The sequence below is a fragment of the Roseomonas sp. 18066 genome, assembly GCF_902706185.1.
GTDB lineage: Bacteria > Pseudomonadota > Alphaproteobacteria > Acetobacterales > Acetobacteraceae > Pseudoroseomonas.
Map to the genome: position 1 here is coordinate 1 of NZ_CACSJM010000020.1, position 55525 is coordinate 55525.

The following is a 55525-nucleotide window of genomic DNA, read 5'->3' on the forward strand; positions in this document are numbered from 1 at the left end:
CCCCCTCGCCCCCCGCCCCTCGCCGTCAGACGGCCGGATCGACGCCGCTGTCGCGATAGGCGGCGTGGAACCGCGGGTCGTTGAGGCTGGCGAGGAAGGCCTCCGCGGCCGCGCGGTTCTTCGAGCCCGGCATGACGCCGGCCGAGAAGGAGGAGACCTTCTGCAGCGCCTCGGGGAATTTCCCGACGAGCTCGATGCCGGGGACGACCAGCAGCTCGCTGACCTGCTGCACGGCCAGGTCGGCCTCGCCGGTCACCAGCTTCTCGGCGGTGAAGCCGGCCGGGATGACGGTGGCCCGGGAGCGCACCTCGGCCGCGATGCCGAGCTGCTCGATCACCGTCTCGAAATGGATGCCGCTGGCCCCGGCGCGCGAATAGGCGATGGAGCGCGCAGCCAGCAGGCTGTTGCGGAACTCGTCAAGGGTCGCGATCGGCGGATGCGCGGCGCCGCCGGCGACGGCCAGGCCCAGGCGCGAATGCGCGACCTCGACCCGGGTCGCCGGGTCGATCCGGCCATCGGCGATCAGCTGGTCCACCGATTCCCGGATGCCGACCAGGATATCGACCGCGCCGTCATCCCGGGCCCGCTCCATGATCAGCGTGGTCGGCAGCCATTCGACGGCGATGCGGTTGCCGGTGCGGGCCTCGTAATCGGCGATGATGCCGCCTTCGAAGGCGCCGCGCACCGCCAGGCCGGACCAGATGCGCACCGTTGTGGTGGTGACGTCGCTCGACATGGGGCAGACCCTTCGATGCTGGTGTTCAGGAGAGATCCGCGGCCGGCGCCAGGCGCTGGCCGCGCCGCGTTGCCGGGGCGGCGCGCGGGTGAATTCGATCGGGCCTGGGGGCGCCGCCACGGGCGGCTGTGTCCTGGACGGTTCCGGCGCGATGGCCGGAAGCGGCACCGTCGCTGATGGCGGTCATTCCGTCTCTCCCCGCCCCCGGCCCACGCCTCAAGCCGGACGTTTCGAGACCACATGGAAGCACTGCCACAAACCACGGTGGAAAACAGGTGTCAACACGGGCGGCGGGCGGCGCGCGGCGGCGAAGGGCGGTTCCAGAAGCCGCGGCGGACTGGCATAGAAGCGCCAGGAGAGCTGGCTCTCCTCAAGCAAAAAGGTCGTCCATGCCCCGCCGTATCCTGCTGCTGCACGCCACCCCGGTCGCCATGCCGCCGATCCAGTCGGCCTTCGCCGCGGTCTGGCCGGAGGCGGAGACCGTCAACCTGCTGGACGACGCGCTGTCGCTCGACCGGTCGCGGGAAAGCTCGCTGACGGAAGCGATGATCGAGCGCTTCGTGGCGCTCGGCACCTATGGCTTTCGCAACGGCGCGGATGGCATCCTGGTGACCTGCTCGGCCTTCGGGCCGGCCATCGACCGGCTGGCGGCGGCCCTGCCCATCCCCGTGCTGAAGCCGAACGAGGCGATGTTCGAGGCCGCCATCGGGCAGGGCCAGCGCATCGGCATGCTGGCCACCTTCGCGCCGTCGATCGAGACGATGACGGAGGAGTTCGAGGAATTCACCGGTCGCGGCGGCCGCGCCGCCACGCTCACCACCCTGCTGGTCGACGACGCCATCGCCCTGCTGAAGGGCGGCGATGCCGAGGCGCATAACCGGCTGGTCGCGGCGCGGGCGCCGGAGCTCGCCGGCTACGATGCCATCATGCTCGCGCATTTCTCCACCTCCCGCGCCGCGGCGGCGGTGCGGCAGGTGGTCGATGTCCCGGTGCTGACCGCGCCCGAGGCCGCCGTGCACCGCATGCGCGCGCTGATGCAGGCGCGCGCCTAGCGCGGCCTGACTCGCCGCTACCTGGCCAGGAAGCCGCGGACCAGGCTGACCGTCGCCGCCGGGTTCTCCTCCATGATCCAATGGCCGGAGGCGGGCACGATCCCCTCCTGCACATCGGTGGCGCCGGCGCGCATCACCGCCGCCATGCCGGCGCCGAAGGACTTCTCGCCGCCCAGCGCCAGCAGCGGCATGCGCAGCCGCGCCCCGGTCGCCAGCCAGGCGCGGTTGTCGATGGCGTCCTGGTCGAAGGCGGCGAATTGCGCGAAGCCCGAATGCATCGCGCCAGGCAGGGCGTAGAGCGCGGCGTAATGGGCGCGCGCCGCCTCGGTGAAGCGGGCCGGGTCGGCGGAGAACTCGTTCCAGAAGCGGTCGAGGTAGATGCGCTCGCGCCCCGCCACCAGCCGCTCCATGTCCGGGCCGCCGAAGCGGAAATGCCAGAGCAGCGGGTTCTTCAGGATCTCCTCCCAGGGGCCGACCCCGGGCACCGGCGCGTCGATCAGCACCAGCCGGCGGACCCGGTCCGGATATTGCGCGGCGAACTGGAAGGCCACCATGTTGCCGATGTCATGCGCGACCAGGTCGATCTCGCCGACATTGAGCGCCGCCAGCACGGCCGCGAGGTCGCCTGCCTGGGTCTTCTTGTCGAAGCCGCCGGGCGGCTTCGAGGACAGGCCCAGGCCGCGCAGGTCGGGGACGATCACCTGGTGGTCGCGGGCCAGGTCGGCCGCCATCGGGCCCCACATGTCGCCGGTCTCGCCATAGCCGTGCAGCAGCACGACGGCCGGGCCCGACCCGCCGATGCGGGTGTGCAGGGTGACGGCCGGGGCCTGGATGTCCTGGACCCGGAAGCCCGGGGGGAAGGGCTGCGGTTGCGCCATGGCGGGCCAGACGGCCATCAGGGCGCCGAGAAAACCGAAGACAAGCCGGTGCATGGTGGTGAGTTCCTGCTGAGGATCGAGGCCCGGATGCCGTCGGGCGAGGACGACCGTAGCGGACAGGCATCGTTCCGATTAGCGTGCCGGAAGACGACCTGGCCGCCGGGAAAGCCGAACGCATGAAGTTGGAGGGCCTCGCGACCTTTGTCGCCGTTGCCGAGGCGGGGTCGATCAGCGCCGCGGCGCGGCGCCTCGGCCTGTCGAAATCGGTGGTCAGCGACCGGCTGGCGGAGTTGGAGCGAGGCCTCGGCGCGCCGCTGCTGCATCGAAGCACCCGCAAGCTGACGCTGACGGAGGATGGCGCCAGCTTCCTTGAAAGCGCCGTGCAGATCACCCGCGAGGTCGAGGCCGCCACCGTCATGGTCGCGGAGCGGCGCGGCACGCTGCGCGGCCCGTTGCGCCTGTCGGCGCCGGTGACCTTCGGACGGATGCATCTCTGCCCTGCCCTGTATGGCTTCCTGGCGCGGCATCCGGGGGTGGAGCTGACCCTCGATCTGGACGACCGCCGGGTGGATGCGGCTGCGGATGGCTATGACGCGGTGATCCGGCACGGCCCGATCGCCGACAGCCGCCTGACGGTCTGGCAGCTGGCGCCGAGCCGCCGGGTCCTGGTCGCGTCGCCGGACTATCTGGAAAAGCACGGCGTGCCCGCATCGGTCGCGGCGCTGCAGGCGCATCGCGGCATCTACTACACCAACCGCAGCCACCTGGACTGGCGCTTCGTCGGGCCCGGCGAGGCCCAGGTCGCGCGCGGCCAGTTCGCGCTGCGCGTCAACAACGGCGATGTCATGCGGGATGCGGCGCTGGCCGGGCTGGGCATCGCCCTGCTGCCGAGCTTCATCGTGCATGCCGATGTCAAGGCCGGGACGCTGCGCGCCATCGAGCTCGGCGCCGACACGGAAGCCGAGTTCATCTACGTCGCCCATCCGGAAGGCCGGCGCGCCTCCACGAAGCTGCGCGCCATGGTGGCCGAGATCAAGGCCGCCTTCGGCGACCCGCCCTATTGGGACAGATGAAACGGGGCCAGGCGTCGATCGAAAGCCGGTTCCATCGGACGCTCGCTCTGGCCGTGGCTGGCCACTGCGACAGAGCCGTGCAAGTCGCCCATCGCCGCAGCGGAGTTGAAGAACTGCGTGAGCAAGGCACAGGTCGGCTTAGACACCAATACGGTGAGCCAGTAGCGACGGTACCTTGCGCCACGCCGGCCGAACGGGCTCCTTGATCAGCTGCGGCCTGGCACGCCGCGCACCCTCGGCGATGATGGGATGGCCGACACCGTCAGCCTGACGCTGGAGACGACGCCACCCGGCGCGACACGCTGGTCGCAAGGCTCGAAGGCGACGGCCTCTGCGTCGACAACCACGACGCCGATCCTTCAGCCTTCAGCTCGATCAGTTCGGCCAATGGCATCCCCGCTGCCATACCGCATGTCTGCGAGAGCACTTCGCAGATCGACAGGAAGCGCTACTTGGGGCGCTGGGCAATCCTGACAGACTATCCATCGTCAATAGAACCGCCGGCGCCAGCGCGCTCTCATCCTTGCCAGGGATTGGCTTGGAGGGAGTAATGGCTTTCAGCCGTTTGAGGCACGTTATGGCGCGCCGTGCCGCAACGGCGCCCTCACCCCGCCCGCAGATGCCAGCCCAGCGAGCCTGCCTGCGCCCGCCACAGCGTGGCAGAGGCGCCCCGCATCACACCTATCCCACCGGCATCGCGCACCGTGCGCAGCCGGTGGGCAATGATGAGCACCGTGCGGCCGCGGGCCAGCGCGGCGATCGCCGCCTGGATCTCCGCCTCGTTCTCCGGGTCCAGCTGGGCGGTGGCCCCGTCCAGCACCAGCAGCGGCGCGTTCTTCCAGCAGCGCCCGGGAGACGGTGTCGGCCCGGGCCGCAGCCGGGGCAGGAGGCGATGGCCATCCTCTACCACACGCCCGCCGCGGCCAATGGCCCGGCCCTGCGCGACGCCCTCCGCGCCGCGCTGCAGGCCTGCTTCGGGCTGCGGCCGGATTACGTTGTCCGCTGCAGCCGGCAGAGTTCCCCAAGGCCGCCCCGGGCAGGATCCAGCGGGGCCCGCCGTGCCGGCGCCCGCCCTAATGCGCTTTCACGTATTTTGGGCACCCATCGATTTTAGCGGCTTTCGATGGCGATGGCGGGGCCATGCTAGGGTGGGCGCGCTAGCGGCATTGGAACGCAGCACGTGAAGGGTACCGCCCATCAGCCGCTGGCCGACCACGCGATGCGTGCCGGGGCGGCCTTTGTTGCAGAATGCTGGATCTACCACCACCCAGGCCCCGTCGCTCAACCAATGCGACCCGCTCTTGCTGCCTCATCCAAACAACCACAGCGAATTAAAAGAGCATCGGCAGATCAACAATTCTCTCGGCGCCTCAGCCTAGGCCCGGCTGCCAAGCTCCACCACCTCGGCGGGCGAGAGACCGAGTTGCCCCATGGCAAAGCGCGCCGCGGCATCGAAGGGCATGTCGATCCTCTCCGGGCTGGGGCGCCCGCCATGGACGGTCGGCATGTCCTGCATCCCCAGGATCTTGCCGGCCCAGATCAGCAGATCGCAGCCGGGCACGGCGCTCGGCGCGATGCGCCGGGCGGGGTCGGGCAAGAAGACGATGCGGTCCTCGCCCTGGCCGCGCGGCGTGAGATCGATGAGATCGGCGGAATTCGGCGGCTGCCAGACCGCGTGATGCACGACCTCGTTGATCATCGAGGACCGGACGATCCAGCCGGGCACCACCTTGCCCCCGGCCTCGCGCACCCGATGCGCCACGTTGATGTGGCACTGGCCGCCGGCGTATCGCGGATCGACCTCGGTTAGCGGCAGGATGGCCGAGCGCGCCAGCCGCAGGCGCCGGAGGAACTGCTTGACGATGGCGGGCTTCGGCAGCGGTGAGGTCATCGGCGGGTCTTAGAGCATGAGGGCAGGAGAGCAAATCATCGAAAGCCCTGAATCACGCGGTCAAACAAGGCGCGGGGCGCAGGTTGCCGTCGTCTGTCCGACAGCGGCGTGCCCTGGTCCCGCGCGTCAGCCGCTCGGTCGGCGTGCCCGAGCGACCACCACCGCGCCGTTGCGCCGCGGATCGGCGGCACCGGCCAGACGCCCCGACAGCGGATCGCGGGCGATCGCCTGCATGCCGCCGACGCGCATGGTGAAGGCCTGCGGGAAGGCGCGGGCGTCATGCCCCCTGCCGCGCAGCTGGGAGACAACCTCCGGCGCGACGCGGTTCTCGATCTCCACCAGCCGGCCATCCCACAGCCGCGCCCGCGGCGCGTCGATGGCGGCCTGGAGCTCCAGGCCGAAATCCAGATGGCTGACCATCGCCTGCACCTGGGTCTGCAGGATGCCGTAGCTGCCCGGGGTGCCGAGGGCGAGGCAGGCCTTGCCATTCCGGGTCGAGATGCTGGGCGACATGCACATGGCCAGCGGCGCGCCGGGCCGCGCCAGGTTGGGGCTGCCCGGCTGCACATCCGCCCAGTAGAGGAAGTTGTTCAGCACCACCCCGGTGCCCGGCACCGCGACGCCACTGCCGAAGACCGAGCCCAGGCTCTGGGTGATGCAGACCAGGTTGCCCTCGCGATCGGCGATGGAGAAAGAGGTGGTGTGCCCCGGATCGGCGCCGGGCGGCGGCTCGCTGGTCCATTGCTCGGTCGGCCCCTGCAGCCCGGCGCCGGCGCGCAGCTGGTCCTGCAGCCGCCGGATATTCGCGTCCGACAGCAGCGCACCGAGCCGCGCCTCGTCGGGATTGTTGTCGGCGATGCGCAACCCGGCGGCGAGGCGGATGGCGCGCAGCACCAGGTCGAGATGCTCGACCGAGAGCGGCGCCAGCGCGCCGATGTCGAAACCCTCCAGCAGGCGCAGCGCCAGCAGGAACTGGAAGCCCTCGCAGGGCGGCGGCGGCACATGGATGCGCAGGCCCCGATAGTCGATGGCGAGCGGCTCGCGCCAGATGGGCGCCACGGCGGCGAGGTCCTCGAGGGTCAGCGTACCGCCCTGCTCGGCCAGGAAGGCGACGATACCGGCGCCGAGCGCGCCCTTGTACAAGACGTCCGAGCCGCCTCCCGCCACCTGTCGCAGCGTGGCGGCCAGCAGCGGCAGGCGCACCGCATCGCCCTCCCGCAGACTGCCGTGGAAGGGGAAGGCGGCGGCGAAGGCCTCGCCCGTGCCGGCGGCGGCGGCATGGCCGGGGCCGAAGCCGGTCACCTCCTCGACGCCAAAGGCGGAGAATTCGAAGCCGCCCTCGGCCAGGGCGATGGCCGGCGCCATCACCCGGGCCAGCGGCAGGCGGCCATAGGCCTGGTGCAGCATGCACCAGCCGGCCAGGTTGCCGGGGCTGGCCACGGCGGAGGCGCCGGACAGCAGCTGCTCGCGCGACGTGAAGCGCCCGGCCGGGAAGGAGCGCGGGATCGGCGGCACGAAGTCGAGCACCCTCACCCGCGCCTCCGCCGCGACCCACATGGTGGCGAAGCCCATGCCGGCCAGGCCGGACATATAGGGCTCGACGACGTTCAGCGCGGCGGCGACGGCGACGGCGGCGTCGAAGGCGTTGCCGTCGGCCTCGAGGATCGCGCAGCCGGCCTCGGAGGCGCGGCGATGCGCGCTGGCCACCATGCTGGTGCCGTCTGTTTCCACGGTGGATGCAGCAGCCGTCATCGTGTCACCTCCCTGTCGGCGGTCGCGCGGAATCGCGCAAGCTCTTCGCCGGCGCGCATGCTAGCCGGCGATGCGGCGCGCTTGGCCAAGCCTTATTAGCCTGCAGGCGGTTCGACCGCACACCCGCCACCTCCTGCCCTGCACATGGCCAGGCTAGTCGCCGTCCAAAGCCAGGCCGATAAGCCTTCGGCCTGCTTCGGCAAGGGCCGGCGCCGTGACCGCAGCAGTCGTGCCTGCAGGGCGACGCGCGGCCGGAAGGGTAAGGGTCGAATCTCGACACCCTTGGCGCGGGCGGCCAGCAGCGCGAAGCCGTCCAGCACGGTGATGCCGGCTTCCTCCGCGGCCTTGGGGCAGACGATCGGGGATTGCGAGACCGCGATGGCCACGTTCAGCAGCAGGTCGGCCTGCTTGAAGGAATGTAGCAGCAGGAACCGTACCGGCTGGTCTGGAGCCACGCAGATCAGCCTCCGTTGGGAATCGCCGACCGGCTTATCACCAGCCCCAGCCCCGACCCGATGGGGTCCACCGGCTGGATAACCTCCTACGACGGGTATGCGCGCAGCGACGGCAACATATCCGACCGGGCTGGACCGCAGTGCCGGAGCCGCGCGGGGCCAAGCCGTGTGTCACACGTCGGGATGGCAGCCAAGCTCAGCAAGCAACTTGACCCACCCGCATTCCGCCAGGGCGCTGACCCCCGCGGAAATCAGGAAAAGGCGGCGGGCTCGGATCAGACTGCCATCGACAAGGCTTACGATGCTGACCGCCTCCGCAAACCCCTGTTGGCGCAAAAACAAGGAAGTCGCTCCGCACAATCGGACCAGCCTTCCGCCCTATCCATTGCACCGCCGCGCTTATCGCAAGCGCAATGCCATCGAGCGTCTGTTTAGGCGTATGAAAGATTGGCGCCGCGTAGCCAGTTATCACGACCCCCTCACCAGGAACGGTCTCTCTGCCGCCGCTCCCGTCGCAACCGCTTTCTTTTCCAGACTGCCTCGATAAAATCGTCAGCTTGGAGGCTGTATAATCCCGCGACTGGTGTGGCGACCTTGTTGCGCATAGAGCTGGCGAAGGTGACGAGATGGAGATTGGCGATGATGCCACCGTAACGCTCTTGGTTTTCGACTAACCGTCGGAAACGGGTGGCCCAGGCAAAGGCTCGTTCCATCACCCAGCGTCGCGCCAGCAACATGAAGCCATGCTGTGCTTCTGGCAGTTTCACGACCTCGAGCTCGATGCCAGACGCCTTCGCGGCCTTCGGCAAGCCGGCGAAAAGATACGGCAGGGATACTGTAAAGTAGACCAACAGGACGCGCGTCGCCTCCTGGCCGAGGCGAACGCAGATCTGGCGCATGGTGCTTTGAACCCGGTGTGCGGCTCGGTGCTGCCGGCTGGCACCTAAATATACTTATTGCCCTCATGGCTGGCCGAGTTTCCCGGCGGCGTCACCCCGTGAGTGACCGAACATTGCCCCCGTCATCTCGACGGAACGGTCCCATAGTCGACCCGCAGCGACCGGGTCCAGCGAGGCCGTCGGCGACCTGGCATCGACGGGATAGCCGCGGGTCTCGCCAAGCCTGTCCGGTCCATAGTAGCCGCCCTTGCGGGCCTCCCGCGCCGTCGCCGCGAACAAGGCAGGCAATGCGCCCTGGGCTGCAGGCTGGAACAGGAACCAGAGCAGCGACCGGGCGAGACCCGGGGCGCTGAAGCGGCCCGGCGCATTGTGCAGAAGATCGGTTCGCGAGACGCCGGGATGGGCGGCGATGCTGGTGACGCCGCAGCCATCCTGATCGCTGCGGCGCTGCAGCTCGAAGGCGAAGATCAGACAGGCAAGCTTGGACTGGCTGTAGGCCCGCATGGGCTTGTAGCGTTGCTGCGAGTGCAGGTCATCGAAGTCGATGCGGCCGCCTCGTGCTGCGACGCTCGACAGCGTGACGACGCGCGGGTCCCTGCCGCGCCGGAGCAAGGGCATCAGATGCGCGGTCAAGGCGAAATGGCCCAGATAATTGGTGCCGAACTGCAGCTCGAAGCCATCGGCCGTGACCTCGCGCCGCGGCGGCGTCATGACGCCTGCATTGTTGATCAGGACGTCGATGCGCTCGCGGCCGGCGGTCAGCCGCTGGCCGCATGCAGCGATCGATCTGAGATCCGCCAGGTCGAGACGTTCGAAGGAGATCGCCGCGCCAGGAACCTCTTTCCTGATCCGCGCGACGGCTTCCTCGCCCCGGGCCGGATTGCGCCCGGCGATGATCACATCGCCGCCCGCCCGTGCGAGCGCGAGGCCGCTCTCGAAGCCGAGGCCGCCGGTGCCGGTCACTACGATCGTGCGTCCGCGCTGCGACGGCATATCCTTGCTGGTCCATCTTACGGACATGAGAGGTGTATTCTCCTGGTCGGGATCTCTGATGAAGCGCGCAGGCGACGATGCATCCGCCTTGCCGCGCCGTCTTCCGGGCGCTGTACGGGAGGCGAGGCTATTTCTCTGCCCAGGCGGAGAGAGCGTCGCCGGACACCGCCAGCTGCGGGGCCGGCGGTGCCACGCGGCGTCGCCGCCGCAGCAGCCAGGCCAGCAGCCCGGCGGCACCCTCGACCGCCACCAGGGCGCCGAGCACGGTGAGGCCGGCCTCGCCCGCCTGCCACCCGGCGCGGCGCAACAGGTGCCCGGCCATGGCGAGCAGCGTGATCCAGCACAGGGAGCCGAGCGCGGTCGCGGCCAGGAAGCCGGGCAAGGGCAGCCGCAGCACCCCGGCCGGCAGGGCCTGGAAGATCCGCACCGTCGGAATCAGCTGTCCCAGCATGGTCAGCCCCAGCGAGTGCCGGCGATAGCCTGCCATCAGGCGGTCATAGAGCGCGGGCGTCAGCAGCAGCCATCGGCCGTGGCGCTGCACCAGAGCGCGCGTCCTTCGGGCGCCCACCATGGCGCCCAGCCCATACCAGGCGAGCGCGCCACCCATCGAGCCCACAGCCGCCACCAGGCAGCGCGAGGCCAGTTCCTGCATGTCCCGGGCACCGATGCCCATCGCTGGATACAACAGGTAGGACGGCAGGATGGGGATGAACTTCTCGACCAGCGCGGCAAGGAACACAGCCTCTAGGCTGGCCGCCTGCAGCAGCGCGTCCAAGGCGCTCAAGCCCGTCCAGCCTGATGATCGAGCAACCTGTAGGTCCAGACCCGGGCCGGCCAGAGGTTGCGCCAGATCATGCCGGAGCCATTGGCGCGCAGCCTCGGCCGCGGCGCCGGCACCGGCGATCGGACCATATAGGTGAATTGGACGAACGGCGCGTTGGCGGCGGCGTGGCGCAGACAGTGCATCACCAGCCTGAGGCGCTGCGAGGGAGCGCGGACCAGCAGCGGCAGGCCGGCGACGATCGCTGCCGCCGGCGCGTCGAGCTGCCGCAGCAGGGCTGGCGCGCCATAGGCATCGGCCTGCAGCACCCGCGCCATCGGCCAGCGCTGCCGCAGCAGCGAGCAGAACACCGGGTCGGACTCTACGAGCACGAGGCGCGCGGGGTCGACGCCGCGCTCGACCAAGGCGCGGGTGATGGCGCCGGTGCCGGGGCCGAGCTCGATGACCGGCCCGGGAATGCGGTGATCGACACGGCTGGCCATGGCCCGCGCCAGATCGGGGCTGCTTGGCTTGAAGGCCCCGGCGCGCAGGGGGTCCTGCGCCCAGGAACGAAGGAACAGGAGGTTATCGCGCCCTGTGCCAACCGGCACCGTCGCAGGCGCAGCCTCGGAGAGAATTTCTACAGACATCGGCATTCCCGCCTTTCCGTTGGGGAGCGGCAGGAAGCTGGTGGCGCTTCATGTCTGCCGTGTTTCCTGCCTGCCGATTCTGCCCGCGCCGGGGCCCCGACATTCGCCAGCAACAATGTGGCAGGAAGCTGCGTGCCGGAGCCGATCCTGCGCAGGGCTTAGAGAGGAGCGATGGAGGACGTGACGCACAGCATCCTGGTGGTGGATGACGATGCAGGCATTCGCGAGGTCATCGCCGACAGCCTGCGGGGCCACGGCTATCGCCTGTTCGACGCGCCCGACATCCTCTCCATGGAGCGCGTCCTGGCGGCGGAGCGGGTGGACCTGGTCCTGCTCGATGTGCTGATGCCCGGCGAGAGCGGGCTTTCAGCCTGTCAGCGCCTCGCCCGCGGGCCGCATCCCCCGGTCGTCATGCTTTCCGCGCTCGACACGCCCCCCGATCGGATCGCCGGGCTCAATGCCGGGGCGGACTATTATGTGGGGAAGCCAAGCAGCCCCGCCGAGCTGCTGGCGGTGGTGCAGGCGACGCTCCGCCGTGGCGTGCAAGCCACCGCCCGGGACTTCCGCCCGCATCGGATCGGCTTCCTGGGCTGGATGGCCGATTTCAGCGCGCATGAGCTGCGCGACCCCCAGGGGGTGCTGGTTCACCTGACGGACGGGGAGATGATCATGCTGAAGGCCTTCGTGGAACGCCCGCGCCGCGTGCTGACGCGCGATCAGCTTCTGAACGCGGCGCGCGGACCGCATAGCGACGCCTTCGACCGGGCGGTCGACGTCCAGGTCAGCCGGCTGCGGCGGAAGCTTCGCGCGGCCGGGGACGAGCTGATCCGCACCATCCGCAGCGAGGGATACATGTTCGTCCCCGCCACGCACCGCCTGTAGGGAGAAACATCCTTGAAGCGCCCCGCCCTCCCGCTCGTCGCCCGCACCGCCTTCATCCTGATTGCCTGTGTCCTGCTGGTGCAGATCATGAACATGGCGATCTTTCTTGTCTGCCCGCCGGTGCCGCTTGGCCCGGTGAGCTTCGGCACGATGCGGCAGGCGCTGATGGATGGCCATTATGGGCGCGGGCTGGAGATCAGGCAGGCGCCGCCCCAGGACATCCGGCTGCAGGAACCCGTGCTGGCCCCGCTGCGCGACCTGATGGCGCAGCGGCTGGACTTGCCGTCGGCCGCCCTGCGGCTGGAATTCGCCGGGGTTGCCTGGATGTCCTTCGAGGCCGTCGCCGCGGCGCAGGCGGCCGCCGCGATCGATGCGCCGCCCGGAAGCCTGGACACGGAGCGGGTGGATTTCGCCGGCGGCCTCAAGATCGCCCGTCAGCTGCAGGATGGGGATTGGCGCGTCGTCAACCCCTCGGCCTCGGCGATCCGCAGTTGGGTGGGGCTCGCCGTCACCTGGGTGGTCGCGACCATCCTCTTTGCCATCCCTTGCGCCTATCTCGTCGCCTTCTGGTTGTCGCAACCGATCCGGCTTTTCGCCGAGGCTACCGAAAGGCTCGGCCGGAACCCGCGCGAGCCCGACCTGGAGCTCGATGGTCCGCGCGAATTGCAGGGTGCGGTCGTGGCTTTCAACGAGATGAAAGCCCGGCTCAGCCGGTATGTGGACGACCGGCTGGGGATGATGAGCGCGATCGCCCATGACCTGCGGATCCCCCTCACGCGCCTGACCTTTCGGCTGGAGCGCGCGCCGGAGGCCATTCGTGTCCGCGCCGAGGCGGACATTGCCGAGATGCAGCGCATGCTGGGCGCGGTGCTGTCCTTCGTGCAGAAGACCCATGCGCAGCGGCCCCGGCAGCATCAGGAGCTTCGTTCCCTGCTCAGCAGCATCGCCGACGACATGACCGACATGGGGCGCGACGTCGTCCTGGAAGAAGGCCCCGACATCATTCTCCAGGCTGACGACATCGGATTGCGCAGCCTGTTCACCAATTTGATCCACAATGCCGTGGTCTATGGCGGCGTGGCGCGGGTGCGACTCAGCCGCCAGATGGGCACCGCGGTGGTCGAGATCGAGGATGACGGGCCCGGCCTTCCTCTCGAGGAGCTGGAACGGGTCTTCGAGCCCTTCTACCGCGGCGAGAAATCGCGCAACCGCGCCACCGGTGGGATTGGGCTGGGGCTCGCTTTGGTGCGTTCCGTCGCCGTCGCCCATGGCGGCTCGGCCACGCTGGAAAACCTGCGGGCCGGTGGGCTGAGGGCACGGGTCGTCCTGCCCGCCTGACAAAGCCCCGGCCCCACGCTTTGGCGCCTCCCTTCTCGATCGCCGCCCGCGCGGAGGCGGCGCCAGGCGGTATGTCGGGGTCGAGCGGGGCCTCCAATCGAAGTCGATCCTGGCGCCTGTCGCAGCACTCCAAGGAACATCCCGGGTGGATGCTGCCAGCCGAACCGGCCCGACATCCCCGATGGCTGCGAATGGGGAGATTCTTGGGGGAGACATGGGCCAGTCATTTTCGTTTGTTCTTTCGGATCCGCCTGCCTTCTATTTGTTGGCTCCATGTTTTGGCCCCGGAAGCTGTAATTGAGCGGCCGCGCGGCGCTTTTCCGAAGTATTAATTGACACTAATTCTCAACCGCATTAGATGGCAATGTCGCTGTTAACTACGGAGTTTTCCGTTGCGCTTCCTCCTCCAGCTTGCCGTCTTCATGCTGCTCGGCCTCTCCGCCGCGGGCGCCCAGGAGCGGCCGCTGCGCGTCGTCGCCCCCTTCGAGATCCTCGGATTGGAGCCGGCGCAGGCCGGGCACATCTTCCTGCGGATGGACGTGGCCGAGACCCTGGTCACCTTCAACCGCGACGGCACCGCGGCGCCCGCCCTGGCGCAGAGCTGGACCCTGTCGGACGACCGCCGCGAATGGCGCTTCAGGCTTCGCGGCGACGCCCGCTTCCATGACGACACACCGGTCACCGCGGAAGCGGTCGCCGCCAGCCTGCAGCGGTCGCGCGGCAAGGGCGGCGTGCTCAGCCAGATCGCCCTGGCCTCAATCGCGGCCGAGCAGGGCACGGTGGTGATCCGCACGCCCGAGCCCTTCGCGCCGCTGCCGGCGTTCCTGGCGAATTACTCCTCGATCATCCTGGCGCCGGCCTCCTTCGACGCGGCCGGCAATGTCGCGCGCATCCTGGGCAGCGGCCCCTACCGGGTCACCTGCCTGGCGCTGCCGCTGACCCTGGAGGCGGAGCGCTTCCCCGGCTGGACCGGGACGGCGCCGGCCTTCGCCCGCGTCGCCTATCTGTCGGTCGCCCAGGGCGAGAGCCGCGCCACCATGGCGGAAAGCGGCGAGGCCGACCTGGCGCTGACCCTGCCGCCCACCGCGATGCGCCGCCTGGCCAGCAACCCGCAGGTCGAGCTGCGCTCCGAGCCGGTGCCGCGCACCCGCATCCTGCTGGTCAATACCCGCGACCCGCTGCTAGCCGATCTTCGCGCCCGGCGCGCGATCAGCCTGGCCATCGACCGCGCCGGCATGGCCGCCGGCATCCTGCGCAACCCGGCCGCCGCCGCCACCCAGCTGCTGCCGCCGGTGCTGGCGGGCTGGCACGACCCCGCGCTGGCGCCGCTCGCGCATGACCCGGCCGAGGCCCGGCGGCTGCTGGCCGAGCTCGGCTGGAAGCCCGGCGCCGATGGCATCCTGGTCCGCGACAACCGCCGCTTCCGGCTCAGCCTGCGCACCCTGACCGTCTTCCCCGAGCTGCCGACCATGGCCGCCGCCCTGCAGGCGCAGCTGCGCGAGATCGGCATCGAGGTCGAGGTGCAGTCGGTCGGCGCCGCCGAGATCCCGGCCGCCCGCGCCGATGGCTCGCTGCAGCTGGCGCTGGGCGCGCGCAACTATGCGCTGGTGCCCGATACGCTCGGCGTGCTGCAGGAGGATTTCGGCCCGGAGGGCGCGGTCTGGGGGGCGATGGGCTGGTCCTCGCCGGCGCTGCTCGACGCCTTCCGCCAGCTGGGCGCGACCTTCGACGCGGCCGCGCGCGCCGCGCCGCGCCGCGTCGTCACCGGCATCCTGCAGCAGGAGCTGCCGGTCATCCCGCTGTCCTGGCTCGACTACAACCTCGCCGTCAGCCGGCGGGTGACCAATGTGCGCTTCGACCCCTACGAGCTGAGCTACGGCCTGCGCGACATCCGCCCGGCGCGGTGAAGCGGGGCCGATGTTCGTCGCCCGCCTCCTGCTGTCGCGGGCGCTGCAGGCGGTCGTCGCGGCGCTGTGCATCGGCTGCTTCAGCTTCGTGCTGATGCAGATGCTGCCCGGCGACGTCGCCTTCCGCGTCGCCGCCGCCCGCTACAGCGCCGACCTGATGTCGCTGCAGCTGGCCGAGGCGGTGCGCGGCACCCTGGGGCTGGACCGGCCCTGGCCGCTGCGGCTGCTGGACTGGCTGCGCCAGGTGGCGGCGCTGGATTTCGGCCGCTCGCTGGTCAGCAACCGCCCGGTGGTGCTGGAGGTGGCCGAGCAGCTGGGCCGGTCCCTGGCGCTGGCCGGCGCCGCCCTGGCGATGACGGTGGCGCTGGCGCTGCCGGTCGGCATCCTGGCCGGGCTGGCGCCGGGGCGCTGGTTCGACAGCCTGTCGCTGCTGCTGGCGACGCTGTGCCGCTCGGTGCCGACCTATGCGCTGTGCATCGTCGCCACGGCGATCTTCGTGCTGCGGCTGCGCTGGTTCCCCTCGGCCGGCTTCGACGGCTGGTCGTCGCTGGTGCTGCCGGCGGCGGTGCTCAGCCTCGGCATGGCCGCCGTCACCTCGCGGGTGATGCGCGACAGCCTGGCGCGGACCGAGGCCGCCGCCTTCTTCCGCTACGGCCGGCACAAGGGCCTGCCGGAATGGGCGGTGGTCTGGCGGCACGGGCTGCGCAACGCGTTGATCCCGGTGGTGGCGGTGCTGGGCCAGCAGACCATGGTGCTGATCGAGGGCGTGGTGGTGGTGGAGACCCTGTTCTCCTTCCCCGGCATCGGCCAGGCCATCGTCCGCGCCGTCTTCTCCAGCGACGTGCCGATGATCCAGGCCACCGCCCTGGCGCTCGGGCTGATCTTCGTCCTGGTCAACACCGTGGTCGACCTGCTGTGCCTGTGGCTGGACCCGCGCGCGAGGACCGCCCGGTGACCGGACGCCTGACCGCGCGCCTGGCCGCCAGCCGCTGGATCGGCGCCGTGCTGCTCGCCGGCGTGGTAGGCTTCGCCCTGCTCGGGCCCTGGCTGATCGCCGCCGATCCGCACCGGCAGAACCTGGGCAATATCCTGGCGCCGATCGGCGGCGGCGACCTGCTGGGCACTGACCAGCTCGGCCGCAGCATGCTGGCGCGCCTGGCCGCCGCCTCGCGCCTGTCGCTGGCGCTCGCCCTGGCGGCGGTCGCCGGCGCCGCGGCCACGGGCGTGCTGCTCGGGCTGCTCGCGGCCAATGGCGGCCGGCTGGTCGAGCGCGGCCTGTCGCTGCTGGCCGATGCGGTGATGGCGCTGCCCAGCGTGCTGCTGGTGCTGCTCTTCGCCAGCCTGGGGCCGGGCCAGTTCGTCTTCATCTATCTCGGCCTGGCCAGCTACCAATGGGTCGAATATTTCAGGGTGACGCGCGTCGTCGCCAGCGCCGAGCTGCGCCGGCCGCATGTGGAGGCGGCGCGCCTCAACGGCTTCTCCCGCCTCTATGTCGCGCGGCGCTTCCTGCTGCCGGTGCTGGCGCCGGTGCTGGGCACGCTGATGGTGTTCAACCTGGCGACGTCGATCTTCACCATCTCCGCCCTGTCGGTGATCGGCATCGGCCTGCGCCCGCCGATCGCCGAATGGGGCACCATGACGATCGAGCTGCTGCCCTATTACGACGAGGCGCCGCTGCATGCGCTGCTGCCGACCGCCATGGTGGCCGCCACCGTGCTGGCGCTGCACCTGCTGGCCGGGCGGGGCGCGCGGTGAGGCGCGGCGGGCTGCGGGTCGAGCGGCTGGCGGTGCGGGGTGCTGCCGGCCCGATCCTGCACGACGTGTCCTTCGCCGTGGAACCCGGCGGCACCTTCATCCTGCTGGGCGAGAGCGGCTCGGGGAAGTCGCTGGTGCTGCATGCGCTGATGGGCACGCTGCCGCCCGGGCTGCAGGCGACCGGCCGCGCCTTCTGGGGCGAGACCGAGCTGCTGGCGCTGCCACCGCGCCAGCGCCGCCAGCTGTGGGGCCGCGAGATCGGCCTGCTGCCGCAGGAGCCCTGGCTGGCGCTGGACCCCTCGATGCGGGCGGTCGAGCAGGTGGCGGAGGTGCATCGCTTCCAGCATGGCGCCCGGCCCGCGGCGGCGCGGCGGCTGGCGCGGCTGGGGCTGGCCGCCTTCGGCCTCGGCGGCCATGGCGGGCATTACCCGCACCAGCTGTCGGGCGGCATGTGCCAGCGCGTCGCCCTGGCCACGGCGCGCGCCGGCCAGGCGGGGCTGTTCCTGGCCGACGAGCCGACCAAGGGCCTCGACGCCGCCCGCGTCGACGAGGTGGCGCTGGGGCTGCAGGCCGCTGCCGCCGATGGCCAGACCAGCGTGGTGGTGACGCATGACCTGGCGCTGGCGGCGCGGCTGGGCGGCGAGGCGGCGGTGCTGCTGGAAGGCCGGCTGCTGGAGCGCGGGCCGGTGGCGCAGCTCGTGTCGACGCCGTCGCATGACTATACCCGCGCCCTGGTCGGCGCCCTGCCGGTGAACTGGCCGGACCGGGCGCCGCCGCCGCCGCCCGGCCCCGCCGTCATGGCCGGCCGCGGCCTGGCCAAGTCCTTCGGCGGCCGCAGGCTGTTCGACGGGCTCGACCTCGGCATCGCGGCGGGGCAGATCGTCGCCGTCACCGGCCCCAGCGGCTGCGGCAAGTCGACGCTGGGCAACATGCTGCTCGGCCTGGCGCGGCCGGATCGCGGCGAGGTGCGCCGCCAGCCCGGCATCGCCGCGCACCGCTTCCAGAAGCTGTATCAGGATCCGCCGAGCTCCTTCGCGCCGCACCTGGCGGTCGGCCGCGGCTTCGCCGACCTGGCGCGGCTGCACGGCACGGCCTTCAGCGCCGTGCCGCCGATCCTGGCCCGGCTGGGCCTGGCCGAGACGCTGCTGCAGCGGCCGCCCGGTCAGCTGTCGGGCGGCGAGCTGCAGCGGCTGTCGCTGGCGCGCTCGCTGCTGCTGCGCCCGGTCTTCCTCTTCGCCGACGAGCCCAGCTCCCGCCTCGATCCGCTGGCGCAGCGCACCGTCATGCAGCTGCTGGCCGAGCTGGCCGCGGAGGAGGATCTCGCCGTGCTGCTGGTCACCCATGACGAGGCGATCGCCGCGAAGATGGCCAGCATCCGGCTGCGGCTGTGACGCGCCGGCGCGGCGCTCAGACCGTCGGCACCGTGCCGCCGTCGATGACGTATTCAACGCCGCTGATCGCGGCGGCGCGCGGCGAGACGAGGAAGGCGACCAGGTCGGCGACCTCCTGCGGAAGGGCCGGGCGGCCCAGCGGGATGCCGCCCAGGCTGTCCATGATGATCCGCTTGCCGCCTTCGTAGTCGGTGCCGGCCTGGTCGGCGAGGCGCTCCGCCAGGCGCACCGAGGCCTCGGTCTCCACCCAGCCGGGCGAGACCCGCACGACGCGCACGCCCTTCGGCGTCACCTCCTTCGACAGCGCCTTGCTGTAGGTGGCCAGGGCGCCCTTGGCGGCGGCATAGGCGGTGGTGGATTCCGGCAGCGGCAGCGTGCGCTGGATCGAGGTCACATGGATCACCACGCCCGCTCCGCGCGCCACCATGCCCGGCACCAGCGCGCGGTCGAGGCGCACCGCCGCCATCAGGTTCTGGTTGATCTCGGTCATCCAGGTCGCGTCGTCGAGCGCGGCATAGCCGCCGCCGGCGGCGCTCGATCCGCCCAGCACATTGACCAGGATGTCGACGCCGCCGAGCTCGGCCCCGGCGAAGTCAGCGAGGCGGGCGCAGCCCTCGGCCGACAGCAGGTCGGCCGCGAGGAAGCGAACCCCTTCGGGCAGAGCGTCGGGTATCGACCGGGCGGCCGTCACGACGCTGGCGCCCGCAGCCAGCAGCGCCGCGACCACCGCGGCGCCGACGCCCTTGCTGCCGCCGGTTACCACGGCGCGCTGGCCGGGCAGATCGATCCACCGCCCGCTCACGCGCCGATCTCCAGCTCGGCGACGCGGCCGTCGCGCAGGGTGAAGCGGTGGTTAAGCGTCAGCGGGCTTCCAGGAAACTCGCCGGTCACCTCGGCCGGGACGATCACGGTATTTCCCCGCGCCTCCACAGACAGCGGGCGGGCCGTGGAAGGCGTGCGCGCCATCGTGTCGACTCGCCAGTCGCGGATCGCCTGGATCCCGCGATGGTCCCTGGCCTCGTCATGGACGACAGCCTCCGCCGCGAAGACGCTGGCCAGCGCGACGAGATTGGCGTCCGGGGCGAGACCGAAATAGGTGGCCACGGGATGAGGCAGGTGCGGCATGTCGTCTCCTGTGATCCGTCGTTGCGGTTCCAGGGAGATCGCCTTAAGCAGAGATCATGACAAGTACGCACGAAAAAGTAGGGTACGCACCTGAAAGTAAGCGCACCCCCTACACGCCGCTGACCGCAGCATCCGGCGTCGAGGCGGTCATCCGGATGCTGGAAGGCCGTTGGAAGCTGGTGATCCTGTTTCACCTGTTCGGCGGCCAGCTGCTGCGCTTCTCCGATCTCGAGCGCGCGATCCCCGCCATTTCGCAGAAGATGCTGATCCAGCAGCTCCGCCAGATGGAGACGGACGGTATCGTCACCCGCATCGTGCACCACCAGGTGCCGCCGAAGGTCGAGTACGGGCTGACACCATGGGGTCAGTCGCTGTGCCCGGCGCTGGACGCGCTGCTGAAATGGGCGGAAGCCAAGTCATAGGCGGGAAACTTCGCCAGGCGAGGCCCGATGCGACGCCCCCGTCACCGGAGGCCGGCTGGCCGCAGCCATCTCCGCTTCCCGGCTGACGGACCACGCCACGCCCCGACAAGCCCAACGCCCTCCCGCTGAGCACCATCCGGGACGTCCAGGCTGAAGACTCAATCGGATCGGCCAGAAACAGGCGGTTGCGACGAGGGCCACGGCGGAGAGGACGTTCCTGGCGAGGCGGTCGTAGCGTGTCGCGATGCGGCACCAGTCTTTCATGCGCCGGAACATGCGTTCGATGACGCTGCACCTGCGGTAGGCATGGCGGGACGGGATAACCACCTCGGCGCCTTGCGCTGCCAAGGGCCTGCGGAGGTGATCGATATCCTAGGCCTTGTCGGCCAGCAGGCGGCGAGGCCAGGCGATGCCGTTCAGCAGGCTGGCGGCGACGCTGATGTCGGCGACGGTGCCCGGCGTCAGGACGAAGGCGAGCGGTCGGCCTTCAGCATTGGCCACAGCACATGTGCTGGCCGCGCTGATCCTGGCCTGGCAGGCGCTGCCGCAGCTTGGCGTCATCCGGCCGCTGTTCCTGCCACCGCTCAGCCAGGCGGTGATGGCGGGGCTGACCGACTGGCGCGGCTATGGCGCCGCCCTGGCGGTGACCCTGGCCGAGGTGGCGCTGGCGCTGCTGCTGGCCTGTGGCGGCGGCATCCTGGGCGGCGCGCGGCTGGCCAGCACGCGGGCCGCCCGCCGGCTGGTGCTGCCGCTGGTGGCCACCCTCTATGCCGTGCCGCTGGTCATCCTCTCCCCGGTCTTCGCCGCCTGGTTCGGCATCGGCCCGGCCTCCAAGGTCGCCTTCGCCACTATCTGCGGCCTGTTCCTGACGCCGCTCGGCACCGTCGCCGGGCTGTGGACCAGCGAGCCGCTATTACCTGCTGACCGCGCGCAGCCTGGGCGCCAGCCGCTGGCAGCGCATCCGGCACGTCATGCTGCCCGCCGCCCTGTCGACCCTGCTGGCCAGCCTTCGCCTCGGCGGCACGCTGGTCATCGTCGGCGTGGTGGTGGCCGAGATGCTGGCCGCCGCGGCGGGCATCGGCTTCCTCATCACCTCCGCCCGCACCGTGCTGGACAGCCCGCGCGTCTTCGCCGGCCTGCTGCTGGTGCTGCTGCTGGCCGCGCTCTTCGACCTTTCCATGCGCGCGCTCGAACGCGCCCTCGGCCACCGCGCCACGCCATGAACAAGGTTTCCTTCGCCATGACCGAGACGCTTCCGCCACTGCCCACAACCATCGTCGGCAGCTATTCGCAGCCGGCCTGGCTGGTCGACCACGAAGCCCTGCGCAGCCGCCGGCGTCGAAGGCACCACCGCCGTCCATCTTTGTTTCGGCTACGCCGACATGGTCGACAGGAAGCCCAGCGGCTACGATTTCCTGCCCGAGCTGACCGCCTGCGTCGCGCAGCAGATTGCCATCGAGGCGGCGCAGCCGAAACTGGACCTCGCCGTGCTGAAGGATCTTCCGGGGAAGACGGTGACGGTCGGCGTGCTGGACCTCAGCGCCGCCGACGTCGAAACGCCGGAGGCGGTCGCCGGCCGCATCCGCACCGCCCTCGACGTGCTGCCGCCGGAGCGGATCGTTGTCGCCCCGGATTGCGGCATGAAGTACCTGCCGCGCGCGCGGGCCTTCGCCAAGCAGAAGACCATGGCCGAGGGCGTGGCGCTGCTGCGCCAGGCGCTGTGACCGCCCTGCGGCCGGGCGGCAATGTCGCGGTGAAGGACGAGATCCGCGAATACTGCACACAGCGGGCCGGGACCTTCGACCTGTCGCCCGGCCATGGCATGGCATGGCGACCATGGCGGAGCGCGAGGCCTGGGCCACGCTGCTGCGCCGCCATCTGGGTGCCGAGGCGCGGCAGGTGCTGGAGCTCGCCTTCGGCACCGGCGAGGTGACCGGCGTGCTGCTGCCGATGGGCCTGTCGGTCACCGGCCTCGACCTGACCGAAGCAATGTTGTGCCGGGCGAAAGCCAAGCATGCCGGGGCGCCAGGGCTGCGGCTGTTCCTGGGCGACGCCGAGGCCACCGGCGAGCCCGGCGCCGCCTACGATGCCGTGGTCAGCCGCCATCTGGTCTGGACGCTTGTGGACCCCGCCGCCTTCCGCGACTGGCACCGCGTGCTGCGGCCCGGCGGCCGCGTGGTGATCGCCGATGGCGACTATGTTCGCCAGGGCGCGTTCGACCGTCTGCGGCTGCGCCTGTCGAACTGGCTGGCGACAGCCCAGGGGGCAACGAGCCCCGCCATCGACTGGGCGGCGCATGCGGCGATCCAGCGTCAGGTCTTCTTCCGTGAGGGCCTGCGGCCGCAACCGCTGCGCCGGATGCTTGAGGAAGCAGGCTTCACCGATTTCCGGCTGGAGCGGCCGCGTGGTCCGCATGCGGCGCAGCGACGCGGCGCACCACTGCGGCAGAAGCTGCGCGTCGGCATCTGGAACAGCTTCGTGCTGTCCTGCGGCAAGCCGGATTGACGCTGGAGGCCATTGTCCTTCCCGCTTGGGGACGGCCGGGACATCTTCTGATGACACCGATAAAAGCGTGTCAGCCACGCCAGGTTCGGCGAAGTGCGGATCGCCGATTTAGAAGGTGCAGACTGCGGCACGCCGCGTGACGAATGGTCGACCATGAAGCCTCGACCTTCCCCCCGGCAACGGCATCGATGACAGGAAGGACGTCAGCGCCAGCGGGGTGGCGCACCCATCACGGGCGGACGCTGCGTTCCTCGATCAGCTTTCTGTAGTTCGCCTGGACGCGCTCCGCAGCCGTCGACAGATGCGCTTCCAGGATGGCAAGCGCGGTGGCAGCGTCCCGACGTTCGCAGGCGTCGAGCAAAGCCCCGTGCTCCGCGGTGATGTAGCCCGGCACCGCCGCGGCGCCGCGCGCCACTAGCGTCGCATTGCCATATCGGTGGGAGATCGCGTGCGCCTGCTCGATGAAGGCGAGGATGTGGCGACGACCGCAGGGCGCATAGAGCGCCATGTGGAAGCGCAGGTTCCAGGCGAAGAGCTCCTCGACAGCGAATCCCTGCTCCACTTCCTCCAGCATTGCCCTGGCAAGCCGGGTGTCGCGGCTGGTCAGGTCCGGGATGGCCAGGCGCAGGGCCAGCGGCTCCAGGGCCAGCCGCGCCTCCCAGGCGTCCTGCAGCTCCAGGCTGCTTTCCGGCGCGACGACGAAGCCCCTGTTCCGCTCGAAGCCGACCAGCCGGACGCCCTCGAGTTCCCGGAGAGCTTCCCGCACCGGGATGGTGCTGACCTCCAGCGCGCGCGCCAGCGGCTCGATCCGCACCGCCTCTCCCCCAGGCAGCAGGCCGACGATGATGGCCTCGCGCAGCACGGCGGCGACGAAGGCCGGGACCGGCCTCTCGTCCCGGCCGACCCTCGCGGCGATGGCCCGCAGGCGATCCTGCCGGTCATCCATCTCGGATGCCGGGTCGGCGGCGGTGCGGGGCCGGGGTCGGCGGGATTTGAGGGCAGCGGGCGATGTCACGACTTTGATTATGTCCGATCCCAGGGGGCTGAAGGCAAGAGGCGGCAAGGACTCGATATCATATACGTTGACTATAAATCGTATATGATTTCTGATCCTTGAAGGAGGACACCATGCCCAGCTGCCATCACCTTCCCCTGGCCGTTGCCTTGCTCCTGGCATCGGCCCTTCCCTCTCCCGCATCGGCCCAGACCCAGCCGCCGCCACCCTCCTCCAGCGACACCCTGACGGTGGTGCGGTCGCGTGGGGTGGTGAATTGCGGCGTCAACAGAGGCGTGCCCGGCTTCGCCGCGCCGGACTCCACCGGCATCTATCGCGGCCTGGATGTGGATGTGTGCCGGGCGCTGGCCGCGGCCATCTTCGGCGACGCGAACAAGGTCAGCTACCGGCCGGTCACCGGCCAGACGCGGTTCCCGGCGCTGCAGAGCGGCGAGATCGACGTCCTGACCATGGAGGTCACCTGGACCTTCGCCCGCGATGCCGGGCTCGGCGTCAACTTCACGGCCATCAACTACTATGACGGCCAGGGTTTCCTGGTGCGCCGGTCCGCAGGCGCGCGTTCGGCGCGCGACCTGGACGGCGCCTCGATCTGCGTCTCCCCCGGCAGCGCGACCGAGCTCACTTTGGCCGACTATTTCCGCCAGCACCGCATGCGCTTCACCCCGGTGGTCATCGAGCGCGGCGACGATGCCGCCCAGGCCTATGTCAACGGCCGCTGCGACGTGCTGACGACCGACCGGGGCCTGCTGGGCGCCCGGCTCAGCGCCACCATTCCGCGCCCCGAAGAACACGTGATCCTGCCCGACATCGTCTCGAAGGAACCCTATTCGCCCGTCGTCCGCCAGGGCGACGACCGCTGGGGCGACATCGTCCGCTGGACCATCTGGGCGATGATCGAGGCCGAGGAATACGGCGTCACCGCCGCCAATGCCGAAGCGATGCGCGCCAGCGACCATCCGACCGTGCAGCGCCTGCTCGGCGTGGTCGGCGACTTCGGGCCGATGCTGGGCCTGCGTCCGGCCTGGGCCTTCGACATCATCCGCCAGGTCGGCAATTACGGCGAAAGCTACGACCGGAACCTGACGCCGCTCGGGCTCGAGCGCGGCATCAACCGGCTGTGGCGCGACGGCGGCCTGCTCTATGCGCCGCCGATGCGCTGAGGCCGGCTGATGACCAGGATTGCCGACTTCCGCTCCGACCTGATGTCCGGGATCCCGCCCGCCGCCCTGGAGGCGATGGTCCAGACAGCGCAGGGCGCGCCGGAGATGGGCTTTCGCGATGATCCGTTCCAGGCGCGGCTGGAGCGGGAGGTGGCGGAGCTGGCGGGCTTTGAGGAAGCCCTCTTCGTGCCGACCTGCACCCTGGCGAACCAGATCGCGCTGCGGCTCTGGTGTCGCCCCGGCGACTCCATCCTGGCCGCCACCGACAGCCATGTGGCGAGCAGCGAGGCCGCGAGCACCGCTGGCCTGGCGGGCGTTGCCGTCAGGCGGCTGGCGGGCCTGCGGGGGCATCTGAGCCCGGGGACGGTGCAGGCAGCGCTCGCCGCACCCCAGGGGCCGGGCGCCCAGCCGACCAGCCTGGTCTGGCTGGAGAACACGCAGATGCGGGCGGGCGGCACCCTGGCCCCGGCCGGCTGGGGGGCGGCCATCGGCGAGCTCTGCCGCGGCGCCGGGCGGCGGGTGCATCTGGACGGCTCGCGCCTCTGGAACGCCGAGGCGGCGACCGGCCTGCCGCTGGCGACCCTCGCCCAGGGCGCCGACAGCCTGTCGCTCAGCCTGAACAAGGCGATCGGCGCGCCGGCCGGCTCGCTCCTGCTCGGCAGCCGGGATTTCATCCGCGAGGCCGTCGCCGTGCGCGGCACGCTGGGCGGCGCCTGGCGCCCGGTCGGCTTCCTCGCGGCGGCCGCGATCGCGGCGCTGCGCGGCCGGACCGACCGGCTCGGTGCCGACCACCGCCGTGCCGGCCTGCTGCATGCCGGTCTCGCCGCGGCATTAGGCCATCGCGCGGGCGAGGCGCCGGACACCAACATCCTCCTCCTCGCCCTGCCCGAGGGCATCGCTGCATCCGACATCGTCGACCGGCTTCGCGGCGAGCATCTGCTGGCGCTGGCCCTCGACGAAGCGACGCTCCGCTTCGTGGTTCATGCCCGCATCGACGACCAGGCCATCGCGCAGGCGGTCGAGACGGTGCGGCGGATCATGTCCCACCAGGCTTCCAAACCGCCGCCCCCTTCCCCGCAACCGACCAGGACTGGAGACGCGATCAGATGGCCATGAACCGCCGCGGCTTGCTCGCGCTGGGCTGCACCACCGCCTTGGCGCGCCCTGCCCTGGCACAGGCTTCTCGCGCCCGGACGCTGCGCGTCGTCCCGCAGGCCGACCTCGCCAATCTCGATCCGATCTGGACGACGGCGGCGGTCACCCTGAACCACGGCTACGCCATCTTCGACACGCTCTACGCGCTCGACGACAAGCTGCAGCCGCGACCGCAGATGGCCGCCGGGCACGACGTCTCCGAGGATCGCCGCGTCTGGACCATCCGCCTGCGGCCGGGCCTGAAGTTCCATGACGGCGAGCCGGTACGGTCGCGCGACTGCATCGCCAGCCTGCTGCGCTGGGGCAAGCGCGATGCCTATGGCCAGATGCTGGCGCGGGTGACGGAGAAGTGGGAGGCGCCTGACGACCTGACCATCCGCCTGACGCTGACGAAGCCCTTCCCGCTGCTGCTCGATGCCCTGGCGAAGCGGGCGAATTTTCCGCCCTTCATCATGCCGCAGCGGTTGGCGGTGACCGATGCGAGCATCCAGATCGCCGAGATGGTCGGCTCCGGCCCCTACCGCTTCCTCAAGGACGAGTGGTCGATCGGCAATCGCGCCGCCTATGCCCGATACGACGGCTATCTTCCGCGCGAGGAAGCCGCGAGCTTCATGGCCGGCGGCAAGCGCGCGAATTTCGACCGCGTCGAATGGCACACGGTGCCGGATGCCTCGACCGCCTCCGCCGCGCTGGTCCGCGGCGAGGTCGACTGGCTCGAGCAGACCATGCCGGATCTGAACGCCACCTTCGCGCGCAGCCGCGACGTCCGCCTGGAGCAGATCGACAATCATGGCCTGACCTCCTTCCTGCGCTTCAATTGCCAGGCCGCGCCGTTCAACAATGGGCGGCTCCGCCGGGCGATCCTCGGCGCCATCAACCAGGCCGACTACATGCAGGCGGTCACCGGCGACGCCATCCGCTGGCAGCGCTGCGCCTCGCTGTTCCCCTGCGGCATGCCCTTCTCGCGAGAGCTGGGCGGCAACCTGCTCAACACGCCGCGCGACCTGGCCAAGGTGCGGGAGGAGATCCGGGCGGCAGGCTATGCCGGGGAACGGGTCGTCATCATGAACCCGACCGATTTCCCCTCCATCGCGCCGCTGGGCTTCGTCACCGCCGATGTGCTGACGAAGATCGGCATGAACGTCGATCTCCAGTCCATGGATTGGGGAACGCTGGTGCAGCGCCGCGCCTCGAAGGCGCCCGTCGCGGCCGGCGGCTGGAGCATCTTCCACAGCTGGGCGGGGGCGACCACCATGATGAATCCCGGCCTGAACGACTATGTCCGCGGCCTCGGCGCCGGCGGCTATTTCGGCTGGCACGAGAATGCCGCCATCGAAGGCCTCGTGGAGCGCTGGATCAACGCCGCCTCCGATGACGAGCGCCAGCAGCTGGTCGACGCCATCCAGACGGAGGCCTGGGCCGCGCCGCCGACCATCATGCTGGGGCAGTACTACCCGACCACCGCCCTGCGCAGCGACCTTTCGGGCCGCCTGCCCACCAGCATGCCGCTGCCCTGGAACATCCGGCGCGCCTAGCACCGCCCCTGTTCCCGACAACAAGCTCGATCCCGGAGGTTTCGCCATGGACGGCGCGCGACCCATCGTTTCCTCGCTCAACGGCATGGTGGCCGCGGCGCATCCCCTGGCGGCCCAGGCGGGCGCCGGGATCCTGTCGAAAGGCGGCAATGCCTTCGATGCGGCCGTCGCCACGGCAGCGGCGCTCAATGTCGTGGAGCCCGGCATGTCGGGGCTCGCCGGTCAGGGCGTCGCCGCCTGCTACGTGGCCGCCGAAGGGCGGGTGCGCATGCTGAACTTCGTCACGCACGTCCCGATGACCTTCCCGGAAGGTGTCTACCGGGTCCGGGAGGAGATGCGCCGCGGCGCCCACTCCCCCGGCGTTCCGGGCAATCTGGCCGGTTGGTGCGCGCTGCTCAGGGCCCACGGCACCCGCTCGCTCGCCGAGGTCTTTGCCCCGGCCATCGCACTCGCCCATGACGGCTTCCCGCTCACGGAGCTCAATACCCGGCACCTGAACAAGGCCGTCGACGTTCTCCGCGATCTCCCGCTCTTCGATACCTGGAACGACAACTACACCGGTGGGGCTGGGCAGGTCGCCCTGCACCAGGTCAGCCGTCAGCACGCCCTTGGCAGCACGCTCGAGGCCATCGCGGCGCGAGGCCCCGACCATTTCTATCGCGGCGAGCTCGGAGAAAAGGTCGTCGGCCATCTCCGCAAGATGGGCGGCTTCATCACCATGGCCGACCTGGACAAGGTGCAGCCGAGCTGGAGCGATCCGCTCTCCACCGCCTATCGCGGCGTCACCATCCACACGCTGCCGCCGCCGAGCGAAGCCTTCCAGTTCATCCTGACGATGAAGATCCTGGAGGCCTTCGAAGTCGCAACCATGCAGCCGCAGGGGGTCGAGCATCTCGACCTGATGTGGCGGGCGATCCGCCTGGCCGCCGGGGAGCGCATCTACACCAACAAGCCCGGTCCGGAGCAGCTGGCGCGGCTGCTCGGCGACGCCAATCTCGACCGGCTGATCGCCCGGGTGAAATCGGCAGACCCCCTGGAAGGCCCGACCGAGCAATGGCTGCCGCGGCCACCGGACCCGAACCGGGAGAACACCACCTCCTTCTCCGTGGCCGACCGCGCGGGCAACATGGTCTGCGTGACCCAGAGCCTGGGCGACCTCTTCGGCTCTGGCGTCGTCGTGCCCGGGACGGGCATCTGCCTGAACGATTTCCTCTACTGGGCGGAGGCGGATCTTCGTGGCGGCAATCCGCTGCGCGCGGGCGAGAAGCTCGCCTTCCCGACCGCGCCGACGATCAGCACTGTCGGTGGCACGCCTGTCCTGGCCCTGGGAACGCCCGGCAGCTACGGCATCCTGCAGACGCAGCCGCAGGCGCTGGTGCAGCACCTCGATTTCGGCCTCGGGCTGCAGCAGGCCATCGAGGCGCCGCGCACCCGGCTATGGGATGGGCGCCTCGTCAATCCCGAGAACCGCATCGATCCCGCGACCCTCGCCGAGCTCGGCCGCCGCGGCCATGTGATCGAGGACACGCCGCCCTGGACGATCCTGGTCGGGGGCATGCAGGCGATATCGCGGAACCCTGCCAGCGGCGTGATGGTTGGAGCCGCGGATCCGCGCCGGGAAGGCTATATCGCGACGGCCTGACGGCGGTCGTCGCACCTGTCAGCGCCCTGATCCCTGCCAGCTGGCCCTCGTCGCCGTGGCCGAGGAGCACGGCCAAGCCAATTCAGTGACCTTCCCGGACGTCGCTCACCGGCAGGGCGTCGCTCGGGGCTAAAGGGAAGGTCAAGCGCCAGCTGTGGGATTTCACGAGGCCGTTCATCCGACGTGGCCATCAGGTATCCGTCGGCGGCGCTGTCGAGCACCGCACCACTGGCCGGCGTGGCCCAAGCTGCCTTGCCTCCGTCGGAGGATAGCGACGGTCGCGACGTGACAAGCCAGTCCTGCCGAAGGCACGCGCAAATCGCCCTTGTGGGGGTACGATGTGCGCTTGTTTTGCAAAGGGGGAAGTGGCGGAGGGGATGGGATTCGAACCCACGAAAGGGATTATCTCCCTTTAACGGTTTAGCAAACCGCCGCCTTCGGCCACTCGGCCACCCCTCCGCAGGGACTTGAAGTTACACGGCGTATGCGAAGCCGCTTCTAGCGTCCCGGCATGCCGCCGTCAAATCGTGCAGACGGTCTGGATGCAAAAAACCTGGGGATAGAACGGCAAAGGCCACGCCGCCCTTCCCCAGCCTGCAAAGGTTACCCCAGATGCGCCGCCATCCCCCGCGCCACCGCTGGCCGCGCCATCATCCGCGCATACCAGGCGGCGACTGCCGGGAACTCCGCCAGGTCGACCTTGTGCCGCGCATGCCGCCACGCCCAGCCCAGGATGGCGAAATCGGCGATGCTCGGCTCCCCTTCGGTCGCCACGAAGTCGCGGCCCGCCAGGCGCCGCTCCAGCACGCCGTAGAGCCGCAGCGTCTCGGCGCCATAGCGCTCCAGCCCATAGTCCCGCGCGGCCCCCTCGGGGCGGCCGAGGAAATGATGCACCTGGCCGGGCATGGGGCCGAAGCCGCCCATCTGCCACATCAGCCATTCCCAGACGGCGATGCGGCCGCGCGGATCGGACGGCAGGAAGCGCCCGGTCTTCTCGGCCAGGTAGAGCAGGATGGCGCCGGATTCGAAGACGCTGACCGGCTTCCCATCCGGGCCTTCGTCATCGACGATCGCCGGGATGCGGTTGTTCGGGGAAATGGCCAGGAAATCGGGCTGGAACTGCTGGCCCTTGGTGATGTCGACGACCTCGACCTTGTAGGGCAGCCCCATCTCCTCCAGGGCCACGCTGATCTTGCGGCCGTTGGGGGTGTTCCAAGTGTGCAAGGTGATCATGGCCTGGCGCTTCCTTTGCCGATGTTCTGAGCAGGGAAGCACGCGCCGGGGCCTGCGTCAGCCCCGGCGCCGTCACGGAAGCCGGGCGGTCAGCCCAGCTTGGTCTTCAGCAGCTCGTTCACCAGGGTCGGATTGCCCTTGCCCTGCATCGCCTTCATCGTCTGACCGACGAAGAAGCCGAACAGCTTGTCCTTGCCGCTGCGGTATTCTTCCACCTTGCCGGCATTGGCGGCCATCACCTGGTCGATCACCGCCTCGATCGCGCCGGTGTCGGTCACCTGCTTCAGCCCGCGCTCCTCGACCAGGATGCCCGGGGCCTTGCCGGTCTCGAACATCACCTCCAGCACCTCCTTGGCCAGCTTGCCGGAGAGGGTGCTGTCGGCGATCAGGTCGAGCAGCTCGCCCAGATGCGCGGCCGTCACCGGGCTTTCGCCGATGGAATGGCCGGTGCGGTTCAGGCCGGCGAAGAAGTCACCGGTCAGCCAGTTGGCCGCCACCTTCGGGTCGCGGCCGCGCGCCACGGTCTCGTAGAAGGCGGCCGTCTCCTTCTCCAGCGTCAGCACATGCGCGTCGTAGGGCGTCAGACCGAAATCGCCGACATAGCGGGCGCGGCGGGCATCCGGCAGCTCCGGCAGGGCGGCCTTCAGCTGGTCGACCCAGGCCTGCTCGATCACCAGCGGCGGCAGGTCGGGGTCGGGGAAGTAGCGGTAGTCATGCGCATCTTCCTTCGAGCGCATCGACCGCGTCACGCCGCGGGTGGTGTCGAACAGGCGGGTCTCCTGCACCACCTCCTCGCCGGCCTCCCAGACCTCGATCTGACGCCGCGCCTCGGCCTCGACCGACTGCATGACGAAGCGGATCGAGTTGACGTTCTTCACCTCGCAGCGGGTGCGGAACCCCTCCCCTGCCTTACGGACCGAGACATTGACGTCGGCCCGCAGCGACCCCTGCTCCATGTTGCCGTCGCAGGTGCCGAGGTAGCGCAGAATCTGGCGCAGCTTGGTCAGATAGGCGCCCGCCTCCTCCGGCGAGCGCAGGTCCGGCTCAGAGACGATTTCCATCAGCGCGACACCTGACCGGTTGAGGTCGATGTAGCTCTTGGTCGGGTGCTGGTCGTGCAGCGACTTGCCCGCATCCTGCTCCAGATGCAGCCGGGTGATGCCGATCAGCTTGGTGCTGCCATCGGCCAGCTGGATCTCGATCTGGCCGGTGCCGATGATCGGGAAGGCGAACTGGCTGATCTGGTAGCCCTGCGGCAGGTCGGCATAGAAGTAGTTCTTGCGGTCGAAGCGCGACCACAGGTTGACCTGGGCGTTCAGCCCGAGGCCGGTACGCACCGCCTGCGCCACGCATTCGCCGTTGATCACCGGCAGCATGCCGGGGAAGCCGGCATCGATGAAGCTGACCTGGCTGTTCGGCTCGGCGCCGAAGGTCGTGGCGGCGCCGCTGAACAGCTTCGCCTCCGAGGTCACCTGGGCATGCACCTCGAGGCCGATGACGACCTCCCAGGTGCCGGTGCTGCCTTCCAGGGTATAGCTGCTCATGCCGCGGCCCTCACCGACGGGGTGGCGGTGAAGCCGGCGACGCGCTCGATGGCGCCGCCGACCGCGAAGACGGTCTCCTCGTCGAAGGGACGGCCGAGGATCTGCAGGCCGAGCGGCAGGCCCTTGGAGTCCAGCCCCGCCGGCACCGACATGCCGGGGATGCCGGCCAGGTTGGCGGTGATGGTGAAGACGTCGTTCAGATACATGGCCACAGGGTCGTCCTGCGTCTCGTCCCGCCCAAAGGCGGCGGTGGGGGTCGCCGGGGTCAGGATGGCGTCGACCTGGCCCCAGGCCTGGTCGAAGTCGCGCTTGATCAGCGCCCGCACCTGCTGCGCCTTGACGTAATAGGCGTCGTAATAGCCGGCCGAGAGCACATAGGTGCCGATCAGGATGCGGCGCGTGACCTCGGGACCAAAGCCGGCGGCGCGGCTGCGCTCGTACAGGTCCTTCAGGTCGGCGCCTTCCTCGCGGATGCCGAAGCGCACGCCGTCATAGCGGGCGAGGTTCGAGGAGGCCTCGGCCGGCGCCACGATATAGTAGGTCGGCAGCGCGTATTTCGTGTGCGGCAGGCTGATGTCGACCAGGGTCGCGCCCTCGGCCTTCAGCCAGTCCATGCCCTGGCGCCACAGCGCGTCGATCTCGAGCGACAGGCCCTCGACCCGGTATTCGCGCGGGATGCCGATGCGCAGGCCCTTCACGCCCCGTGCCACCGCGGCGGCGAAATCCGGCACGGCGCGGTCGGCGCTGGTCGAATCCTTCGGGTCGAACCCGGCCATGGAGCCGAGCAGGATGGCGCAATCCTCGACCGTGCGGGCCACCGGCCCGGCCTGGTCGAGGCTGGAGGCATAGGCGACGATGCCGAAGCGCGAGCAGCGGCCATAGGTCGGCTTGATGCCCACCACGCCGCAGAAGGCCGCCGGCTGGCGGATCGAGCCGCCGGTGTCGGTGGCCGTGGCGCCCAGCGCCAGCCGCGCCGCGACCGCGGCCGCCGAGCCGCCGGAGGAGCCGCCGGGCACCAGCACGCTGTCGTCGCCCTGGCGCTTCCAGGGGTTCTCGACGCCGCCAAAGGCCGAGCTCTCATTCGAGGAGCCCATGGCGAATTCGTCGAGATTGGCCTTGCCCAGGAACACCGCCCCGTCGCGCAGCAGCTGCGACGTCACGGTGCTCTCATAGGGCGGCTTGAAGTCGCCGAGGATCTTGCTCGCCGCCGTCGTCCGGATGCCGGCGGTGCAGAACAGGTCCTTGATCGCCAGCGGGATGCCGGTCAGCGCCCGGCCCTCGCCCTTGGCCAGGGCGGCATCGGCGGCGGCGGCCTGAGCCAGGGCGGCCTCCGGCGTCACCGTGATATAGGCGTTCAGCCGCGGGTTCAGGGCGGCGACGGCGTCCAGATGCGCCGTCGTCAGCTCGGTCGCGCTGATCTCGCGTCTGGCCAGCGCCGCACGGGCGCCGGCAAGGGTATAGTCGGTGGGAGCGGTCATCGCGGCTTATTCCACCACCTTGGGGACTGAGAAAAAGACATCCGCCCGGTCCGGCGCATTCGCCAGCACCTGCTGCTGGATGCCGCCATCGGTGACGCGGTCCTCGCGCAGGCGCAGCTTCTCGGCGCCGCCGCCGGCCATCGGCTCGACGCCTTGGGTATCGGCCGCCTGCAACTGCTCGATCCAGCCCAGGATCCCGTTGAGTTCGGTCTCGAGGCGGGGCAGATCGGCTTCCTCCACCCTGAGGCGGGCGAGCGAGGCGACGCGCCGGACTGTGGCGGTGTCGAGCGACATTCTGTTTTTCTTCCGGAAGTGACAGGTCGGGTTTGCGCGCAAACGGGGGCGGACCATAAACACCGGCATGCCCATCATCAACCTGAGCGAGCTTCGCGCCGCCCTTTCCCCCGGCCAGCGGCTGATCGGCCTGGATCCGGGGAAGAAGACCGTGGGCGTCGCCCTGTCCGATGTCCTGCTGATGCTGGCCAGCCCCTATCGCGGCCTGGCCCGCGCCAAGCTGGCCGCCAACGCCGCCGAGATCGCCGCGATCGCGACGCGGGAGGGGGCGGCGGGCCTGGTCGTCGGCCTGCCGCTCGGCCTCGACGGCAGCTTCGGCCCGGCCGCCCAGGCGGCCAAGGACTGGGCGATCGCCCTGTCGGCCGCGACCGGCCTGCCGGCGGCGCTGTGGGACGAGCGGCTGTCCTCGGCGGCCGTCAACCGCATGCTGATCGAGGAGGCCGACCTGACCCGCGCCAAGCGGGCCAAGGCGGTCGATGCAGCGGCGGCCGCCTATATGCTGCAGGCGGCGCTCGACGCCTCGGCGGGTGCGGCCTCATTGCCACGGTGACATCCGCCGTTCACGCTTCTGTCAACCTTACCCTGGCGCAACCGCAACCGATCGGTCAGATTGCACCATCGCGGTAGCACAAGGTCCGGCATGGCAGAGGATCGCCTGGCATCGCTGATCGGGGATATCTACGCCTTGGCCACCGGCCCGGGGGGCGGGCGTGGCTGGCCCGGTATCATCGACGACGTCGCCGAGATGGTCGGCGCGCAGACGGCGGCGCTGCATCTGAGCGACCCGCGGCAGCAGCGCACCGCGGTGCTCGCCGCCCGCAACCTGCCGGCCGACGTCGCCGCCGACTACGAAACCCATTTCTTCAGCCGCGACCTTTTCCTTAGCCGGCAGGATTCGGCCCTGGCTGACCACACCCATCTCAGCCAGGAATATCTGAGCGAGGCGGAGGTCGAGAGCTCCGAATTCTACAACGACCTGCTGCGCCACCGCATGGGCAACGCCTTCTACGCCGCGCACAGCCGGGGCGAGATGGACGATAAGATGTTGGTGCTGGGCCTCGCCCGGCCACGCGAGATGGGCCCCTTCTCCGCCGACCAGTCCCGGCTGATCCGCCAGCTCTGGCCGCATCTGCTGCGCGCCATCCGGGTCGAGGACAGGCTGCGCAGCAGCCAGGCCGTGGCCGGCATCGGCTTTGCCGCGGTTGATGAGCTCGCCATCGGCCTGGCCATCCTCAAGCCCGACCGCAAGCCCCTGTTCATGAACCGGACGGCGCGGCGGATGCTGCTCGACCGCGGCGGGCCGATGCTGCAATCCGCCGAGGGCCGGCTGCGCCTGCAGCAGCCCGGCGGCGACGCGCTGTTCGCCACCCTGCTGGCCCAGGCGACCACCAGCGCCGTGGCGCTGCGCAGCGGCGGCTCGATGCGCTGCGGCCGCGCCGACGGGCGGCTGGCGCTGGCCCTGATGATGATGCCCTTCCGGCCGGAGGCGGGCGGCGGCGTCCCGCTCGGCCTCGGCGACCTGCCGGTGCTCCCTGGGCCGCTGGCCCTGCTGATGGTCACCGACCCGAATGCCCGGCCCAATCACCTGGCCGACCAGGTGATCGCCATGTTCGGGGTGACCCGTGCCGAGGCGGAGGTCGCCGCCAGCCTGGCCACCGGCCTCAGCGTCGAGGAGGTCGCGACCCAGCGCGGCGTGCGGCTGACCACGCTGCGCAGCCAGGTGCAATCGCTGCTGGCCAAGACCGGCACCAACCGGCAGGGGGAGCTGCTGCGGCTGCTGCTGTCCCTGCCCCGCCTCGCCGGGCCGGAGGCATGACGGCCGGCGCCCCGCGGGGCGCGGCGCAGCCTCGACCGGGCCGCATGCGTGACCGCCGCCCCGCACCCCGCCCCTTCCTGCCGGGGCCGGGTCTGGCTATGGTCCCCCGCCTCTAGCCGGACTGGTCCTCATGTTGCCATATCCTCACCGGCACCTCCTCGCCCTGCAGGGTCTGGAGCCGCCCTATATCGCCGATCTGCTGGATCTGGCGGAATCCTATGCCCTGCTGAACCGCAGCGGCAAAACCCAGCGTGACCTGCTGAAGGGCCGCACGCTGATCAATCTGTTTTTCGAGGACAGCACCCGCACCCGCACCAGCTTCGAGCTGGCCGGCAAGCGGCTGGGCGCCGACGTGATCAACATGTCGGTCTCGAACAGCAGCGTGAACAAGGGCGAGACGCTGCTCGACACCGCCTCCACCCTGAATGCCATGCATTGCGACCTGCTGGTGGTGCGGCATGCCCAGTCCGGCGCGCCGGCGCTGCTCAGCCAGAAGGTCGACGCCGCGGTGATCAATGCCGGCGACGGCACGCATGAGCATCCCACCCAGGCCCTGCTCGACGCGCTGACCATCCGCCGCCGCAAGGGCCGGCTGGAGAACCTGACCGTCGCCATCTGCGGCGACGTGCTGCACAGCCGGGTCGCGCGCAGCAACATCCACCTGCTGCTGGCGATGAATTGCCGGGTCCGCCTGGTCGGCCCGCCGACGCTGATGCCGGCCGAGGCCGGGCGGCTCGGAGTCGAGGTGTTCCACGACATGAAGGCCGGGCTGAATGACGCCGACGTCGTCATGATGCTGCGGCTGCAGCGGGAGCGCATGGTGGGCGGGCTGGTGCCCTCGGCGCGGGAATTCTTCCGCTTCTACGGGCTGGACGCCGCCAAGCTGGCGGTGGCCAAGCCGGATGCCATCGTCATGCATCCCGGGCCGATGAATCGCGGCGTCGAGATCGACAGCGCCATCGCCGACGATCCGGTGCGCAGCGTGATCGGCGAGCAGGTGGAAATGGGGGTCGCGGTCCGCATGGCGGTGCTCGACATCCTCTCGCGCAACCAGCGGCGCAACGCGCGGTGACCCCCCCGATGTCCCTGACCACCATCCCCGACACCCTCTTCGTCAATGCCCGGCTGCTCGACCCGGCCAGCGGCCTGGACGCTGCCGGCAGCCTGCTGGTCAGCGGCGGGCGCATCGCCGACCATGGCGGCTCGCTCGGCCAGCCGGAGGGCGCGACGGTCATCGACTGCGGCGGCGCCATCCTCGCCCCCGGCCTGGTCGACCTGCGCGCCGCCCTCGGCGAGCCCGGCGCCGAATACCGCGAGACCATCGAATCGGCCGCCATCGCCGCGGCCGCCGGCGGCATCACCACCGTCTGCGCCCTGCCCGACACCCAGCCGGCGCTGGACGACCCTGCCCTGGTGCAGTTCCTGCTGCGCAAGGGCGAGGTCACCGGCAGCCTGACGGTGCTGCCCTATGGCGCCGCCACCAAGGGCTGCGCCGGGCAGGAGCTGTCCGAATTCGGCCTGCTGAAGGAGGCCGGCGCCATCGGCTTCAGCGACGGCACCCGGGCCATCGGCAATGCCCGCACCATGCGGCTGGCGCTGTCCTACGCCCGGGCCTTCGGCGCCTTCGTGGTGCAGCACCCGGAGGAGCCGGCGCTGGCCAAGGGCGGTGCCGCCACCGAGGGCGAGCAGGCCACCCGCATGGGCCTGCCCGGCATCCCGCCGGCGGCCGAGGCGATCATGGTGTCGCGCGACATCGCGCTGGCCCGGCTGACCGGCGGCCATGTGCATTTCGCCCATGTCTCGACCGCCGCGGCGCTGGAGCTGATCCGCGTCGCCAAGGCCGAAGGGCTGCAGGTCACCTGCGACACCGCCCCGCCCTATTTCGACCTGAACGAGACAGCGATCGGCGACTTCCGCACCTATGCCAAGCTCTCGCCGCCGCTGCGGCGGGAGGAGGACCGGCTGGCCGTGGTCGCGGCGCTGGCCGACGGCACCATCGACGCCATCGCCTCCGACCATCAGCCGGCGGATCCCGACGACAAGCGCCTGCCCTTCGCCCAGGCCTCGGCCGGCGGCACCGGGCTGGCGACGCTGCTGGGCATCACCCTGGCCCGCGTCCATGCCGGCGACCTGCCGCTGCTCGCCGCGATGGCGCTGCTGACCAGCAGGCCGGCCGCGCTGCTCGGCATCGAGGCCGGCCGGCTGGAGCGCGGCGCGCCCGCCGACCTGGTGCTCTTCGACCTGGAGCGCGCCTGGAAGGTCGAGGCCGGCAAGCTGCCCGGCAAGGCGCAGAACTCGCCCTTCGACGGGCGGGCGCTGGAAGGCCGGGTGGTGGGCACCTGGAAGGCCGGCCGCCGGGTGTTCGGCTGATGCTGCTGCTGGCGGCGGCCGTCATCGGCTATCTCTCGGGCTCGGTGCCCTATGGGCTGCTGCTGACGCGGGCCGCCGGTCTCGGCGATATCCGCCAGATCGGCAGCGGCAATATCGGCGCCACCAACGTGCTGCGCACCGGCAACAAGAAGGTGGCGGCGGCGACGCTGCTGCTGGATGCGCTGAAGGGCGTGGTGCCGGTGCTGCTGCTGACCGCGCTGTGGGGGCGGGAAGCCGGGCTGATCGCCGGCCTCGCCGCCCTGCTCGGCCATGTCTTCCCGGTCTGGCTGGGCTTCAAGGGCGGCAAGGGCGTCGCCACCGGCGCCGGCGTGCTGCTGGCCGCCGCCTGGTGGCTGGGCCTGATCGGCGCCGTCATCTGGGTGGTCATGGCCAAGACCACCAGGATCTCCTCGGCCTCGGCGCTGACCGCCTGCGCCGCGGCGCCGGTGATCGCGGCGCTGGCCGGCGACTGGATGCTGGCCGGCTTCGCCCTGGTGCTGGCGGCGATCATCATCGCCCGCCACCACGAGAATATCCGCCGCCTGCTGGCCGGCACCGAGCCGCGGATCGGCCGCAAGACATGACCCCGGCGGCGGAAGGCAGCGTGCTGGCACGGCTCAGGCTGGCCCGCACCGAGGGCATCGGCCCGTTGACCTTCCGCCGCCTGCTGAACCGCCACGGCAGCGCGGCCGCCGTGCTCGAGGCCCTGCCCGGGGCCGGGCGCGGCCTGACCTACTACCCGCCGCCGCCGGCCCGCATCCACCGCGAGCTGGACGCCGTCGCCGCCATGGGCGGCCGCTTCATCTTCCTCGACGACCCTGACTACCCGCCGCTGCTGGCGCAGCTGGCCGACGCGCCGGCAGCGCTCGCCGTCATCGGCGAGGCCGGGCTGCTGCGGCAGCGCCAGGTGGCGCTGGTCGGCGCGCGGCATGCCTCCGCCCTCGGCCGCCGCTTCGCCGGCGAGCTGGCCGAGGAGCTGGCCGGCGCCGGCATCGTCGTCACCTCGGGCCTCGCCCGCGGCATCGATGGCGCGGCGCATGTCGGCGCGCTGCGCGCCGGCCGCACCATCGCCGTCATCCCCGGCGGGCTGGACCGCGCCTATCCACCGGAGCACGCCGAGCTGCAGGGGCTGATCGCCGAGCATGGCGCCGTGGTGGCGGAGGCGCCGCTCGGCACCGCCCCGATCGCCCGGCATTTCCCGCGCCGCAACCGCATCATCGCCGGCCTCAGCCTGGGCGTGGTGGTGGTCGAGGCGGCGTTGCGCTCGGGCACGCTGATGACCGCGCGGCTGGCCCTCGATGCCGGGCGGGAGGTCTTCGCGGTGCCCGGCAGCCCGCTGGATCCGCGCTGCGCCGGCGGCAACGACCTGCTGCGCCAGGGGGCCTGGCTGACCGAACGGGCCGATGACGTTCTCGCGAATTTGCCCCAGGCGCCGCGCGAAACGCCCCTGCTGGCGCCGCGTCCGCCGCCCAAAATAGTGCCCGAAGCGCCGCCGCCGCCGCCGGACGGGGCCGACCCGGCCGCGCAACTGCTTGATCTGATAGGGGCTTCGCCGGTTGTGGTTGACGAGTTGATGCGACGCTGCCACCTCTCTGCCGCTGCGGTGCAGGCCCTGCTGTTCGAACTCGAGCTGGAGGGACGGATCGCGATCCTGCCGGGAAACCGGGTTGTCCGCAGCGGATTACGTTAAAAGCATCACCTGAGCAGTTCAGCAGCCCCGCCCCCGGGCAGTTCCGTCCGGGGGTGACAGAGAGAGCGCACCGCACCCGCCATGACCGACGTCGTCGTCGTCGAATCGCCGGCCAAGGCGAAGACCATCAACAAGTATCTCGGGCAGGACTTCACCGTCCTGGCGAGCTTCGGCCACGTGCGCGACCTGCCCGCCAAGGATGGCAGCGTCCGCCCGGACGAGGACTTCGCCATGGACTGGCTGGCGGAGGACCGTGGCGAGAGGCAGGTGGCGGCCATCGCCAAGGCCGTGAAGGGCGCGCGCAACCTCTACCTCGCCACCGATCCGGATCGCGAGGGCGAGGCGATCTCCTGGCACGTCCAGGAGATGCTGCGGCAGAAGGGCGCGCTGAAGGGCGTGACCGTCCACCGCATCACCTTCAACGAGATCACCAAGCGGGCCATCCAGCATGCGGTGGCCCACCCGCGGGAGCTCGACACCCCGCTGATCGACGCCTATCTGGCGCGGCGCGCGCTGGACTACCTGGTGGGCTTCACCCTGTCCCCCGTGCTGTGGCGCAAGCTGCCGGGCAGCCGCTCGGCCGGCCGCGTGCAGTCGGTCGCCCTGCGGCTGATCTGCGAGCGCGAGGCCGAGATCGAGATCTTCCGGGCGCGCGAGTACTGGACCGTCGAGGGGCGCTTCCTGACCGCCGCCGGCGCGCCCTTCTCCGCCCGGCTGACGCATCTGGAGGGCAAGCGGCTCGACCAGTTCGACCTGAACGACGAGGCCAGCGCCAGCCGCGCCAAGGCCGCCGTCGAGGCCGGCAGCTTCTCCATCGGCAGCGTCGAGAAGAAGCGCACCCGCCGCAACCCGCCGCCGCCTTTCACCACCTCGACCCTGCAGCAGGAGGCCTCGCGCAAGCTGGGCTTCGGCGCGCAGCAGACCATGCGCCAGGCGCAGCAGCTCTACGAGGGCGTCGACATCCAGGGCGAGACCGTCGGCCTGATCACCTACATGCGGACCGACGGCGTGCAGATGGCGCGGGAAGCGATGTTCGCCATCCGCGACCATGTGAGCTCCGCCTTCGGCCCCGACTATGTGCCGGCCGCGCCCCGCGAATATTCCTCCAAGGCGAAGAATGCCCAGGAGGCGCATGAGGCGATCCGCCCCACCGACGTGACCCGCACGCCGGAGCAGGTCGCCCGCTTCCTGTCGCCCGAGCAGCGCCGCCTCTACGAGCTGGTCTGGAAGCGTGCGGTCGCCAGCCAGATGCAGTCGGCGGAGCTGGACCAGACGGGGGTCGAGCTGGTCGAGCCCGCGGGCAAGACCAGGCTGCGCGCCACCGGCAGCGTCATCGCCTTCGACGGCTTCCTGAAGCTGTATCGCGAGGATGTGGACGACGCGCCCACGGGTGCCGCCTCCAGCGAGGAGGATGACAGCCGTACCCTGCCGCCGATGCGCGAGAAGGACCCGGCGAAGCTGACCGCGGCCCAGGCCGACCAGCACTTCACCCAGCCGCCGCCGCGCTATTCGGAGGCCAGCCTGGTGAAGAAGATGGAGGAGCTCGGCATCGGCCGCCCCTCCACCTATGCCTCGATCCTGCAGACGCTGCAGGACCGCGACTACGTCAAGATCGACAAGCGGCGCTTCTATCCCGAGGATCGCGGCCGGCTGGTCACCGCCTTCCTGGTGAATTTCTTCGAGAAATACGTCGATAGCGGCTTCACCGCGACGCTCGAGGAGCAGCTCGACGACATCTCCGGCGGCCGGGCCGACTGGCGCGCGGTGATGCGCGCCTTCTGGGAGGACTTCAACGCCGCGGTTCTGGCCACCAAGGACCTCACCATCAGCGCCGTCATCGACGCGCTGGACGAGGAGCTGGGCCAGCACTTCTTCCCGGCGCCGGCCGAAGGCGGCGACCCGCGTGCCTGCCCGGCCTGCGGCAATGGCCGGATGGGCCTGCGGCTCGGCCGCAACGGCGCCTTCATCGGCTGCTCCAACTATCCGGAATGCCGCCACACCCGGCCGCTGTCGGTGGCCGGCGCCGAGGCGGAGGGCGAGGGCGCGCTGAATGGCGGCATCAAGGAGCTGGGCACCGACCCGGTCTCTGGCGCCCAGGTGACGCTGCGCCGCGGCCCCTATGGCCTCTATGTCCAGCTCGGCGAGGGCACCACCGACGCCAAGGGCAAGGCGGTGAAGCCCAAGCGCACCAGCCTGGCGCGCGGCATGGAGCCGGATTCGATCGACCTGGAGCGCGGCCTGGCGCTGCTCTCCCTGCCCCGTATCATCGGCCCGCATCCCGAGACCGGCGACGAGATCACCACCGCCATCGGCCGCTTCGGCCCCTACGTGAAGATGGGCAGCATCTTCAAGTCGATCGATAAGGATGACGATGTCCTCAGCATCGGCATCAACCGCGCCGTCGCCCTGCTGGCCGATGCCAAGGCCAAGGTGCGCGGCCTGGGCCCGCATCCGAAGGATGGCGAGCCGGTCGAGGTGAAGCGCGGCCGCTTCGGCCCCTATGCCCAGCATGCCGGCATGGTGGCCAGCCTGCCGCGCGGCACCCAGATGGAAGAGGTGACGCTGGAGCAGGCGGTGCTGCTGCTGGCCGAGAAGGGCAAGAAGCTGCCGCCGCTCGGCAAGAAGGGCCCGGCCAGCAAGGCCAAGAGCAAGGCGAAGCCCGCCGCCGAGGCGGCTGACGCGGCGCCGAAGCCGAAGCCCGCGCGCAAGGCGCCCGCCAAGACGGCGACCAAGGCGGCCCCCGCCAAGGCCGCCGCGGCCAAGACCACCGCCGCCCGCCCCAAGGCCGCCGCCAAGGCGCCGGCCAAGGCCAAGGCTTGAGCGGGCCCGGGGACACGCCCCCGGAAGCGCGGGCCGCCGATCCTGCTTCGGCGGCCCCGCCCTTGCCCTCGCGCGAGGCGCTGCGGCGCTTCCTGCGCGAGACGCCCGGCCGCCCCGACAAGAGCGACATCGCCCGGCATTTCGGCCTGACCACCGAGCAGCGCCCGGCGCTGCGCGACCTGCTGAAGGAGCTGGAGCGCGAAGGCGTGCTGTTCCAGGCCGGCCGCAAGCCGCAGCCCCCCGGCCGCCTGCCCGAGATGGCGCCGGTCGAGGTCTTCGGCACCGATGCCGATGGCGATCCCCTGGCGCGCCCGCTGGCCTGGGAAGGCGGCGGCCGCGCGCCGCTGGTCTATATGCGCCCCGAGCGTCCCGGCCAGCCGGCCCTGGCCCCCGGCGAGCGGGTGGTGGCGCGGCTGAAGCCGATCGGCCCCGGCCGCTACGAGGGCCGCACCTTCAAGCGGCTGGGCATGGGGGCGCCGGCGCGCCTGCTCGGCGTCTATCGCGACGGCAGGCTGCAGCCGACCGACAAGCGTGCCCGCGCCGAATGGAGCGTGGCGCCCGAGGACCGGCTCGGCGCCGAGGATGGCGACCTGGTGCTGGCCGAGCCGCTGCCCGGCAACCCCTTCGGCCTCAGCCCGGCGCGCGTCACCGAGCGGCTCGGCCCGATGGACGCGCCGCGCGCCGTGTCCTTGCTGTGCATCCATGCGCATCGGATTCCCGACAGCTTCGATCAGGCGGCGCTGGACGAGGCCGCCGCCGCGCAACCCGTCGATCTGGCCGGCCGCACCGACCTGCGCGACCTGCCGCTGGTCACCATCGATGGCGACGACGCCCGCGATTTCGACGACGCAGTCTGGGCCGAACCCGACAGCGCCGGCTGGAAGCTGGTCGTCGCCATCGCCGACGTTGCTCACTATGTCCGCCCGGGCAGCGCGCTCGATCGCGCCGCCTGGGGCCGCGGCAACAGCGTCTATTTCCCCGACCGCGTCGTGCCGATGCTGCCCGAGGCGCTGTCCAACGGCCTGTGCAGCCTGCGGCCGGGCGAGGAGCGCGGCTGCCTCTTCGTCGAGATGCGCTTCGATGCCCAGGGCCAGAAGCAGGCGCACCGCTTCGGCCGCGGGCTGATGCGCTCGGCGGCGCGGCTGACCTATGAGGAAGTCCAGGCGACCCGCACCCCCGGCGCGCCACAGCCCGAGGTCGCTGGCCAGATCGCACATCTCTACGGCGCCTTCGCCGTGCTGCAGGCGGCGCGCGAGCGGCGCGGCACCCTCGACCTCGACCTGCCGGAGCGGCGCGTGGTGATGGATGCCGATGGCGAGGTGCGCGACGTGCTGCCGCGCGCCCGCCTCGACTCGCACCGGCTGATCGAGGAATTCATGGTCGCCGCCAATGTCTGCGCCGCCGAGGAGCTGGAGCGGCTGCGCCAGCCCTGCCTCTACCGCGTGCATGACCGGCCCTCGGACCAGAAGCTGGAGGCGCTGCGGCAGTTCCTCGATTCGCTGGAGCTCGACCTGCCCGCCGCCGGCGAGCTGCGCCCGCGCCACTTCGCCGCCCTCCTCGACCGCATGCGCGAGCGCCCCGAGGCGCGGCTGCTGCACGAGACGGTGCTGCGCGCACAGTCGCAGGCCGCCTATAGCCCCGAGAATATCGGCCATTTCGGCCTGGCGCTGTCGCGCTACGCCCACTTTACCAGCCCGATCCGGCGCTATGCCGACCTCGTCGTGCACCGCGCCTTGGTGCGCGGCTTGAAGCTCGGCGACGACGGGCTGCAGGACGCCGAGATTGAGCGCCTGCCCGACACCGCCGAGCACATTACCCGCACCGAGCGCCGCGCCGCGGCGGCCGAGCGCGAGGCGTTGGAGCGCTACCTGACCCGCCACATGGCGTCCCGCGTCGGCAGCATGTTCGCCGCGCGGATTTCAGGGGTGACACGCTTCGGTCTCTTCGTCACGGTTGAGGAGAATGGCGCGAGCGGACTCGTGCCATCGTCATCCCTGCCGGACGATCAATGGACTTACGAGGAAGCCGAGCACCGGCTTTCCGGCCGCTCTACGCGTCTTGCCTTCACCCTGGGGCAGGCCGTGGAACTGCGCCTGGCCGAGGCCGTGCCGCTGACCGGCGGCCTGCGCTTCCAGCTGCTGGAGGGGGTGGCGCCAGCGCCGGGGGCCCGGCGCAGCCGGGTGCGGCGGGCGCCGCCGAAGAAGACCGCCTCGTCGAGCCAGCAGGGAGCCGCCGGGCGCGGCCCAGGCCGGCGCTAGGCACGGTCGCCCTGCCCCCGGCGCGCGCCGCGCGCCCCAGCCTGCCGGCCCTGCTGCGCGGCATGGCCGCGCTCCTCCTCGTCCTGCTGCTGGCCAGCCTGCTGACGCCGGCCTCGGCGCAGGGCGAATCGCCCTTCTCCCGCCCGCAGTTGCGCGGTGTGCTGCGCGAGGCCTTCACCGCCATCATCGACCGCCACCTGGAAGCCGCGGCGCCGGGCGACCTGGCGCTGTGGTCGCTGCGCGGCCTCGGCGCGCTGGACACCAGCCTGGTGGCCGATGTGCAGGACGGCATGTTGCGGCTGCGCCAGGGGCCCGGCGTGCTGCGCGAGGCGCCGCTGCCCGGCCGCCCGACCGCCATCCCGCCGGAGGCGGCCGCGCGCGGCCGCCCGCTTGTGGCGCAGCCCGCAGCCCTGCCGCCCGCCGCCATGCCCGACCTGCTGGCCGACAGCCTGTCGCAATTCTACGCCGAGGCCTGGCAGGCCTCCCCCGCGCTGCGCCGCGCCGGCATGGAAGGGCTGCTGCAGGCGGGCTTCGACGAGGTCTTCAACCACCTCGACCCCTATAGCCGCTACATCACCGCCGAGGAGGCCTGGCAGGCGCGGCAGCGCCGGGTCGGCCAGTCCGGCCTGGGCCTGCGCGTCGCCGCCGGCCAGCGCGACACGCTGGTCATCGCCACCCTGGTGCCGGATGGCGAGGCGGCGCGGGCCGGGCTGCGCGAGGGCGACGTGCTGCGCAGCATCGATGGCGTCGCCATCTCCGCCCGCCGCATCATCATGGCGGCCGAGATGCTGGAGGGCCCGCCGGGCAGCGAGGTGGCGCTGGAGCTGCGCCGCGGCAACCAACGCCTGTCGGTGGTGCTGCGGCGTGCCAGCCAGCTGCTGCAGCCGCTGCAGGCGGAGACGCAGGACGGCATCCTGTGGATGCGCATCGCCGCCTTCTCGGCCACCACCACCGAGCAGGTCTCGGCAGCCCTGAACGCCGCCTTCGCGCAGGCCACGCCGCCGCGCGGCGTGGTGCTGGACCTGCGCGGCAATCGCGGCGGCATCCTGACCCAGGCGATGACGGTGGCCGACGCCTTCCTGTCGGGCGGCCCCGTGGCGCAAAGCCTGGGGCGGCATCCGGAGGCGCAGCGCGTCTGGAACGCTGCCGGCAGCGACCTCGCCCAGGGCGCCCCGGTGGTGATCATGGTCGATGGCCGCACCGCCTCGGCCGCCGAGATCGTCGCGGCGGCGCTCGGCGACCGCGGCCGCGCCGTGGTGGTGGGCAGCGCCACCCTGGGCAAGGGGCTGATCCAGATCGTCATCCCGCTGTCCAATGGCGCGGAGGTGCTGATCTCCTGGTCGCGCGTCCTGGCGCCGCGCGGCTGGCCGGTGCAGGGCCTGGGCGTGCTGCCGGCGGTCTGCACCAGCCTGGGCGTCGAAGCGCTGCGCAGCGGGCTGCAGATGCTGGGCCAGGGCCAGCCGCCGATGGGCCCGGTGCTGGCCCGCGCCCGCCTGGCCCGGCCGCCGGTGCCGGCCAGCGAGGTCACCGCGCTGCGCGCCAGCTGCCCGCCGGCCGAGGGGCGTGACCTGGATGTCCAGGCGGCGCGCACCCTGCTGAACAGCCCGGCGACCTATCGCGCCGCCCTGCCCCGCTGAACCACGCTTCCGTCGGCCCGATTCGCGGCAAAACAGCGGCCTAGCAGCGGCAAAAGCCGCCCCCGGCGCAGCTTCCCCTTGACTGGCGGGCCCAGATGGCTAGGTTGCGCCATCTCGCGTCGCACCCGGGTGCGCGGCCTTTACGTCGCCCGGCTTGTGGTGCCCCAACGGCGCCCACGGAACAATGTCATGGCCAAGTCGAACACAATCCTGATCAAGCTCGTCAGCACCGCTGACACCGGCTATTTCTACGTGACCAAGAAAAACACCCGGAACACCACCGGGAAGCTGGAAATGCGCAAGTACGATCCGGTCGCCCGGAAGCACGTCGCGTTCCGCGAGTCGAAGATCAAGTAATCTGCTGCCGCGGCATCGCCGCGGCGAGGATTGCAGGATCTGCGAACGAAAAAGGCCGCATCCCCGGATGCGGCCTTTTTTCGTGGCTTTGACGCCGCGCTGCCCTCAGGCGACGTCGGCATCCTTCTTCTTCCAGTCCTCGGCCCCGGCCAGCTCCACCCGGTTGCGGCCATTGGCCTTGGCCCGGTACAGCGCCGAATCGGAGGCCGCCACCAGCGCCGCCAGATTCTGCCCCTGCCCGGTCAGCGCCACGCCGATGCTGGCGGTGATCGACAGCGACTGCCCCTGCCCGATCAGCACCGGCTGCTCGGCCATGGCCTGGCGCAGGCGGTTGGCGACCTGCAGCGCCTCCTCCTGCTGGGTCTCGGCCATGGCGACGATGAATTCCTCGCCGCCGAAGCGGGCCACCACGTCGACGGCGCGCAGATGCTCCTTCATGCGGCCGGCCACCTCGCGCAGCACCTGGTCGCCGACGGCATGGCCATGGGTGTCGTTGACCGTCTTGAAGCGGTCGACATCGAGCAGCAGCACGGCGACGGCGCCGGCGCGCAGCAGCCCCTCCAGGTGGCGGGTGACGTAGCGGCGGTTGCGCAGCCCGGTCAGGCTGTCGGTCACCGCCAGCTCCAGCGAGCGGTCCAGGTCGGCGCGCAGCCGCTCCTGATAGCGCTTGCGGCGGATCTGGTTGCGGATGCGGGCGCGCAGCTCGTTGGGATCGACCGGGCGCAGCACATGGTCGTTGGCGCCGAGGTCGAAGCCGCGCAGCACCTGGGCGCGCTGGTCGGCATCGGCGATCAGCAGCAGCGGCAGGTCGCGCGTCGCCGCCTGAGCGCGCAGGCGCGACGCCAGGCGCAGCCCCTCGCCGCCTTCCAGCGACAGGCTCAGCATGGCCAGGTCGAAATGCCCGCGCGACAGCGACGCCCAGGCCTCGGCCAGGCTGCCGGCCAGCTGCAGGGTCACGCCTTCGGCGGCCAGCACGCTGCCCAGCAGCTCGGCCTCGTTGACGTCCTCGGTGGCCAGCAGCACCGCGGCGCCGGCCACCCCTTCCGAGGGCCGCTCCTGCGGCTCAAAGCCGAGGTCGAGGGCGGTCTCGGCGCGCAGCCGGAAGGCGTCGAGCACCTGCTTCATGCGCAGCAGGGCGCGCAGCCGGGCGAACAGCGTCGGGTGGTCGACGGGCTTCGACAAGAAGTCGTCGGCCCCCGCCTCCAGCCCGCGCACCCGCTCGGCCGGGTCGACCAGGGCGGTGACCATGACCACCGGGATCTGCGCGGTCAGCGGATTGGCCTTCAGCCGCCGGCAGACCTCGTAGCCATCCATGCCCGGCATCATCACATCGAGCAGGATGACATCGGGCAGCCATTCCTCGGCGCGCTGCAGCGCCTCCGGCCCGGAGGAGGCCAGGGTTACCTCGTAATATTCGGCGTTCAGCCGCGCTTCGAGCAGGCGCAGATTGGCGGCGATATCATCGACGACCAGGACGCGGGCGGTCATGCCGAAATTCCCCTGCCGGGGGCTGTCCCTGCCCGTCGCCGCGCCACCCGTTCATCCCTGCCAGCCATCCGTGTCGTTCCCGCTGCTTGCCGGAGCTTGCCGACGGGGTCTTCCCATCGAAGCCGGGGGAGGCTGGCTGAAGCCTGGCTGCCCTTCGACCATCTCGATCTTAGCAAGATTGCATCGTCGGAGCGAGGCTCCACGGCCAGGCTTCGCGCGCCGGCGCGGCTCAGCCGTTGGAAAGCTGCGCGACCAGGCCGGCGAGAAACAAGGTGAGGGCCAGGTCGAGGAAGACCAGGCCGGCCGCCTGGAGCCCGCCCACGCCCAGCGCCGCGCGCGCGGCGAACCATTGCAGCCACAGCGCATAGGCGATGCCGACCAGGCTGGCGGCGGGCTGCAGCTCCACCGGCAGCAGCCAGCGCGCCAGCAGCGTGAAGACCAACAGGATCGCGTATTGCAGCAGATTGACCCAGTTCCAGGTCGCCACCAGCCGCGGCCAGAGGGCGCCACGCCCCATCCGCTCGGCCATCGGCAGGGCGGCGAGCGCGAAGGCCACCCAGCCGGCGGCATAGCCGGTCAGCTGCGCCACCACGGCGCGTGGCGTGGCCAGCGTGGCCCCGATCGCCGCGGCCTCGCCGGAAGGATCGCCCGGCGCCGCATCCAGCAGCAGCCGCATCACCAGGAAGATCGGCAGGCAGAAGGCGGCCGCCCAGAAGGAGCGCCCCGCGCCCTCGGCGCCGACCGGCATCCAGGCGATGCCCTCGACCCGGCCGCGTGCCAGCAGCAGCGCGCCGCGCAGCCCGGCATAGATCTCGGCGATCGGCAGGCGCGGCACCATGCCGGCGGTCAGCCGGGGGCCAGCCGGCGGATGACGCCGGCATAGAGGCGGGCCAGCGCCCGCAGCTCCTCCACCGGCGTCGATTCATCGGCCTTGTGCATGGTCGTCCCCACCGCGCCGAGCTCGGCCACGGGACAGTAGCGGGTGATGAAGCGGGCGTCGGAAGTGCCGCCGCCGGTGTCGAGCTGCGGCGTCACCCCGGTCTCCGCCTGCGTCGCCGCGACCAGCGCGTCGACGAAGGGGCCGGGAGAGGTCAGAAAACTTTCGCCGGAGCAGACGGTGTCGAGCTCGTAGCGCGCCTCCTCCGCGTCCAGCGCGGCGCGCAGCAGGGCGATCAGCGAGGTCGAGGAATGCAAGTCGTTGAAGCGGATGTTCAGCTTCGCCCGCGCCGTGCCCGGGATGACATTCGTCGCCGGATTGCCGACATCGACGCTGGTCACCTGCAGGGTCGAGGGCTCGAACCACTCGCTGCCGGTATCGAGCGGCTGCGCGGTCAGCCGGTGCAGCACGCGGACCAGCCGGTGCACCGGGTTGTCGGCGCGCTGCGGATAGGCGGCATGGCCCTGCACCCCGTGCAGGGTGATGGCGGCATTGAGGCTGCCGCGACGGCCGATCTTGATGGTGTCGCCGAGCACCGCCTTGCTGGTCGGCTCGCCGACCACGCAGACATCCGGCACCTGGCCGTTCTCGGCCATCCAGCCCAGCACCTTCACCGTGCCGTCGACCGAGGGGCCTTCCTCGTCGCCGGTGATCAGCAGCGACAGGCTGCCGGGCAGGTCGCGCGGCAGGCTGGCGATGGCGGCGATCCAGGCGGCGATGCCGCCCTTCATGTCGGTGGCCCCGCGGCCCAGCAGCAGCCCGTCGCGGATCTCGGCGCCGAAGGGATCGGCGGTCCAGCCGGCCAGGTCGCCGGGCGGCACCACGTCGGTATGCCCGGCGAAGCAGAGATGCGGCGATCCCGTGCCGCGGCGGGCGAAGAGGTTCTCCACCTCCTCCCCCTCCGGGCCGAAGCGCAGCCGGGTGCAGGCGAAGCCCAGCGGCTGCAGCGCCGCCTCCAGCACCGCGAGCGCCCCCGCATCGGCGGGGGTGACGCTCGGGCACCGGATCAGCGCCTGCAGCAGCGGCACGGGGTCCATGGCGGCGTCAGTCCCGCAGCAGCTCGTTGATCGAGGTCTTGCTGCGGGTCTGCGCGTCGACGCGCTTGACGATGACGGCGCAGTAGAGGCTGGGGCCCGGCGTGCCGTCCGGCAGCGGTTTGCCCGGCAGGCTGCCCGGCACCACGACCGAATAGGCCGGCACCTGGCCGACGAAGACCTCGCCGGTCGCGCGGTCGATGATCTTGGTGGACGCGCCGAGGAAAACGCCCATGGCGAGAACGGCGCCATCACCCACGATGACGCCCTCGGCCACTTCCGAGCGGGCACCGATGAAGCAGTTGTCGCCGATCACCACCGGATTGGCCTGCAGCGGCTCCAGCACGCCGCCGATGCCGGCGCCGCCCGAGATATGGCAGTTCTTGCCGATCTGGGCGCAGGAGCCGACGGTGGCCCAGGTGTCGATCATGGTGTTGGTGTCGACGCGGGCGCCCAGGTTGACGAATGAGGGCATCAGCACCACGCCCGGCGCGATATAGGCCGAGCGGCGCACCACGGCGCCGGGAACGGCGCGGAAGCCGGCTTCCTTGAAGCGGTTCTCGCCCCAGCCGGCGAACTTCAGCGGCACCTTGTCGTAGTAGCCGCCTTCCATGACGGCGCTGTCCTCCAGGCGGAAGGACAGCAGCACCGCCTGCTTCAGCCACTGGTTGACCTTCCAGCCGCCCTGCCCGTCCGGCTCGGCGACCCGCGCCTGGCCCGAATCGAGCAGCTCGAGGGCGGTCTCCACCGCCTCCCGGTCAGCGCCCTTGGTGGCGGCGGAGAGCTCGGCGCGGCGCTCCCAGAGAGCCTCGATGGTGGCGGCAAGCGTCATGGCAGAAACCCCGATCAGCACGAAATCCGTCGCGCCGGTATCGGGGTCGCCCACAGCGCTGTCAACGCCGCGTGGTGCGGACCGGGCGCCGAGGCGCCCGGCCCTTCCGGTCAGGGCCGGATCAGCGTGCCGGCGCCGCCATCGGTGAACAGCTCGATCAGCACCGCATGCGGCACCCGGCCATCGACGATGACCGCGCCCTTCACCCCCTGCTCGATCGCATAGATGCAGGTCTCGATCTTCGGAATCATGCCGCCCGAGATCCAGCCGGCGGCGATGCCCGCGCGGGCCTCGGCCACCGTCATCTCCGGGATCAGCTTCTTGTCGGCATCCAGCACGCCGGGCACGTCGGTCAGCATCAGCAGCCGCGAGGCGCTGAGCGCGCCGGCGATGGCGCCCGCCGCCGTGTCGGCATTGATGTTGTAGGTCTGCCCATCGGCGCCGACCCCCACCGGGGCGACGACGGGGACGATATCGGCCGCGATCAGCAGCTCCAGCACCTGCGGGTCGACATGCTCGGGCTCGCCCACGAAGCCCAGGTCGAGCACCCGCTCGATGTTGCTGTCCGGGTCGCGGTAGGTGCGGGTCAGCTTGCGGGCGCGGATCAGCCCGCCATCCTTGCCGGAAATGCCCACCGAGATGGCGCCTGCCCGGGTGATGCAGTCGGCGACCTGCTTGTTGACGGTGCCGGACAGGACCATCTCGACCACGTCGACCACGGCGGCGTCGGTGACGCGCAGCCCGTTGACGAAGGTCGACTGGACGTTCAGCCGCTTCAGCATGGCGTTGATCTGCGGCCCGCCACCATGCACGACCACGGGGTTGACCCCCATCTGCTCGAGCAGCGCCATGTCGCGGCCGAAGCGGGCCGCGGCAGCTTCCTCGCCCATCGCGTGGCCGCCGTACTTCACGACGATGATCTGGTCATCATATCGCTTCAGGAAGGGCAGCGCGCCGGCGAGGATTTCCATCTGGTTACGCGCGTCGTCGGTCATGACCCTGGCTCTCGTCCGGTCCCGTGTGGCGCACAGGCCTTACGGGAAGCCGGGCGAGAGGGTCAAGGGGCGGGCCGATGACGGCCCTGCCCCCGGCGGCTCTGGTCAGGCCGGCAGGGCCAGCGCGGCGAGCTCGGCGCGGAGCTCGCCCATGCCGTCGCCGTTGCGGCTGCTGCTGGTGATCAGCAGCGGATGGGCGGCGGTGTTCTGGCGGATCAGCTCGCGCACCTCGTCCTGGCGCTTGGCCAGGGGCCCGGGCTTCACGTCATCGGCCTTGGTCAGCACGATCTGGAAGATCACGGCCGCATCGCTCAGCAGCTTCATGGCGGCGCGGTCGCTCGGCTTGGTCTCGATCCGCGCATCCATCAGCAGCACCACGCGGCGCAGGTTCGGCCGGCCGCGCAGGAAGTCGAACATCAGCCCCTGCCAGTCCTCCTTCACGCTCTTGGCGGCCTGGGCGTAGCCGTAGCCAGGCATGTCGACCAAGGCGAGGCGGTCGCCCAGGTTGAAGAAGTTCAGCTGCTTGGTGCGGCCCGGCGTGCCGGAGACGCGGGCCAGCGCGGTCTGGCCGGTCAGCGCATTGACCAGCGAGGACTTGCCGACATTGGAGCGGCCGCAGAAGGCCACCTCCGGAAGCTCCGAAGGTGGCAGTTGCTCCAGCTTCTGCGCCGCGTAGTAGAACTCGCAGGGACGGCAGAACAGCAGCCGCCCCTGCTCGATCAGCGCCGCGCGCGCCTCGTCGTCGAAGGCGTCCAGCAGGCCGCCGCTCATCCCTTGGCCTTCGCCGGCAGCTTGCCGGTCGCCTTCTCGCGCTTACGGGCCTCACGCTCGTGGCGCATGATATAGGCCTGCTGGGCGATCGAGAGCAGGTTGTTCCAGGACCAGTAGATCACCAGGCCGGCCGGGAAGCTCGCCAGCATGAAGGTGAAGATGATCGGCATGAAGGTGAACAGCTTGGCCTGGATCGGGTCGGCCGGCGCCGGGTTCAGCTTCTGCTGGAAGAACATGGTCAGGCCCATGATCAGCGCCCAGACCGGCATGTGTAGCATCGCCGGCGGATCCCACGGGATCAGGCCGAAGAGGGTGAACAGGTTGGTCGGGTCGGGCGCCGACAGGTCACGGATCCAGCCGAAGAACGGCGCATGCCGCATCTCGATGGTGACGAACAGCACCTTGTAGAGGGCGAAGAACACCGGGATCTGGATCAGCATGGGCAGGCAGCCCGAGGCCGGGTTGACCTTCTCCGTCCGGTACAGCGCCATCATCTCCGCCTGCGCCTTGGACGGATCGTCCTTATAGCGCTCGCGGATCTCGGTCATCTTCGGCGTCAGCACCTTCATGCGCGCCATCGACTTGTAGGCCTTGTTGGCCAACGGGAAGAAGGCGAGCTTCAGTGCAACCGTGAACAGCAGGATCGCCAGACCGAAATTGCCGAGCAGCTTGAACAGGTAGTCCAGCGCATAGAAGAACGGCTTGGTCATGAAGTAGAACCAGCCGAAGTCGATTGCCTTATCGAAATCGGTGACGCCCAGATTGTCGCGATAGGCGTCCAGCAGATGCACTTCCTTGGCGCCGGCGAACAGCCGGGTCGCCATCACGCCATTGCCGCCGGCACCGACCGACTGCGGGGCCGGCGTGGTGAAGTCCACCTGCCAGCGGTCCTGGCCGCTCTCGGCCACATGGCGCCAGGCGGTCTTCAGCGGCTGCGCCGCGTCGACCGGGCTGATCGCCGCCAGCCAGTACTTGTCGGTGAAGCCGGCCCAGCCACCGCTGGTCTCCTGGCTCAGCGCGACGCCGGCGGCCTTGGCGCCCTCGTCCTTGGCATGGCTGTAGGTCTGCTCGTTCAGGCGGCCGTTCAGCACGCCGACGAAGCCTTCATGCAGGATGTAGAAGCCGGCCACCTGCGGCGTGCGCTCGCGGCGGACGCGGGTCCAGGGCAGCACCTGCACCGCCTCGGCGCCGCTGTTCACCACCTTCTGCTCGACCTGGAACATGAAGTTCCGGTCGAGGCTGACGAGGATCTGGAAGGTCTGGCCCTGACCATTTTCCCAGGACAGCGTCACCGGGCTGTCGGGCCCGAGCGGGCCGCCGCTGGCGGTCCAGTCGGTCTCGCTGTCGGGGACGCGGGTGCGGCCATCGGCGGCCGACCAGCCCCACTGCGCGAAATACGGCTGCAGCTCTTCGCGGGGCGCGAACATACGCACCTGCGGCGAGCCGGGTGCCGTGGTCTCGCGGTAGTCCTTCAGCACCAGGTCGTCCAGCCGGGCGCCGCGCAGCAGCAGGCTGCCGGACAGGCGCGGGCTGTCGATCTGCAGGCGCTGCGGCGCCGCCCGGTTGGCCTGGGCGGCCACGGCGGCGTCGGTGCTGCCCGGATTGGCCGGGGTCACCGCCGCGCTCGGCGTCGCCGGGCTGGCAGGCGCCTGCTGGCTGACCGCGGCGGGGGCCGGCGCAGGCGGGGTGGTCTCGCGCTTCCAAAGGTCGAACGCCAGCAGGATGCCGATCGAAATCGCAATCGCGGCGAGGAGTCGCTTCTGGTCCATCGGATCCGTGCCGTCAGGCCTTGGTGTGGGCCACCGCACGAGGCGGCGGGCAGGGGGAGGACGCCGTCGGCGGCGCCTCGGAGGAATCTTGCGGCGCCGCCGCCGCTGGCACCGGGTCGTAGCCACCGGGGTGCCAGGGGTGGCAGCGCAGGATACGCCGCGCGGCGAGCCAGGAACCCCTGGCCGCGCCATGGTCGTCCAGCGCCTCGATCGCATAGGCGCTGCAATGCGGGTAGAAGCGGCAATGGCTGCCGATCACCCCGCGCAGGGTCAGCTGGTAGCCGCGCACTGCGCCCTTCAGCAGCCAGGCTGCCGGATCGGACCGGAAGCCGCGACGCAGCCGGTTCATGGCCCGGCGGGGCCGGCGGCGACCGCCAAGGGCCCCGGCACGGCATCGGCCGGCTCGGCCGCCGCCGGCGTTGCCTCCCGCCGCGGCTTGCCGCCCGGCAGGACGCCCGCCTGGCGCAGCGCGCCGCGCAGATCGGCCTGCAGCAGGTCGAAGGGCCGGCCGGCGGTGCCTTCGCGGCCGACCAGGACCAGGTCCCAGCCTTCCGGCGCGCCCTCGCCCAGCAGAAGCCGGGCGGCCTCGCGCAGGCGCCGCTTGGTGCGGTTGCGCACCACGGCATTGCCCAGCTTCTTGGTCGCGGTGAAGCCAACGCGCAGCGGCCCCGCCGTTCCCGGCAGGGCCTGCAACACCAGGCTCGGCCTTGCGGCGCGGCTACCCTTGCCGGCGACGCGAAGGAATTCGCGCCGCCGCTTCAGGCGAGGCGGCGAGGCCATGCAGCGCGCGATGCCGGCAACCGGGCCAGGCCGCAGCTCAGGCGGAGAGCTTCTTGCGGCCCTTGGAACGACGGTTGGCCAGGACATTGCGGCCACCCACCGTCTCCATGCGGGCGCGGAAACCATGCCGGCGCTTCCGGACGAGCTTGGACGGCTGATAAGTACGCTTCACGACGCGCTACTCCGTAAGATCGAGATCGGGACCGCGCCGCCTCCGAGTGAGGAACCGCCACGGCACAGGCCGGACCGCCTGCAAGCAGGTCCGGCGAAGGTGGCGACGTATAGGGAGCCGCCTCCCATCCCGTCAACCGCAGACGGCATGGTGGCGGCCTGGTCGTCGGTTTACGCCAGAAAACCTGGCGCGACAGGCGGTTTTCGCCCTTCCGGCCGCGCTCATGCCGCCCCATCTGTGCCCCGCCAGGCCGCTGCCCTCCCCTTCCCGGTCCCCTGC

General features: G+C 70.8%; 54 protein-coding genes and 1 tRNA gene. 26 read left to right on the forward strand and 29 right to left on the reverse strand.

Going from position 1 to position 55525, the window contains the following annotated elements:
* Window positions 1–25 precede the first annotated feature (25 nt).
* Window positions 26–736 carry a substrate-binding domain-containing protein gene (locus GVN67_RS06270; protein WP_159993910.1) on the reverse strand — a complete coding sequence of 237 codons (711 nt, stop codon included), beginning with the start codon at window positions 734–736 and terminating at the stop codon, window positions 26–28.
* Window positions 737–1125: 389 nt separating this feature from the next.
* Between GVN67_RS06270 and GVN67_RS06275 the strand changes: the two genes are divergently transcribed.
* Window positions 1126–1788 (forward strand): aspartate/glutamate racemase family protein, encoded by a 663-nt coding sequence (locus GVN67_RS06275; RefSeq protein WP_159993912.1) that lies wholly within the window; start codon window positions 1126–1128, stop codon window positions 1786–1788.
* Between the two features lie 17 nt (window positions 1789–1805).
* Here the strand turns inward: GVN67_RS06275 and GVN67_RS06280 are convergent, their stop codons facing one another.
* A complete protein-coding gene (locus GVN67_RS06280; RefSeq protein WP_159993914.1) occupies window positions 1806–2720 on the reverse strand; it encodes an alpha/beta fold hydrolase in 915 nt (304 codons plus the stop codon).
* 122 nt (window positions 2721–2842) lie between these two features.
* On the opposite strand from GVN67_RS06280, the gene GVN67_RS06285 reads away from it, so the two are divergent.
* Window positions 2843–3739, forward strand: coding sequence for a LysR family transcriptional regulator (locus tag GVN67_RS06285; protein ID WP_159993916.1), 897 nt, complete (start codon window positions 2843–2845; stop codon window positions 3737–3739).
* A gap of 604 nt (window positions 3740–4343) precedes the next feature.
* Here GVN67_RS06285 and GVN67_RS06290 read toward each other — a convergent pair.
* The 8 genes from GVN67_RS06290 to GVN67_RS06325 form a co-directional block, all read right to left on the reverse strand.
* A complete protein-coding gene (locus tag GVN67_RS06290; RefSeq protein ID WP_159993918.1) occupies window positions 4344–4559 on the reverse strand; it encodes a hypothetical protein in 216 nt (71 codons plus the stop codon).
* A gap of 555 nt (window positions 4560–5114) precedes the next feature.
* A complete protein-coding gene (locus GVN67_RS06295) occupies window positions 5115–5630 on the reverse strand; it encodes a hypothetical protein (RefSeq protein ID WP_159993920.1) in 516 nt (171 codons plus the stop codon).
* Between the two features lie 126 nt (window positions 5631–5756).
* Window positions 5757–7382: a gamma-glutamyltransferase family protein gene (locus GVN67_RS06300; protein WP_159993922.1), complete on the reverse strand. Its 1626-nt coding sequence runs from the start codon at window positions 7380–7382 to the stop codon at window positions 5757–5759.
* Between the two features lie 95 nt (window positions 7383–7477).
* On the reverse strand, window positions 7478–7837 hold the full coding sequence (locus tag GVN67_RS06305; protein ID WP_159993924.1) for a hypothetical protein: 360 nt from the start codon (window positions 7835–7837) through the stop codon (window positions 7478–7480).
* A gap of 479 nt (window positions 7838–8316) precedes the next feature.
* Complete coding sequence (locus tag GVN67_RS30590) at window positions 8317–8736, reverse strand: hypothetical protein (protein ID WP_200845146.1); 420 nt, start codon at window positions 8734–8736, stop codon at window positions 8317–8319.
* 63 nt (window positions 8737–8799) lie between these two features.
* A complete protein-coding gene (locus GVN67_RS06315) occupies window positions 8800–9756 on the reverse strand; it encodes an SDR family oxidoreductase (protein ID WP_159993926.1) in 957 nt (318 codons plus the stop codon).
* A gap of 100 nt (window positions 9757–9856) precedes the next feature.
* Window positions 9857–10513: a DedA family protein gene (locus GVN67_RS06320; RefSeq protein ID WP_159993928.1), complete on the reverse strand. Its 657-nt coding sequence runs from the start codon at window positions 10511–10513 to the stop codon at window positions 9857–9859.
* A complete protein-coding gene (locus tag GVN67_RS06325; RefSeq protein WP_200845147.1) occupies window positions 10510–11145 on the reverse strand; it encodes a class I SAM-dependent methyltransferase in 636 nt (211 codons plus the stop codon). Before GVN67_RS06325 ends, GVN67_RS06320 begins: the two co-directional genes overlap by 4 nt.
* A 165-nt stretch (window positions 11146–11310) precedes the next feature.
* Here GVN67_RS06325 and GVN67_RS06330 point away from each other — a divergent pair, with 165 nt between their 5' ends.
* The 6 genes from GVN67_RS06330 (at window position 11311) to GVN67_RS06355 (ending at window position 18412) form a co-directional block, all read left to right on the forward strand.
* Window positions 11311–12021 carry a response regulator transcription factor gene (locus GVN67_RS06330; protein WP_159993930.1) on the forward strand — a complete coding sequence of 237 codons (711 nt, stop codon included), beginning with the start codon at window positions 11311–11313 and terminating at the stop codon, window positions 12019–12021.
* 12 nt (window positions 12022–12033) lie between these two features.
* Window positions 12034–13359, forward strand: a complete 1326-nt coding sequence (locus GVN67_RS06335; protein ID WP_159993932.1) for a cell wall metabolism sensor histidine kinase WalK — start codon at window positions 12034–12036, stop codon at window positions 13357–13359.
* 392 nt (window positions 13360–13751) lie between these two features.
* Window positions 13752–15266 carry an ABC transporter substrate-binding protein gene (locus GVN67_RS06340; RefSeq protein ID WP_235034981.1) on the forward strand — a complete coding sequence of 505 codons (1515 nt, stop codon included), beginning with the start codon at window positions 13752–13754 and terminating at the stop codon, window positions 15264–15266.
* A gap of 10 nt (window positions 15267–15276) precedes the next feature.
* Window positions 15277–16221: an ABC transporter permease gene (locus tag GVN67_RS06345; protein WP_159993934.1), complete on the forward strand. Its 945-nt coding sequence runs from the start codon at window positions 15277–15279 to the stop codon at window positions 16219–16221.
* Window positions 16218–17021 (forward strand): ABC transporter permease, encoded by an 804-nt coding sequence (locus tag GVN67_RS06350; protein WP_159993936.1) that lies wholly within the window; start codon window positions 16218–16220, stop codon window positions 17019–17021. The genes GVN67_RS06345 and GVN67_RS06350 overlap by 4 nt, the downstream gene beginning before the upstream one ends.
* Entirely contained in the window at window positions 17018–18412 is a 1395-nt protein-coding gene (locus GVN67_RS06355) for an ABC transporter ATP-binding protein (protein WP_200845150.1), read from the forward strand. The genes GVN67_RS06350 and GVN67_RS06355 overlap by 4 nt, the downstream gene beginning before the upstream one ends.
* A 16-nt stretch (window positions 18413–18428) precedes the next feature.
* Here the strand turns inward: GVN67_RS06355 and GVN67_RS06360 are convergent, their stop codons facing one another.
* Entirely contained in the window at window positions 18429–19214 is a 786-nt protein-coding gene (locus GVN67_RS06360; RefSeq protein ID WP_159993940.1) for an SDR family oxidoreductase, read from the reverse strand.
* Window positions 19211–19537 (reverse strand): nuclear transport factor 2 family protein, encoded by a 327-nt coding sequence (locus tag GVN67_RS06365; protein WP_159993942.1) that lies wholly within the window; start codon window positions 19535–19537, stop codon window positions 19211–19213. Before GVN67_RS06365 ends, GVN67_RS06360 begins: the two co-directional genes overlap by 4 nt.
* A gap of 56 nt (window positions 19538–19593) precedes the next feature.
* Between GVN67_RS06365 and GVN67_RS06370 the strand changes: the two genes are divergently transcribed.
* Window positions 19594–19959 (forward strand): helix-turn-helix domain-containing protein, encoded by a 366-nt coding sequence (locus GVN67_RS06370; protein WP_159993944.1) that lies wholly within the window; start codon window positions 19594–19596, stop codon window positions 19957–19959.
* 372 nt (window positions 19960–20331) lie between these two features.
* Here the strand turns inward: GVN67_RS06370 and GVN67_RS06380 are convergent, their stop codons facing one another.
* Window positions 20332–20520, reverse strand: a complete 189-nt coding sequence (locus GVN67_RS06380) for a transposase (protein ID WP_159993948.1) — start codon at window positions 20518–20520, stop codon at window positions 20332–20334.
* 359 nt (window positions 20521–20879) lie between these two features.
* Between GVN67_RS06380 and GVN67_RS06385 the strand changes: the two genes are divergently transcribed.
* The 3 genes from GVN67_RS06385 to GVN67_RS06395 all read left to right on the forward strand — a co-directional run bounded on the left by GVN67_RS06385 (window position 20880) and on the right by GVN67_RS06395 (window position 22464).
* Window positions 20880–21182 carry an ABC transporter permease gene (locus GVN67_RS06385; protein ID WP_255430374.1) on the forward strand — a complete coding sequence of 101 codons (303 nt, stop codon included), beginning with the start codon at window positions 20880–20882 and terminating at the stop codon, window positions 21180–21182.
* 159 nt (window positions 21183–21341) lie between these two features.
* On the forward strand, window positions 21342–21683 hold the full coding sequence (locus GVN67_RS06390; protein WP_159993950.1) for a hypothetical protein: 342 nt from the start codon (window positions 21342–21344) through the stop codon (window positions 21681–21683).
* Between the two features lie 103 nt (window positions 21684–21786).
* Window positions 21787–22464 (forward strand): class I SAM-dependent methyltransferase, encoded by a 678-nt coding sequence (locus GVN67_RS06395; RefSeq protein WP_159993952.1) that lies wholly within the window; start codon window positions 21787–21789, stop codon window positions 22462–22464.
* 229 nt (window positions 22465–22693) lie between these two features.
* Here the strand turns inward: GVN67_RS06395 and GVN67_RS06400 are convergent, their stop codons facing one another.
* A complete protein-coding gene (locus tag GVN67_RS06400) occupies window positions 22694–23410 on the reverse strand; it encodes a GntR family transcriptional regulator (RefSeq protein ID WP_159993954.1) in 717 nt (238 codons plus the stop codon).
* Window positions 23411–23592: 182 nt separating this feature from the next.
* Here GVN67_RS06400 and GVN67_RS06405 point away from each other — a divergent pair, with 182 nt between their 5' ends.
* Genes GVN67_RS06405 through GVN67_RS06420 form a run of 4 tightly spaced genes read left to right on the forward strand, consistent with a single transcriptional unit; the run spans window position 23593 to window position 28971 of the window.
* Window positions 23593–24639, forward strand: a complete 1047-nt coding sequence (locus tag GVN67_RS06405) for an amino acid ABC transporter substrate-binding protein (protein ID WP_159993956.1) — start codon at window positions 23593–23595, stop codon at window positions 24637–24639.
* Window positions 24640–24648: 9 nt separating this feature from the next.
* On the forward strand, window positions 24649–25755 hold the full coding sequence (locus GVN67_RS06410; protein WP_159993958.1) for a low specificity L-threonine aldolase: 1107 nt from the start codon (window positions 24649–24651) through the stop codon (window positions 25753–25755).
* The gene (locus tag GVN67_RS06415) at window positions 25746–27329 is read left to right on the forward strand and encodes an ABC transporter substrate-binding protein (protein ID WP_159993960.1); all 1584 of its coding nucleotides are present in this window, start codon (window positions 25746–25748) and stop codon (window positions 27327–27329) included. Before GVN67_RS06410 ends, GVN67_RS06415 begins: the two co-directional genes overlap by 10 nt.
* A 46-nt stretch (window positions 27330–27375) precedes the next feature.
* Window positions 27376–28971, forward strand: a complete 1596-nt coding sequence (locus GVN67_RS06420) for a gamma-glutamyltransferase family protein (RefSeq protein ID WP_159993962.1) — start codon at window positions 27376–27378, stop codon at window positions 28969–28971.
* Between the two features lie 366 nt (window positions 28972–29337).
* Here GVN67_RS06420 and GVN67_RS06425 read toward each other — a convergent pair.
* The 5 genes from GVN67_RS06425 to gatC form a co-directional block, all read right to left on the reverse strand.
* Window positions 29338–29430 (reverse strand) — tRNA-Ser (locus GVN67_RS06425).
* A 144-nt stretch (window positions 29431–29574) separates the two neighbouring features.
* Window positions 29575–30204: a glutathione S-transferase family protein gene (locus GVN67_RS06430; protein WP_159993964.1), complete on the reverse strand. Its 630-nt coding sequence runs from the start codon at window positions 30202–30204 to the stop codon at window positions 29575–29577.
* 89 nt (window positions 30205–30293) lie between these two features.
* Complete coding sequence (gene gatB / locus GVN67_RS06435; RefSeq protein WP_159993966.1) at window positions 30294–31748, reverse strand: Asp-tRNA(Asn)/Glu-tRNA(Gln) amidotransferase subunit GatB; 1455 nt, start codon at window positions 31746–31748, stop codon at window positions 30294–30296.
* Window positions 31745–33226, reverse strand: coding sequence for an Asp-tRNA(Asn)/Glu-tRNA(Gln) amidotransferase subunit GatA (gene gatA, locus GVN67_RS06440; protein WP_159993968.1), 1482 nt, complete (start codon window positions 33224–33226; stop codon window positions 31745–31747). Before gatA ends, gatB begins: the two co-directional genes overlap by 4 nt.
* 6 nt (window positions 33227–33232) lie before the next feature.
* On the reverse strand, window positions 33233–33520 hold the full coding sequence (gene gatC / locus GVN67_RS06445) for an Asp-tRNA(Asn)/Glu-tRNA(Gln) amidotransferase subunit GatC (protein ID WP_159993970.1): 288 nt from the start codon (window positions 33518–33520) through the stop codon (window positions 33233–33235).
* A 67-nt stretch (window positions 33521–33587) separates the two neighbouring features.
* Between gatC and ruvX the strand changes: the two genes are divergently transcribed.
* From ruvX to rpmG, 10 genes are all read left to right on the forward strand, one after another.
* Entirely contained in the window at window positions 33588–34070 is a 483-nt protein-coding gene (gene ruvX / locus GVN67_RS06450) for a Holliday junction resolvase RuvX (protein ID WP_159993972.1), read from the forward strand.
* A gap of 90 nt (window positions 34071–34160) precedes the next feature.
* Entirely contained in the window at window positions 34161–35336 is a 1176-nt protein-coding gene (locus GVN67_RS06455) for a hypothetical protein (protein ID WP_159993974.1), read from the forward strand.
* Window positions 35337–35466: 130 nt separating this feature from the next.
* Entirely contained in the window at window positions 35467–36408 is a 942-nt protein-coding gene (locus GVN67_RS06460; protein WP_159993976.1) for an aspartate carbamoyltransferase catalytic subunit, read from the forward strand.
* A gap of 8 nt (window positions 36409–36416) precedes the next feature.
* The gene (locus GVN67_RS06465; RefSeq protein WP_408906346.1) at window positions 36417–37706 is read left to right on the forward strand and encodes a dihydroorotase; all 1290 of its coding nucleotides are present in this window, start codon (window positions 36417–36419) and stop codon (window positions 37704–37706) included.
* Complete coding sequence (gene plsY / locus GVN67_RS06470; RefSeq protein ID WP_159993978.1) at window positions 37706–38290, forward strand: glycerol-3-phosphate 1-O-acyltransferase PlsY; 585 nt, start codon at window positions 37706–37708, stop codon at window positions 38288–38290. The genes GVN67_RS06465 and plsY overlap by 1 nt, the downstream gene beginning before the upstream one ends.
* The gene (gene dprA / locus GVN67_RS06475) at window positions 38287–39396 is read left to right on the forward strand and encodes a DNA-processing protein DprA (protein WP_159993980.1); all 1110 of its coding nucleotides are present in this window, start codon (window positions 38287–38289) and stop codon (window positions 39394–39396) included. Before plsY ends, dprA begins: the two co-directional genes overlap by 4 nt.
* Before the next feature lie 81 nt (window positions 39397–39477).
* Window positions 39478–42216 (forward strand): type I DNA topoisomerase, encoded by a 2739-nt coding sequence (gene topA, locus GVN67_RS06480; protein WP_159993982.1) that lies wholly within the window; start codon window positions 39478–39480, stop codon window positions 42214–42216.
* A gap of 62 nt (window positions 42217–42278) precedes the next feature.
* Window positions 42279–44474 carry a ribonuclease R gene (gene rnr, locus GVN67_RS06485; protein ID WP_235034992.1) on the forward strand — a complete coding sequence of 732 codons (2196 nt, stop codon included), beginning with the start codon at window positions 42279–42281 and terminating at the stop codon, window positions 44472–44474.
* A gap of 62 nt (window positions 44475–44536) precedes the next feature.
* Entirely contained in the window at window positions 44537–46111 is a 1575-nt protein-coding gene (locus GVN67_RS06490; RefSeq protein WP_159993986.1) for a S41 family peptidase, read from the forward strand.
* A 189-nt stretch (window positions 46112–46300) separates the two neighbouring features.
* A complete protein-coding gene (rpmG, locus tag GVN67_RS06495; RefSeq protein WP_007002299.1) occupies window positions 46301–46468 on the forward strand; it encodes a 50S ribosomal protein L33 in 168 nt (55 codons plus the stop codon).
* A gap of 105 nt (window positions 46469–46573) precedes the next feature.
* On the opposite strand, the gene GVN67_RS06500 is transcribed toward rpmG, so the two are convergent.
* The 10 genes from GVN67_RS06500 to rpmH form a co-directional block, all read right to left on the reverse strand.
* Complete coding sequence (locus GVN67_RS06500) at window positions 46574–47956, reverse strand: PleD family two-component system response regulator (protein ID WP_159993988.1); 1383 nt, start codon at window positions 47954–47956, stop codon at window positions 46574–46576.
* 229 nt (window positions 47957–48185) lie between these two features.
* Window positions 48186–48794 (reverse strand): hypothetical protein, encoded by a 609-nt coding sequence (locus GVN67_RS06505; RefSeq protein WP_159993990.1) that lies wholly within the window; start codon window positions 48792–48794, stop codon window positions 48186–48188.
* Between the two features lie 8 nt (window positions 48795–48802).
* A complete protein-coding gene (gene dapE, locus GVN67_RS06510) occupies window positions 48803–49930 on the reverse strand; it encodes a succinyl-diaminopimelate desuccinylase (RefSeq protein ID WP_159993992.1) in 1128 nt (375 codons plus the stop codon).
* A 7-nt stretch (window positions 49931–49937) separates the two neighbouring features.
* Window positions 49938–50759, reverse strand: coding sequence for a 2,3,4,5-tetrahydropyridine-2,6-dicarboxylate N-succinyltransferase (dapD, locus tag GVN67_RS06515; protein WP_159994011.1), 822 nt, complete (start codon window positions 50757–50759; stop codon window positions 49938–49940).
* 110 nt (window positions 50760–50869) lie between these two features.
* Window positions 50870–51754, reverse strand: a complete 885-nt coding sequence (gene argB / locus GVN67_RS06520; RefSeq protein WP_159993994.1) for an acetylglutamate kinase — start codon at window positions 51752–51754, stop codon at window positions 50870–50872.
* Between the two features lie 105 nt (window positions 51755–51859).
* Entirely contained in the window at window positions 51860–52525 is a 666-nt protein-coding gene (yihA, locus tag GVN67_RS06525) for a ribosome biogenesis GTP-binding protein YihA/YsxC (protein ID WP_159993996.1), read from the reverse strand.
* Window positions 52522–54294: a membrane protein insertase YidC gene (yidC, locus tag GVN67_RS06530; RefSeq protein ID WP_159993998.1), complete on the reverse strand. Its 1773-nt coding sequence runs from the start codon at window positions 54292–54294 to the stop codon at window positions 52522–52524. Before yidC ends, yihA begins: the two co-directional genes overlap by 4 nt.
* 13 nt (window positions 54295–54307) lie before the next feature.
* Window positions 54308–54643, reverse strand: coding sequence for a membrane protein insertion efficiency factor YidD (yidD, locus tag GVN67_RS06535; protein ID WP_159994000.1), 336 nt, complete (start codon window positions 54641–54643; stop codon window positions 54308–54310).
* Window positions 54640–55074 carry a ribonuclease P protein component gene (rnpA, locus tag GVN67_RS06540; protein WP_235035001.1) on the reverse strand — a complete coding sequence of 145 codons (435 nt, stop codon included), beginning with the start codon at window positions 55072–55074 and terminating at the stop codon, window positions 54640–54642. Before rnpA ends, yidD begins: the two co-directional genes overlap by 4 nt.
* A gap of 37 nt (window positions 55075–55111) precedes the next feature.
* Window positions 55112–55246: a 50S ribosomal protein L34 gene (rpmH, locus tag GVN67_RS06545; protein WP_159994002.1), complete on the reverse strand. Its 135-nt coding sequence runs from the start codon at window positions 55244–55246 to the stop codon at window positions 55112–55114.
* Window positions 55247–55525: the final 279 nt, after the last annotated feature.

What these genes read in the sequence shown, in the direction of transcription:
- GVN67_RS06270 (WP_159993910.1), bottom strand. Translation starts at nt 736, where the DNA reads ATGTCGAGCGACGTCACCACCACAACGGTGCGCATCTGGTCCGGCCTG.
- GVN67_RS06275 (WP_159993912.1), top strand. Translation starts at nt 1,126, where the DNA reads ATGCCCCGCCGTATCCTGCTGCTGCACGCCACCCCGGTCGCCATGCCG.
- GVN67_RS06280 (WP_159993914.1), bottom strand. Translation starts at nt 2,720, where the DNA reads ATGCACCGGCTTGTCTTCGGTTTTCTCGGCGCCCTGATGGCCGTCTGG.
- GVN67_RS06285 (WP_159993916.1), top strand. Translation starts at nt 2,843, where the DNA reads ATGAAGTTGGAGGGCCTCGCGACCTTTGTCGCCGTTGCCGAGGCGGGG.
- GVN67_RS06295 (WP_159993920.1), bottom strand. Translation starts at nt 5,630, where the DNA reads ATGACCTCACCGCTGCCGAAGCCCGCCATCGTCAAGCAGTTCCTCCGG.
- GVN67_RS06300 (WP_159993922.1), bottom strand. Translation starts at nt 7,382, where the DNA reads ATGACGGCTGCTGCATCCACCGTGGAAACAGACGGCACCAGCATGGTG.
- GVN67_RS30590 (WP_200845146.1), bottom strand. Translation starts at nt 8,736, where the DNA reads ATGCGCCAGATCTGCGTTCGCCTCGGCCAGGAGGCGACGCGCGTCCTG.
- GVN67_RS06315 (WP_159993926.1), bottom strand. Translation starts at nt 9,756, where the DNA reads ATGTCCGTAAGATGGACCAGCAAGGATATGCCGTCGCAGCGCGGACGC.
- GVN67_RS06325 (WP_200845147.1), bottom strand. Translation starts at nt 11,145, where the DNA reads ATGCCGATGTCTGTAGAAATTCTCTCCGAGGCTGCGCCTGCGACGGTG.
- GVN67_RS06330 (WP_159993930.1), top strand. Translation starts at nt 11,311, where the DNA reads ATGGAGGACGTGACGCACAGCATCCTGGTGGTGGATGACGATGCAGGC.
- GVN67_RS06345 (WP_159993934.1), top strand. Translation starts at nt 15,277, where the DNA reads ATGTTCGTCGCCCGCCTCCTGCTGTCGCGGGCGCTGCAGGCGGTCGTC.
- GVN67_RS06365 (WP_159993942.1), bottom strand. Translation starts at nt 19,537, where the DNA reads ATGCCGCACCTGCCTCATCCCGTGGCCACCTATTTCGGTCTCGCCCCG.
- GVN67_RS06370 (WP_159993944.1), top strand. Translation starts at nt 19,594, where the DNA reads ATGACAAGTACGCACGAAAAAGTAGGGTACGCACCTGAAAGTAAGCGC.
- GVN67_RS06380 (WP_159993948.1), bottom strand. Translation starts at nt 20,520, where the DNA reads ATGACGCCAAGCTGCGGCAGCGCCTGCCAGGCCAGGATCAGCGCGGCC.
- GVN67_RS06390 (WP_159993950.1), top strand. Translation starts at nt 21,342, where the DNA reads ATGGTCGACAGGAAGCCCAGCGGCTACGATTTCCTGCCCGAGCTGACC.
- GVN67_RS06395 (WP_159993952.1), top strand. Translation starts at nt 21,787, where the DNA reads ATGGCGACCATGGCGGAGCGCGAGGCCTGGGCCACGCTGCTGCGCCGC.
- GVN67_RS06400 (WP_159993954.1), bottom strand. Translation starts at nt 23,410, where the DNA reads ATGGATGACCGGCAGGATCGCCTGCGGGCCATCGCCGCGAGGGTCGGC.
- GVN67_RS06405 (WP_159993956.1), top strand. Translation starts at nt 23,593, where the DNA reads ATGCCCAGCTGCCATCACCTTCCCCTGGCCGTTGCCTTGCTCCTGGCA.
- GVN67_RS06410 (WP_159993958.1), top strand. Translation starts at nt 24,649, where the DNA reads ATGACCAGGATTGCCGACTTCCGCTCCGACCTGATGTCCGGGATCCCG.
- GVN67_RS06415 (WP_159993960.1), top strand. Translation starts at nt 25,746, where the DNA reads ATGGCCATGAACCGCCGCGGCTTGCTCGCGCTGGGCTGCACCACCGCC.
- GVN67_RS06420 (WP_159993962.1), top strand. Translation starts at nt 27,376, where the DNA reads ATGGACGGCGCGCGACCCATCGTTTCCTCGCTCAACGGCATGGTGGCC.
- GVN67_RS06430 (WP_159993964.1), bottom strand. Translation starts at nt 30,204, where the DNA reads ATGATCACCTTGCACACTTGGAACACCCCCAACGGCCGCAAGATCAGC.
- gatB (WP_159993966.1), bottom strand. Translation starts at nt 31,748, where the DNA reads ATGAGCAGCTATACCCTGGAAGGCAGCACCGGCACCTGGGAGGTCGTC.
- gatA (WP_159993968.1), bottom strand. Translation starts at nt 33,226, where the DNA reads ATGACCGCTCCCACCGACTATACCCTTGCCGGCGCCCGTGCGGCGCTG.
- gatC (WP_159993970.1), bottom strand. Translation starts at nt 33,520, where the DNA reads ATGTCGCTCGACACCGCCACAGTCCGGCGCGTCGCCTCGCTCGCCCGC.
- ruvX (WP_159993972.1), top strand. Translation starts at nt 33,588, where the DNA reads ATGCCCATCATCAACCTGAGCGAGCTTCGCGCCGCCCTTTCCCCCGGC.
- GVN67_RS06455 (WP_159993974.1), top strand. Translation starts at nt 34,161, where the DNA reads ATGGCAGAGGATCGCCTGGCATCGCTGATCGGGGATATCTACGCCTTG.
- GVN67_RS06460 (WP_159993976.1), top strand. Translation starts at nt 35,467, where the DNA reads ATGTTGCCATATCCTCACCGGCACCTCCTCGCCCTGCAGGGTCTGGAG.
- GVN67_RS06465 (WP_408906346.1), top strand. Translation starts at nt 36,417, where the DNA reads ATGTCCCTGACCACCATCCCCGACACCCTCTTCGTCAATGCCCGGCTG.
- plsY (WP_159993978.1), top strand. Translation starts at nt 37,706, where the DNA reads ATGCTGCTGCTGGCGGCGGCCGTCATCGGCTATCTCTCGGGCTCGGTG.
- dprA (WP_159993980.1), top strand. Translation starts at nt 38,287, where the DNA reads ATGACCCCGGCGGCGGAAGGCAGCGTGCTGGCACGGCTCAGGCTGGCC.
- topA (WP_159993982.1), top strand. Translation starts at nt 39,478, where the DNA reads ATGACCGACGTCGTCGTCGTCGAATCGCCGGCCAAGGCGAAGACCATC.
- GVN67_RS06490 (WP_159993986.1), top strand. Translation starts at nt 44,537, where the DNA reads ATGGCCGCGCTCCTCCTCGTCCTGCTGCTGGCCAGCCTGCTGACGCCG.
- rpmG (WP_007002299.1), top strand. Translation starts at nt 46,301, where the DNA reads ATGGCCAAGTCGAACACAATCCTGATCAAGCTCGTCAGCACCGCTGAC.
- GVN67_RS06500 (WP_159993988.1), bottom strand. Translation starts at nt 47,956, where the DNA reads ATGACCGCCCGCGTCCTGGTCGTCGATGATATCGCCGCCAATCTGCGC.
- GVN67_RS06505 (WP_159993990.1), bottom strand. Translation starts at nt 48,794, where the DNA reads ATGGTGCCGCGCCTGCCGATCGCCGAGATCTATGCCGGGCTGCGCGGC.
- dapE (WP_159993992.1), bottom strand. Translation starts at nt 49,930, where the DNA reads ATGGACCCCGTGCCGCTGCTGCAGGCGCTGATCCGGTGCCCGAGCGTC.
- dapD (WP_159994011.1), bottom strand. Translation starts at nt 50,759, where the DNA reads ATGACGCTTGCCGCCACCATCGAGGCTCTCTGGGAGCGCCGCGCCGAG.
- argB (WP_159993994.1), bottom strand. Translation starts at nt 51,754, where the DNA reads ATGACCGACGACGCGCGTAACCAGATGGAAATCCTCGCCGGCGCGCTG.
- yihA (WP_159993996.1), bottom strand. Translation starts at nt 52,525, where the DNA reads ATGAGCGGCGGCCTGCTGGACGCCTTCGACGACGAGGCGCGCGCGGCG.
- yidC (WP_159993998.1), bottom strand. Translation starts at nt 54,294, where the DNA reads ATGGACCAGAAGCGACTCCTCGCCGCGATTGCGATTTCGATCGGCATC.
- yidD (WP_159994000.1), bottom strand. Translation starts at nt 54,643, where the DNA reads ATGAACCGGCTGCGTCGCGGCTTCCGGTCCGATCCGGCAGCCTGGCTG.
- rnpA (WP_235035001.1), bottom strand. Translation starts at nt 55,074, where the DNA reads ATGGCCTCGCCGCCTCGCCTGAAGCGGCGGCGCGAATTCCTTCGCGTC.